Below are 57081 nucleotides of genomic sequence, written 5' to 3'. Positions count from 1 at the left end.
GCCGCCGGGCCCCGCCCGGCGGACGCGTCGTCGACCTCGGCGGCGCGGTCGGACATCTCATGGCGCTGTTGGCGGCGAGCCGCCCGGACCTGAGGATCGTCGTGTGCGACGTCTCGAGCACGGCGGCGACGCTCGCGCGCGAGCGGTTCGGCCTCGAGGCGGTCTGCGGCGGCTTCGAGACTCTGGCGCGCGGCGCGGCGCGCTTCGACGTCGTCGTCCTGAGCGACGTGCTGTACTACGAGCCGCGCTTGCCGTTCTTCTGGTCGGCGCTGCCGCGGATCCTCGAAGAGGACGGCGCCGTGGTTCTCCGCGTGCCGAACAAGCTGCCCGCGATCCGCGCCGCGCAGGCCGCGCGCCGCGCGTTCTCCTCCCGCCCCCGGCTGTGGCGCCAGGACCGGATCCCGTTCTTCAACCCGGAACACATCTTCATCTTCTCGAGACGGTATCTCACCGCGCGCCTGCGGGGACTCGGCTTCGAGGCGGTGCGGGTTCACCCTTCGCCTCCGCTCGGCGGAGGAAGGACGCGCGACGCGGCGGCGCGCGCCCTGTATCTCGTCGCGCGGTTCGCGGCCGGCGCGACGGGCGGCCTCCTCGCGCCGACGCCCGGCATCGTGATCGAGGCGGCGCGCGCGCCGCGGGCGAAGAAGGCGGAGCGGACACTCGGCGGCGGGCCGCCGTCCTGACGTTGTCTCAGGAATCCCGGCGGGCGCCCGCGGCTCGACTCCCGCGGAGGCGGCGACGCAGCGCCGCGCCGACGAGCCGACCCCATGGTCGGATGGGGCCCCAGCCGGACGTCCAGCCGAAGGCGGCGCGGGGACGTTCCAACAGCTCGTCGTACGCCGCCGCGAGTTCCTGCACGTTCCGCTGAATCGTGAAGCGCTCCCGCACCAACGCCCGCCCCGCCTCGCCGAGGCGGCGGCGCAGCCCGGGGTCGTCCACCAGCGCGCGAAGCGCGGCGGCGAGCGCGGGCGGGTCGTTCGGCGGGACGAGCAGGCCGGTCGCGCCGTCCCGCACCTGCTCGACGACGCCGCCGACGGCGGTCGAGACCACCGGCACGCCGAAGGCCGCGGCTTCCGCGCCGGTCAGCATGAACGATTCGGCCGCCGAGGCCGAGGCGAAGACGTCGGCCGCGTCGCGCAGAATCGCGCCGACGTCGTCGCGCCAGCCGAGGAAGCGGACCGTCCCCGTCAGCCCCAGCTCGCCGGCGAGTCTCTCGAGACGCTGCCGCTCCGGCCCGTCGCCGGCGATCAGCAGCGTCGCCGCGCGTCCCTCGCCGCGCAGGAGCGCCAGCGCGCGAAGCAGGTCGTCGAACTTCTTTCCCGCGTCGAGCGAACCGATTCCGACGACCACGGCCTCGCCGTCGCGGAGGCCGAGATCGGCGCGCAGGCGCGAGGCGTCGCCGACGGCGAGCCGGTCGAGGTCGATGCCGTTGTGGACGACGCGCGTCCGCGACGCCGGCACGCCGTCCTCGAGCAGCCCCTGCAGAACCGCGGCGCTCACGCCGACGGCGAGCGGCGCGTGGTGCAGGCCCAGCGTGCAGCGTTCGCGAAGCTGGTAGACGGCGTGCAGATGGGCGAGCAGCGGCACGCGGGCCGCGCGCGCGACCGGAACCATCCATTGATTGGGCGCGCCGCTGTTGGCGTGGACGAGGCGCACGCCGTTGTCCCGCACGAGCCGCAGCCCCTTCCGCACCAAGGCGGCGTATCGCGCGACGCCGAAGCGCGGCCGGTTCCAGTCGAGCAGGATCGTGAACCGGTCGGTCTCGACCGGAATCCCCAGCGCCGCGACCTCGCGCGCCATGGCGGCGGCGTTGCACCAGACGAACGGCCGAAACCGGCGCGGATCGAGATGCGCGAGGAGATCGAGCAGGCAGCGCTCGCTGCCGCGGATCCGCTCCTGGCCGAAATGAACGAAGAGAACCGGAACGGGATCCCGCGCGGCGGGAGCGGCGTCCCGGACGGGCCGCCCGGGCATCAGGCCTCGCCCTTCCTCGGCCGGCGGATCGGCAACTTGCCGAGGCGCTCGATCAACATCTCCGGCGGATAGCCCATCGGGAACGGGTAGCGCTCGTCGACGATCGTGTAGGGGCTGTGTTCCTTGAGCTTGCGGTAGGTGTCGATGTTGAAGACGACCCGCGCGGGATTCCCCATGATCACCGAGCCCGCCGGGAAGCTGTCGAACACCACCGCGCCGGCGGCGACGATGCAGTTGTCGCCGAGCTCGACGTTGGGGAGGATGATCGCGCCCATCCCGACGAAGCAGTTGTCGCCGATCTTGATCCGGCCGTAGTGGCCGTTGATGTTCGGGATCTCCTTCCGCAGCAGGAAGACGGCCCCGTCGTGGGTGACGAGAATCACTTCGCCCGAGATGATGACGTCGTCGCCGATCTCGATGAGGTAAGGCTCCGACTGGAAGTTGAGCGAGAAGAACCGGCACCCTTTGCCGACCTTCACGCCGAGGTCCCGGGCCTTCTCGACCCGCCACAGCGCCAGGTCCTCGCGGTAGAGCTTGGCCAGCTCCATCCGGCGGCGCAGCGCGCGCAGCCGCCGGCCGCCGAGCGGAAGACGCCCGAGCGCGGCGAGGCCGAGCCGCGCGACGAACCACTTCATTCCGGATCCTTCCCCTCTCGTCAATTCCCGCGCCCCATCCGTCCGCGAGCGGCCACTTCCTCCGCGCGACGATATCACCGCCGCCGCCGCCGCGGACCGGCGCGCGTCGCGGATCCAAAGCCCGCTCGACGATTCGCCGATCCGCCGCGCCTTCGCCGGCGGCTTGCCGTCGTCGGCGGCCCGGAAAGACAGCTTCCGGATCGCGACGACGCTGGACAGGAATATGGAAGGCCGACCGCCGCCGCGCAGACGAAATTTGCGCCGCGCGAGGAGCGGCCCGCCCCTCGCCGAACGGGCCGAACTCGTCCGTATTCGCGCCGCGGGGGGCCGATCCGCGTAGTTTCCTTGACTCCGGCGGGCTTGACCGTATTCACGTGTCAAGCGCGGTGTTTCCGGCGTCGAGATCAGACGGCGAGGCGGCCGCGGTTTCGGCGCGTCCTGCCAGGCAGAAGACGAAACGTCCGACGTGCGCCGCCCCGGCGCCCGCGGGAGGAAAAACAATGAACAGCGAACGAGGGCGCCGCATGCCACGGGGGCGCGGCCGCTGGACGCGCATTCTCGCGTCGATCTTGACGGGCGGCCTCGCCGCGATCGCTCCCGCGGCCGCGTCGATCCTCGTCGTCGCGCCGCATCCGGACGACGACGTCGCCTCCTGTTCCGGAATCGTCGCGCGGGCCGCGGCGCGCGGCGAATCGGTCCGCGTCGTCTTCCTCACCAACGGCGACTATCTGGGCGTGGATTCCGGGCTTCAGCGCGAGAACGAAGCCGTGGACGCGATGGTCGGCTATCTCGGCCAGACGGAAGACAACCTGCTCTTCCTCGGCTATCCCGACGCCGGCCTGCGCGAACTCTACGACTCCGCGACCTCTTCGAGCGACCTCTTCACCGGCGTCAACGGGCGCACGACGACCTACGCGGCGCGCGGGCTCGGGCGGACCGACTACCACACCTACGCGCACGGCTCGCCCGCGCCGTACAACCGGCCGGCGATCGTCGCCGATCTCGCCGAGATCATCGGCGGCTACTTGCCGGACCACATCTTCGTCACCTCGGTCTGGGACTCCCACGGCGACCACTCCACCGCCTATCTCCTGCTGCGGGACGCGCTGAACGTCGTCTCCGCCGCGCACCCCGCCTACAACCCGACGATCCACTCGACGCTGGTCCATCCGCCCGGCGGCGCGACGTGGCCCGCGGCGCCGGATCCGACGACGTTCTTCACGGTTCCTCCGGGGCTCGACCAGACGAACCTCGTCTGGTCGGAGCGAGAGAGCTTGGACGTTCCGCCGGCGATGCAGTCGACGCTGTTCGCCGACAACCCGAAGTACCTCGCCATCGACACCCACGCCTCCCAGGACGGGATGCGGGGCTTCCTCGGCCAGTTCCTGCACAAGGACGAGTTCTTCTGGGCCGAAGCGGCGCAGGGGACGGCCGTCCCGCCGCGGCCTGACGCCGGCGCCGACCAGTCGGCGGCGGAAGGCGCGCTCGTGCGGCTCGACGGCTCGGCGAGCTTCGTCGACGCCGGCCGCACGCCGGCCTACTCGTGGCGGCAGGTCTCCGGGCCGGCGGTCGCGCTCGACGATCCGACGTCCGCGACGCCGACGTTCGTGGCGCCCACCGGGCTCTCCGCCGACGCGACGCTCGGCTTCGAGCTGACCGTCGCGGACGGCCTCTTCACGTCGATCCCGGACGGGACGATCGTGCGGGTCGCGGCGACGGCGCCGCCGGCGACGCGGACGAACATCGCCGGGACGGCGACGGTCACCGCGTCCAGCGAAGCGACGGCCGAAGGGCAAGGCGCCGCGAAGGCGGTCGACGGCGTCGTGGACGGATATCCCGGCGATTCTTCGCGGGAGTGGTCCACCGTGGAGGAGAAGGCCGGCGCCTGGATCCAGCTCTCTTGGGCCTCGGCGCGGACGATCGACCGGATCGTCCTCTACGATCGCCCGAACTCGGACGACCAGATCCTCGCCGGGACGCTTCTCTTCAGCGACGGGACGACGCAGGCCGTCGGCCCGCTGGACAACGCGGGGGCGGCGACGGCGTACGACTTCCCGGCGCGCACCGTGACGTGGGTGCGGTTGACGGTCACGCAGGTCAGCGCGCGGACCGGCAACGTCGGGCTCGCGGAATTCGAAGTCTGGGAGCCGCTGGGGACGCCCGCCAACCACGCGCCGGTCGCGGCGGCCGGGGCGCCGCAGGCCGTGGCCGAAGGAGCGACGGTCGCGCTCGACGGCACGGCGAGCTACGACCCCGACGGCGGCGCCTTGGCCTACGCTTGGACGCAGACGTCCGGCCCCTCCGTCGCGCTGTCCGATCCGACGTCCGCGACGCCTTCGTTCACGGCGCCGACCGGTCTGTCCGCCGACGCGACGCTGGTCTTCTCGCTGGTCGTGAACGACGGCCAACTGAGCAGTCCGGCCTCCACGACGACGGTGACGGTCCGCTCCTCGGCGCCTCCGCCGACGCGGACCAACGTCGCCGCGCAGGCGACGGTCACGGCCTCCTCCGAATCCACATGGTCACAGCAGACGGCGGCCAAGGCGGTGGACGGCGTCGTGGGCGGCTACCCCGGCGACTACACGCGGGAGTGGGCGACGAACGGCCAAGGGGTCGGCGCCTGGATCCAGCTCACGTGGGCCGCCGCGCAGACGCTCGACCGCATCGTCCTCTACGACCGCCCGAACGCCAACGACCAGATTCTCGCCGGCACGCTGCTCTTCAGCGACGGCACGACGATCGCGGTCGGCCCGCTGGACAACGCGGGGGCGGCGACGGCGTACGACTTCGCCGCGCGCGCCGTGACGTGGGTGCGGCTGACGGTGACGCAGGTGAGTTCGCGCACCGGAAACGTCGGCCTCGCGGAAATGGAGGCGTGGGCCGAGCCGGGCTCGACGACGAACCACGCGCCGATCGCGTCGGCGGGGGCGTCGCAGACCGTCGCCGAAGGGGCGGCGGTCGCGCTCGACGGAAGCGCGAGCTACGACCCCGACGGAAACGCCGTCGCCTACGCCTGGACGCAGACTTCCGGGCCGTCGGTGACGCTGTCCGGCGCGACCACCGCGAGGCCGACCTTCACCGCGCCGAGCGGCCTGTCGGCCGACGCGACGCTGGTCTTCGCGCTGGTCGTCAACGACGGCCAACTGAGCAGCCCGGCTTCCACGACGACGGTGACGGTGCACTACGCGGCGCCGCCGGCGACGCGGGCGAACATCGCGTCGCAGGCGACGGTCACCGCCTCCTCCGAATCCACGTGGTCCCAGCAAACGGCGGCCAAGGCGGTGGACGGCGTCGTCGCCGGCTACCCCGGCGACTACACGCGGGAGTGGGCGACGAACGGCCAAGGGGTCGGCGCCTGGATCCAGCTGACCTGGACGACGGCGCGGACGATCGACCGGATCGTGCTCTACGACCGCCCGAACGCCAACGACCAGATTCTCGCCGGCACGCTGCTGTTCAGCGACGGCACGACGCTCGTCGTCGGTCCGCTGGACAACGCGGGCGCCGCGACGACGTACGACTTCCCCGCGCGGTCGGCGACGTCGGTGCGCCTGACCGTCACGCAGGTCTCCGCGAACACCGGCAACGTCGGCCTCGCGGAAATGGAGGTCTGGGAGAACACGGGCACGGCGGTGAACCGCGCGCCGGTGGCGAACGCCGGCGCGGCGCAGACGGTCGCCGAGGGCGCCAACGTCATCCTAGACGGGACGGAGAGCTACGACCCGGACGGCGACGTCGTCTCCTACGCGTGGACGCAGACCTCCGGCCCGACGGTGACGCTGTCGAGCGCGACGTCGGCGACGCCGGCGTTCACGGCGCCGAGCGGCCTGACCGCCGACGCGACGCTTGTCTTCTCGCTCGTCGTCAACGACGGCAAGGTGAACGGCGCCGCCGCCTCGACCACCGTCACGGTCCGCGCGTCGGCGCCGCCGGCGGCGCGGACCAACGTCGCGCCGCAGGCGACGGCGACCGCCTCCTCGGAGTCCACGTGGTCGCAGCAGACGGCGGCGAAGGCGATCGACGGTTCGGCGACGGGCTATCCGACCGACTACCGAAGGGAGTGGGCGACGAACGGCCAAGGCGTCGGCGCGTGGATCCGCCTCACTTGGAGCGCGGCGCAGACGATCAACCGCGTCGTGCTCTACGACCGCCCGAACTCGAGCGACCAGATGCTCGCCGGCACGCTGCGGTTCAGCGACGGCACGACGGTCGCGGTCGGTCCGCTCGCCAACAACGGAACGGCCACGACCTTCGACTTCGCGGCGCGGTCGGCGACGTGGGTCGAATTGACGGTCACGGCCGTCAGTTCCACGACGGAGAACGTCGGCCTTGCCGAATTCGAGGCCTACACCCCGGGCAACTGATTCCGTCCGCTTCGACCGCCCGCCCGGCGAGGTCGCTCCTCGCCGGGCGGGCGCATTTCTGCCCCCGGCGCCTTGCGGCGCGGGCCGCGAGGATCAGGCGCGGAGGGCGAGCAGCGCGGCGAGACGCCGCGGCGTCGAACTCATGTCCTCGTGGACGCCGACGCGGCTGACCCTCGTCCGGTCGCCGCCGGGCGTCCACCAACGATTGGCGATCGCCGCGCAGAGCTCGAACTGCTCGCCCGCGAGACGGGCCACGCGGTCGTCGCAGTCTCCGTACGGATAGGCGAAGAGGGAACAGGGCCGCCGCGTCCACTCCTCGACCGCCCGCTTCGAGCGGATCAGCTCGTCGCGGACCGCCTCGTCGCCCAACCCGGTCAGGCGCGGGTGGCCGCCGGTGTGCGCGCCGAAGTCGATTCCCGCGGCCGCCATGCGCCGCACGTCGTCCGGCGCGAGAAACGAGCCGTCGCCGCCGGCGATCCAGTCGGTCGCGAGGAAGATCGTCGCCGGCGCCCCCGCGGCGGCGAGGAGCGGCCAGGCGTGCGTCAGGTTGTCCCGCCATCCGTCGTCGAACGTCAAGGCGACGCGCGGCGCGTCGTCCGCGTCGTCCGGAGGCGCCTGCACGTCGCGCAGGGAGACGAACCGGAAGTGGTCGCCGAGCCACCGCAGATGCGCGGCGAACGTCGCGGCCCGCACGTACATCCCCGGCTCGATCCCGTCGGCGGAGGCGTCGTCGGCGAGCACGCGGTGGTACATCAGCACGCAGACCTTGCCGCGCCGGGCGGCGATGCGCCGCCGCGCCGTCCCGGCGAGGGCGAACGCCGCCGCCTGCCAGCCGCGGAGGATCTTCGAAGCGCGGTCGCGCGGCGTCGTCACGCGCGCACCGTCATTCGGTCCCGCCGCGTCGTCACGCGCGCACCGTCCTTCGGTCCCGCCCGGCCGTCACGCGCGCACCGTCAGTCGGCCCGGGACGGCGACGCGCAGCGCGGGCGGCCGGCGGCCGCCGACTCGGGGGCGGCCTCGCGCCCGTTCACTCGATCGATCCCGCGACGCCCTGCGCGCCGTCGGCGCCGCGGGCGGGCTCCGGCCGGAGCGTCGCCTCGGCCGGCTTCGCGGCCGCTCCCGACGTCTTGCGGCACTCGCGGACCAGAGCGGAGGCGCTGCAGAACTGCAGCGCGCCGAGGAGCGTCGTCAGCCGGCCGCTCATGCGGCCCAGGCTCCGGTAGTGGCGCTGACGGGTCAGCCATCCGGCGGCCAGCCGCGGCTGCCCCGGGTCGATCTCCCAGGGGTGGACGTAGAGCACGGCGGGGTGGCGCTCGCCGCGCGTCAGACGATCGAGGCCGGCCCGGACGAAGGAGAACGGGAACTGCCGCAGATAGCCGCCGCCGGCGACCGCGACCCTCCGGCCCCAGAGCGGCGCCGTGGCCGGGGGGAGTTCCCAGATGCTGCCCGACGCGGTCCGCAGCCGGTGCGGATAGTGCGGGGCGTCGGGAATGCCGTAGTTCGGATGGCGCACGGGGAAGATGCTGGAGTCGAAGGTGAAGCCGCACTCGACGAGGATGTCGAGCGCCCAGAGCGAGCGCTTCGTGATCGAGAACGACGGGGCGCGGTAGCCGACCACGGCGCGTCCCGCGGCGTCCTCGATCGCCGCCTTCGCCCGGCGCGTGTCCTCGCGGAACTCCTCCGGGGCGAGGTTGTAGATCTCGCGGTGCCAGTAGGAGTGGCAGCCGAGCTCGTGGCCGCGGGCGGCGATCCGCCGGACCATCTCCGGCCGCCGTTCCGCCTCCCAGCCGAGGATGAACCACATGCCGACGATGCCGTGCTCGTCGCACAGATCGAGCAGCCGGGCGACGTTCCCTTCGACCCGCGAGGGATACCAGTCCCAGTCGCGGCGTCGGACGAGGCCGCGGAAGGCGGCGACCTGGTAGTAGTCCTCGACGTCCACGGTGAAGACGGCGGGCGCCGGCGCCGCGGCCGACGCCCCGAGCGCCCGAGGGACGTCCGCCCCGCCGATCGCGGCCGCGCCGCCCGCCCGCTCCTCGGACCGCGCGCTCATCGCCGTCCCTCAGCGGCCTCTAAAGCCGAAGACCGTCGTGATCGTGCCCAAGGCGATCTTGACGTCGAACCAGAGCGAGTGCCGCTTGATGTAGAACAGGTCGTACGAGAGCTTCTCGAGCGAGCCTTTGTCGTCGTCCGTGTAGCCGTAGCAGATCTGCGCCCAACCGGTGACCCCCGGCCGGACGGAGTGGCGGTAGGCGAAGTAGGGGATCAGCTCCTCGTAGCGGACGACGAATTCCGGCCGCTCCGGGCGCGGGCCGATCAGCGCCATTTCGCCGCGCAGGACGTTGAAGAGCTGGGGCAGTTCGTCGAGCCGCGTCTTGCGCAGGACCCGACCAACCTTCGTGATCCGAGAGTCGCTGCGCCCGGCGAAGCGCGGCCCCTGCGCCTCGGCGTCCTGGCGCATCGTGCGGAGCTTGAAGAGCTCGAAGACCTTCCCCCCCTTGCCGACGCGCCGCTGCCGGAAGAAGACCGGGCGCCCGCTCTCGAGCAGGATCGCGAGCCCGGCGAGGGCGATCAGCGGCAGGCCGATCGGCAGCATCAGGACGGCGAGGATCCACTCCCCCGCGGCCTTGGCGATGAACCGGCCGCGGTCGAAGCGGAAGCCGTCGGTGAAGACGAGGTCGCTGGGGCGGGTCGCGGAGACCGGGACCTTGTGGCTCAGGTCCTCGAGGAACGAGGGGACGTCCTGGATCTGGACGCCCGAGAAGCGAAGGCTCACCAGCTCGGCCAGCGGGAGCTGCCCGCGCCGGTCGTCCATCGCCACGACCACGCGGTGCGGCGCCCCGCGCCGCCCGCGCCCTTCGTCCGAGAAGAACTCAGTCACCTCGGCGGGGGTCACCACCCCCGCCAAACGGAACTTCCCCCGCCCTTCGTTGATCAGGGCGTGGGAGCAAAGCGCCGCGGACTTTCCGTCTCCGACGATCAGCACGCTCGACATGTCGAGCGAAAGACTCACCTCTCCCCCTCTCCCGTTTCGCGTCCCTGAAGGGGGCCGCATCCATCCACTGGTTTCGTTGCCGCCGCCGGACTTCCGCCCGCGCAGCCATCCTCTGCGGCTTGTCATATCCACCGAAGGAGGGGGGGGGACAACCGCAAATTTCCGTTACGGCGAAGCAGTACCGCTCGCCGCCGCTTCGCTTACACCCCGCTCTCTTGACGAAAACCCGGCCGTCTTCTCTAATGCCCGGCCGAAAACGGAGCGAGAGGAGTCCGCGGATGTCCGAAACGCCGAAGGAACGTTGGATGCAGTGGGTGGCGGTGAGCACGACGATTCTTGCGGTCGCCGCCGGGATCGGGGCGCTCAAGGGAGGCGCCTACTCCACGCGCGTCCAGCTGGCGACGACGAAGCAGGTCAACAAGTGGTCGTACTACGAGGCCAAGAGCATCAAGCTCCACGTCTCCGAGGCGGAGCGGAGCCTCCTCGCCGCGACCTGCGCCGCCGGGCCCTGCGCGGAAAACAGCGCCGCAGCCAAGAGAATCGCGTCCCTCGAACCGGAAATCGCGCGCTACAACCGGGAGATGACGGAGATCAAGGCCGACGCCGAGGCGCTCGACAAGGACTCCGAGCTGAACAAGCGTCATGCCGGGGCGCTCGGGCAGGCGGTGATGTTCCTGCAGCTCGCGATCATGCTCTCGGCGATGGCCGCCCTGCTCAAGAAGCGCCCGCTCTGGTGGATCGGGCTGGCGGTCGGCGCCGTCGGGCTCGTCTACTTCTCCGACGGGTTCTTCCTCTGGTTCTGACGCGGCGGCCGGTCCGCATCGCCGGCAACTTCGGCCCCTCCGCGCGGCGCGTTTCGCGGTATGCGAATGAAACGCCGCGAGGGAGGGCCCCGTGACCCGCATCGAAGATCTCAGGGAGCGGCTGCGCGCCGCCCGGCAAGGAGGCGGCGCGGAGCGCGTCGCCAGGCAGCACGCGTCGGGCAAGCTGACCGCCCGCGAGCGGATCGAGCTCCTCGCCGACACCGGCAGCTTCGAGGAGACCGACGCCCTCGTCGTCCACCGCTGCCGCGACTTCGGCATGGAGCGGCAGCGGATCCCCGGGGACGGGGTCGTGACCGGCTTCGCGCGGATCGACGGCCGTCCCGCCGCCCTCTTCGCCCAGGACTTCACCGTCTTCGGCGGCGCCCTCTCCGAGACCTACGCCGCCAAGATCTGCAAGGTCATGGACCTCGCCCTCAAGGTCGGCTGCCCCGTGATCGGCCTCAACGACTCGGGCGGGGCGCGCATCCAGGAGGGAGCGGCGAGCCTCGCCGGCTACGCCGAGATCTTCTGGCGGAACACGATGGCCTCCGGCGTCGTGCCGCAGATCTCCGCGATCATGGGCCCCTGCGCCGGCGGCGCGGTCTACTCCCCCGCGATCACCGACTTCACGCTGATGGTCCGGGACACCTCCTACATGTTCATCACCGGGCCGGACGTGATCCGCGGCGTGACCCACGAGGAGGTGACGAAGGAGGAGCTCGGCGGGCCGGTCCCGCACGCCTCGCGCACCGGCGTGGCCCACTTCGTCGCCGACGACGACGCGCACGCCGTCGCGCTCGTGCGGCGGCTCCTCTCGTACCTGCCGCCGAACAACCACGAGGACCCGCCGCGCCGCCCGACCGCCGACCCGTTCGACCGGGCCGACGAGGCGCTCGACCGGCTCGTCCCCGACGACCCGCAGAAGCCCTACGACATCAGGCAGGCGATCGTGCGGGTCGTGGACGACGGCGAGTTCTTCGAGGTCCAGGAGGCGTTCGCCGCGAACCTCGTCGTCGGCTTCGCCCGGCTCGACGGGCGGCCGGTGGGGGTCGTCGCCAACCAGCCGCTGCACCTCGCGGGCGCGCTCGACATCGACTCCTCGCGCAAAGGGGCGCGCTTCGTCCGCTTCTGTGACTGCTTCAACATCCCGCTCGTCGTCTTCGAGGACGTCCCCGGCTTCCTGCCCGGCGTCCGGCAGGAGCACGGCGGGATCATCGTCCACGGCGCCAAGCTCCTCTACGCCTTCGCCGAGGCGACGGTCCCCAAGCTGACCGTGATCACGCGCAAGGCGTACGGCGGGGCCTACTGCGTGATGGCCAGCAAGCAGATCCGCGCCGACCTCAACCTCGCCTGGCCGTCGGCGGAGATCGCGGTGATGGGCGCCGAGGGGGCGGTCGAGATCCTGCTGCGGCGCGAGCTGGCCGAGGCGGCCGACCGCGCGGCGCTCAAGCGGGCCAAGGTCGAGGAGTACCGCGGCGCCTTCGCCGGTCCCTACGTCGCCGCGGAGCGCGGCTACGTGGACGCGGTGATCGAGCCGCGCGAGACGCGCCGCCGGCTGATCCAGGGGCTGCGGCTGCTCGACGCCAAGGTGGACGGACTGCCGCCGAAGAAGCACGGCAACATCCCGTTGTGACGAAGAACGCGGCGCCGCGCCGCGGCCGGAGGACGGCGCGTTGTTCAAGAAGATCCTGATCGCGAACCGCGGGGAGATCGCCGTCCGCGTGATGCGCGCCTGCTGGGACCTCGACGTCCGCACGGTCGCCGTCTACTCCGACGCCGACCGCGCCGCGCTGCACGTGCGGCTCGCCGACGAGGCCGTGCGGATCGGTCCGCCGCCGGCGCGCGAGTCGTACCTCGACGCTGAGCGGATCTTCGAGGCCGCGCGCGCGACCGGCGCGGAGGCGATCCACCCCGGCTACGGCTTCCTCTCCGAGAACGCCGAGTTCGCGGCGGAATGCGGGCGGCGCGGGTTCGTCTTCGTCGGCCCGCCCGCCTCGGCGATGCGCCTGCTCGGCGACAAGGTGTCCGCGCGCGCCGCGCTGCGCGCCGCCGGCGTGCCGATGCTCCCCGGCACCGACGCCTTCCGCGGCGACGCGGACGAGGCGGCGCCGATCGCGGCGACGATCGGCTACCCGGTGATCGTCAAGGCCGCGGCCGGCGGCGGCGGCAAGGGGATGCGCCTCGTCCGCGGACCGGAGGAGCTGCCGCGGGCCCTCGACGCGGCCCGCTCCGAAGCGCGGGCCGGCTTCGGCGACGACACGATCTTCATCGAGAAGTTCCTCGAGCGGCCGCGGCACATCGAGGTGCAGATCCTCTTCGACCAGCACGGCAACGGCGTGGCCCTCGGCGAGCGGGAGTGCTCGCTGCAGCGCCGCCACCAGAAGGTCCTCGAGGAGACGCCGTCGCCGGTCGTCGATTGGGCGACGCGCCGCCGCCTCGCCGACTGGGGAGTGCGCGCCGGCCGGGCCGCGGGCTACGTCGGCGCCGGGACCGTCGAGTTCCTGCGCGGCGAGGACGGCCGGTTCTACTTCATGGAGGTCAACGCGCGGCTGCAGGTCGAGCACCCGGTCACGGAGGAGGTCTACGACCACGACCTCGTCAAGGCGCAGATCCGCGTCGCCTTCGGCGAGAAGCTGCGCTGGACGCAGGAGGAGCTGGTCCCGACGGGGCACGCGATCGAGGTCCGGATCTGCGCCGAGGATCCGGAGCGGAACTTCGTGCCCTGCCCCGGCGTGATCGGCGCCGTGCGGATGCCGGCCGGCCCGGGGATCCGCAACGACCACGCCGTCGCCCGCAACTACGAGGTGCCGGTCCACTACGACCCGCTCGTCGCCAAGCTCGTCGCCCACGGGGCGACGCGCGACGAGGCGATCCGCCGCCTTAGGCGCGCGCTCGACGAGTACCGGCTCGACGGCCTGACGACGAACATCCCGTTCCTCAGGCGGCTCGTCGAACACCCCGCGTTCGTCGCCGGGGAACTGCACACCGGGTTCATCGACGAGCACGGCGACGAGCTGTTCCGCGGCGGCGACCCGCTGCTCGACCGGATCGCGCTCCTCGCGGCGGCGATCCACGCCTACCGCGGGCAGGGAGAGGCGGCGCGGCGTCTCGATCCGTCCGCCGACCGCCCCGAGCGCTCGGCCTGGGTGCGCGTCGGCCGCGCCCGCGCGATGGGAGGCCGGCGATGAAGCTCAGGGCGTACTTGGGGGACGAGGAGCGCGCGGTCGAGGTCCGCCCCGCGCCGCGCGGATACGTCGTCGCGATCGACGGCGTGGAAACCGAAGTGGACGCGGCGGTCGTCGAGCCGGACACCTACTCGCTGCTCGTCGACGGCCGCTCGTACGACGTCTCGGTGCACGACGAGGGACGCGACGGCTACGTCGTGCGGCGGGGCGGCTTCGCGCGCCGCCTGCGGATCTTGAACCCGCTGGCCGCGACCGCCGGCGCGCGCGCCGTCCCCGAAGGGCCGGTCCCCGCCCTCGCCGTGATGGCCGGGCGGGTCGTGAAGCTGCTCGTCGCTCCCGGCGACGAGGTGCGCGAGGGACAGCCGCTCTTGGTGCTCGAGGCGATGAAGATGGAGAACGACATCCTCGCCCCGAAGGCCGGGCCGGTGCGCGAGATCCTCGTCGCCGCCGGCCAGGCCGTCGAGAGCGGGGAGAAACTGGCGATCGTCGGCTGACGATCAGCCGTTGAGCAGGTCGTCGAGTTCCTTGCCGCTCTTGAAGCGGACGACCTTCTTGGCCGGGATCTCGATCGTCTGGCCGGTCTGCGGGTTGCGGCCGGAACGGCCGGCCCGCTCGCTGACCGCGAACGTGCCGAACCCGACGAGGGCGGTCCGCTCGCCGCGCTTGAGCGACTGGGCGACCCCTTCGACGAACGCTTCCACCGCCTTCGCAGCCGCCGCCTTGGTGATGTCGGCGTCCTGCGCGATCTTGTCGATCAACTCGGACTTGTTCATGCCCTGACCCCTCCGCGCTCCGTCGCCGTCGCGCGCGGCGGAACTGTCCGTCCCGCGCCGGCTTCGACGCGCCGCCGCGGCGGCGCGGCTCACTAAGTACACCACCCCAAAGGAGCGGTCAACGCTACACTTTGCAGGTTCCCGGAGGAATCGACCGTTGGACGCCGTGCAGCTGCGCCGCCTGCTCGCCGCCGTGAAGCGGGGCGGGGTGGACGTGGACGAGGCGGCCCGCCGCCTCGCCGGACTCTCGACCGAAGATCTCGGCTTCGCCAAGCTGGACCACCAGCGGGCCGTGCGCCGCGGCCAGCCGGAGGTCGTTTTCGGCCAAGGAAAGGCCAAGACCCACCTTTTGACGATCGTCGAGCGGTTCGCGCGCCGGGGCGCGCCGACCCTCGTCACGCGCCTCGAGCCGGCGCTCGGCGAGGAACTGCTCGCCCGCTGGCCGGCGGGGCGCTGGAACGAGGTCGGGCGGGCCTTCTTCCTTCCCGGACTCGGGCGAAAGCCCCGGCCCCGCCCGGGGCTGCTGATCGTCAGCGCGGGGACGGCCGACCTCGCGGTCGCCGAGGAGGCGGCGGCGACGGCCGAGGCGCTCGGCCTCGCCCCGGACCGCCTCTACGACGCCGGCGTCGCCGGCCTGCACCGGCTGCTCGAGCAGGGGGAGCGGCTGCGGCGGGCGCGGGTGGTGATCGTCGTCGCCGGGATGGAGGGGGCGCTCCCGTCGGTCGTCGCCGGGCTGATCGCCGCGCCGGTGATCGCCGTGCCGACGAGCGTCGGCTACGGGGCGGCGCTCCACGGCTTCACCGCGCTTCTCGGCATGCTCACCTCCTGCGCGGCGGGGGTGACGGTGGTGAACATCGACAATGGTTACGGCGCGGCGGCGGCGGCTCATTTGATCCTGTCTGCATCCAGCCGTCGTTGACCGCGCCCCGCTTTGCGCCGACGAGGCGCGGCGAGTAACCTTCCCGCGCCTTTGGCTTCGCGCCGACCTTGGGGGGGCCTTCGACCATGGCTTCGGGCGCGTTTCGGGACTACGTCGAGACGATCCGCGCGACCGCGGACATCGCCCAAGTTGTGGGCGAGGTCGTCCAGCTGCGGAAGGCGGGCCGTTCGCTCGTCGGGCTCTGCCCGTTTCATCACGAGAAGACGCCGAGCTTCCACGTCGACGGCGCGAAGGGCGTCTTCTACTGCTTCGGCTGCGGCGTGGGGGGCGACCTCTTCAAGTTCGTGATGGAGTACCACCACGTCGACTTCGCCGAGGCCGCCCGCTCGATCGGCGACAAGCTGGGCGTTCCCCGCCCGGCGCCGAGCCGCGGCGCGGGGCGCGAGCCGGCGGAGGACAACCGCCGCCGCCGGGCGATCGCCGCGCTCGAGGAGGCGGGGATGTTCTTCGCCCAGCGGCTCGAGGCGCCCGAGGCGGCGGAGGCGCGCGGCTACCTCGCGCGGCGCGGCCTGCCGGTCGAGCGGGCGCGGACCTTCGGCCTCGGCCTCGCCCCTCCCGGCTGGGACAACCTGCTGCGCCACCTCGGGGCGCGCGGCTTCGCGGTCGAGGAACTGCTCGCGGCGGGGCTGGTCGTGCCGCGGGAAGGGTCGAGCGGGGTCTACGACCGCTTCCGCGGGCGGATCATCTTCCCGATCCACGACACCGCCGGCCGCGTCGTCTCGTTCGGCGGCCGGGCGCTCGGGGACGAGACGCCGAAGTACCTCAACGGGCCGGAGACGGAGGTCTACGACAAGTCGCGGATCCTCTTCCGGCTGCGCGAGGCGGGGCCGGAGATCCGGCGCGAGGGGCGGGCGGTCGTGGTCGAGGGGTACTTCGACGCGGTCGTCCTCGCCGCCGTCGGCGTTCCGGGGGTGGTCGCGGTCTGCGGCACCGCCTTCGGCCAGGCCCACGCGCGGCTGCTCCGCCGCTACGCCCCGAAGGTCGTCTTCTTCTTCGACGGCGATGCCGCGGGGCGCAAGGCGGCGCGCCGCAGCCTCGGCCCGGCCCTCGCCGAAGGGCTCGAGATCCGGGTCGCCGCGCCCCCCGACGGGCAGGATCCGGACGACCTGGCCCGCGAGGGGGGCGCCGACGCCGTCCGCGCCCGGCTCGACGCGGCCCTGGACCTCCCGGCCTTCCTCGTCGGCGAGGCGAAGCGGGACTTCGACGTCGCGTCGCTCGACGGCCGGGTCAAGGCGCTGGAGATGGTCCTGGAGCAGATCCTCCTCTTGGAGAGCCCGCTGGCCCGCGCCGAGGCGGCGACCCGGATCGCCGAGGGGCTGGGGATCGACGACGACCTCGTCCGCGACGAGCTCCGCCGCGCGGCCCGCGAGCGGCGGCGGGAGCTGGGGGCGAAGGTCTACTCGGCGACCCCGCGGCGGGAGCGGCGCTTCTCCCCGGTCGAGGCGACGCTGATCCGCTTCCTCGCCCTGCGCCCCCCCGAGCGGCTGACCGAGGCCGACCGGGTGGCGGGCGAGATCCCGCTCGACCAGCTCGGCGAGTCGGCGCGGAACGTCGTCGAACGGTGGATCGAGGGGCGTTCGGACGGGGAAACGCTCGACCTGAGGCGACTGGCCGAGCTGGCCGCGGGCGAGGCGGCGACGGATATTCTATCTTTAGCATTTTCCAACGAGAAGGAGCCGGACGTCGAGGCGGCCGAGGGCGCTCTCGCCGCGCTGCGGGGCGCTCAGTTGGCCTCGGAAATGCGGACGGTGCAGGAAGAGATCGACCGGGGCGCGCCCCCGGAGGAATTGGCGCGTCTTCTGCAGCGAAAGATCGCGCTGGCGCGCGAGCTGCAGAAAGGCGCGGCCGGCGCGGCTTCGGCGCGGCGTTCGCCGCCGCGCTCCTGACAAGCCCGGATACCCGGAGGTTCGACATTGCGCATCGAGGAAAAGTACCCCGAAGAGGTCAAGTCGCTCATCGCGCTGGGGCGCGAGAAGGGCGTGCTCACGCGGGGCGAGATCCGCATGCAAGTGCCGGAGGAAATCCTCGCCGACCCCGCCGAGCTCGAGGAGCTGACCGACCTCTTGCGCAACCAAGAGATCGACATTCTCGAAGGCGACGCGGAGTTCGAAGGGGACGACATGATGGGGGAGTCGATTCCCTCCCCCGAGCCGCGGCGGAAGAGCGAGCCGACGCCGGTCTCGGAGCAGGAGCGGACGAACGACCCCGTCCGGATGTACCTGCGCGAGATGGGGACCGTCCCGCTGCTCAACCGCGAGGGCGAGGTCTCGATCGCCAAGCGGATCGAGGAAGGGGAGCTGAAGGTCCTGCGCGCCCTCTCCCGCAGCCGCTTCGGCCTCGACGAGATCCTCTCGATCGCCGACCGGCTGAAGTCCCACCCGAAGTCGGTCGAGGAGATGTTCGAGATCTCCGAGGACGCCGTCGGCGCCAAGGGGACGAACATCCCGCGCGAGGAGCTGATCAAGCGCAAGGTCACGCAGGCCAACAAGCGCGTGGCCAAGATCAAGAAGCACTCCGGCGAGCTCGACCTGCTGCACGCGCGGCTGGCGAAGCTCAAGGAAGGCTCGAAGACCTACCGCGAGGTGACGGAGAGCATCGGCGAGCTGCAGAACAAGGTCGCCGTGGGGATCCAGGAGATCGGCCTCTCCCAGCACTACATCGACCGCCTCGCCCGCGAGGTGAAGCAGGCCCACCAGAAGGTCACGCGCCACCAGCGGATCGAGACCGACCTCAAGGCCCGCACCCGCGCGACGAACGACCTCCAGGTCCGCAAGGAACTGAAGAAGAAGATCGACGAGGCGCGGGAGGAGATCCGCATCATCGAAGCGGAGATGAAGGCGGACGCGAAGATCCTCTCCGAGCTGGCGCGCGAGATCCAGCAGGGAGAGATCGAGGCCCAGCAGGCGAAGAAGGACCTGATCGAGGCCAACCTGCGGCTCGTCGTCTCGATCGCCAAGAAGTACACGAACCGCGGCCTGCAGTTCCTCGACCTGATCCAGGAGGGGAACATCGGCCTGATGAAGGCCGTGGACAAGTTCGAGTACAAGCGCGGCTACAAGTTCTCCACCTACGCCACCTGGTGGATCCGTCAGGCGATCACCCGCGCCATCGCCGACCAGGCCCGCACGATCCGCATCCCGGTGCACATGATCGAGACGATCAACAAGCTCGTCCGCACCGCGCGCGCCCTCGTGCAGGAGCTGGGACGCGAGCCGACCCCGGAGGAGATCGCCGAACGGATGGAGGTCCCGGCGGGGAAGGTGCGCAAGGTGCTGAAGATCGCCCAGGAGCCGATCTCGCTCGAGACGCCGATCGGGGAGGACGAAGACTCGCACCTCGGGGACTTCATCGAGGACAAGAAGAGCCCTTCGCCGGTGGACGCCGTGGTCAAGATGAACCTCAAGGAGCAGACCGGCAGCGTGCTCAAGACCCTCACCCCGCGCGAGGAGAAGGTGCTCAAGCTCCGCTTCGGCGTCGAGGAAGGGACGGAGCACACGCTGGAGGAGGTCGGGCAGTCGTTCGCCGTGACCCGCGAGCGGATCCGGCAGATCGAGTCGAAGGCGCTGCGCAAGCTGCGCCAGCCGGCGCGCTCGCGCCTGCTCAAGCCGTTCCTCGGCGGGGGCGGCCCGCCGCAGAACTGACCTCCGCCGTTCGGAGCAAAAGAAAACGGCCCGGGGAACCGGGCCGTATTTCATTGCGGCCCGCCGGCGCGAGGCCGGCCGCCGCGGGCGCGGACGGCGTCACTCGCCGTCGTTGCCGATCGCCTCTTCGGGGCAGCCGGACATGGCGTCTTCGCAGGCGCTCACTTCGGCGGCGTTGGCGGGCTGCTTGAAGACGAGGGCGTGCTCTTCGCCGTCGTTCATCTTGAAGTTGTCCGGCGCGGTGCTCACGCACACCTGGCAGGCGCTGCAGTTCTGATCCACGTAGTACTTGCCCGGAGCGTTTTCGGGCTGCTTGTTGGTGCGGTCGGCCATGGCTCGCCTCGCTTTTGGAAATGGGTTGTTGGTGAATCGGACCGCCCAAACTATAGCCCAAAAGGGGCCGCGGGGGGAGTCGCCCCTCGGGGGCGCGGCCCGTCGCCGCCGCGGCCGTCCGGCGGGCGTCCGCGGCCCGCGCCGCGCGCCCTGACCGTTGGCGGGGGGGCCTCCCGCGCCTATGCTACACTCGCCAATTCGGGGCCCATAGCTCAGACGGTTAGAGCGGCTGACTCATAATCAGCTGGTCCCAGGTTCGAGTCCTGGTGGGCCCACCAACCTCACCGGGACCCGCACGACGGAGGGGACCGTTTTGAACGACGACATCAAGCGCCTGATCCGGCTGCAGGAGATCGCCGTGCAAGTGAAGGCGATCGAGGACGCGAAGGCGGCGCTGCCGGGCCGGCTGGAAGAGCTGGACCGCGGGTTCGAGGCCCGGCTCGCCGACATCGGCGGCGAACGCCTCAAGCACGAGGAGCTGCGCCGGCGCCGCGACGAAATGAACAAGGAACGGGACGCGCAGGCCGAGAAGCTCAAGCAGGCCCAAGGGAAGCTGATGCAGGTGAGCAACCCGCGCGAGTACAGCGCGGCGCTCAACGAGATCGACACCCTGAAGTCGCAGGTCTCGACCCTCGAAGACCAGCTGCTGGAGATGGAAGGGGAGATCGAGGCGCTCGACGGTCCGGCGGCCGAAGCCGACCAGCGGATCGAGGCCGAGCGGACCAAGCTCGAGGGAGACAAGGCCCGCCTCTCCGCCGAAGAGGCCGAGACGGAAGCGGCGCTCAGCGGACTCCTCGCCCAGCGGAACGAGATCGCCGAGGCGTTGCCCGAGGCGACGCTGCGCCGCTTCGAGAGCGTCTTCCGCGCCCGCGGCGGCGTCGCCGTCGCCCGCGTCGAAAAGGAATCGTGCTCCGCGTGCCACGTGCGGCTCCGCCCGCAGGTGATCAACCTCGCCCGGCGCGGCGACGACATGATCACGTGCGACAGCTGCCGGCGAATCCTCTACGTGGACGACGGCGAGACGGCCGAAGGGGACGCCGGCCGCAGCGCCGAGGCCGGCCGCTGAGATGAAGCTCCTCGCTTGGGTGGACGGCGGCTCGCGCGGCAACCCCGGTCCCGCGGGGTACGGCGTGCTGATCTGCGGCGCCGACGCGCAGCCGCGGCTCCGCCTTTGGGGCTTCATCGACAAGACGACGAACAACGTTGCCGAGTACCGCGGCATGATCGCCGCGCTCGACGCGGCGCTCGAACTGGGCGCCGCGGAGCTCGAGGTCCGCACCGACAGCGAGCTGATGCAGCGGCAGATCGCCGGCATCTACAAGGTCCGCCAGCCGCACCTGCAGGACCTGATGGCCGAGGTCCGCGGGCGCGCGGCGAAGCTCTCCTCGTTCGTCGTGCATCACGTCCGGCGCGAGCAGAACCGCGTCGCCGACATGCTCGCCAACCGCGCGATGGACCGGCGCGCCTCGGGACGCGAGGCGCCGGAGGAGCGGTGAGTCCCGCGCCCCCGTCGCTCGCGGAGCGGCTCGCCGCCGTCCGCGCGCGGATCGACGCCGCGGCGCGGCGGGTCGGGCGCGATCCTTCCGGCGTGACGCTCGTCGCCGTCAGCAAGACCCACCCCGCGGAGGCGGTGCGCGAGGCGCTGGCCGCGGGACAGACGCTCTTCGGCGAGAACCGGGTCCAGGAAGCGGAAGGGAAGATCCCGCTCGTTGCCGGCGCGCGCTGGCACCTCGTCGGGCGGCTGCAGCGGAACAAGGCGCGCCGCGCGGTCGAGCTCTTCGAGTTGATCCACTCCGTCGATTCGCCGCGCCTCGCCGAGACGCTCGATCGTCTGGGAAAGGAACGCGGGCGTCCGGTCGAGGCGCTCGTCGAGATCAACGTCGGCGGCGAGGCGAGCAAGGGCGGCTTCGCGCCGGACGAGTTCCTCGCCGCGCTCGACGAGTTGGCGGGCCGGCCGGGACTGCTCGTCCGCGGGCTGATGACCGTTCCGCCGCCGGTCGCCGATCCGGAGGAGGCGCGTCCCTACTTCCGGCGCCTCGTCGCCTTGGGCCGCGAGGCCGCGGCGCGCGCGCTGCCCAACGTCGTCGTCGAACAGTACTCGATGGGGATGTCGGACGACTTCGAGATCGCGGTGGAGGAAGGGGCGACGCTGGTCCGCGTCGGCACGGCGATCTTCGGCGCCCGCGACTACTCGGCGCAGGCCGGGCAGAAGTAGGTGCTTCTTCCCCCCTGCTCGAAGCGGACGATCGGCGCTCCGCAGCGCCGGCACGGTTCGCCCTCCCGCCCGTAGACCTGCAGCTTCGCCTGATAACGGCCGGTCAGGCCGTGCGCGTCCTGAAAGTCGGAGAAGGTCGTGCCGCAGGCGCGGATCGCCGCGGCGAGCACCGCGCGGGTCGCGCCGTGGAGGCGGCGCAGTTCGGCTTCGTGGAGCGACCCGGCGGCGCGCCGCGGGTCGAGCCGCGCGCGGTTCAGGATCTCCGACGCGTAGATGTTGCCGACGCCGACCAGCCGATCCTGCCGCAGCAGGAACGTCTTCAGCTCCTGACGAGAGCCCGCGGCGAGGCGCCCCAACGCGGCGAGCGTGAACTCCGGCGCCGTCGGGTCGATCCCCTTCGGCCGCGCGTCGTCGAGCCGCGCGAGCCAAGTCATCGTGCCGAAGCGGCGCGGATCGACGAAGTCGATCGCCCCGCCGTCGAAGGCGAGTTCCGCGCGCGGCGCCGGGCTCTTCGGAACAGGCTCTCCCGCGGCGCGCCAGAGCAGTCGTCCCGTCATTCGGAGATGGACGGTCAACCATCGTTCCCCGGCGCCGTCCTCGAACTGAAACACCACCTGCTTGCCGAGGCGGAAGACGGACTCGAGCCTGCGGCCCCCGAGGGAGCGGCGCGCGGCGCCGGCGAGCTTCGCGTCGCGGACGACGAGACGCCGCGCCCCGCGTCCCACGGCGAGGGGCGCGAGTTGGCGGGCGACGGTTTCGACTTCCGGAAGCTCGGGCATGGGGTTCCCTGTACCTTGCGCCGAGGATACGATGGCATCCCGCCGCGCGCCGACGGCGGCGTGAAACGAGCGGCGCCGCTCCGTGGGCGCGCCGCCTTCAGCGAGGTCGCGATGAGCAAGCTCTCGTTTGCGCGAGTCAGCCGGTTCCTTTTGTTGCCGTTCCTCGCCCTGCCGCTCGCCGCGGTCGCCGCGCCGCCGCGCGTGGCCGGCGGGCCTCGCGCCGCGCCGCCTCGGGCGACGCGCGCCGAAGCGGCGCCGCGCCTGCAGCTTCCGCAGCGCTCGTTCCCGTTGCGCCGCGCCGCGGCGTGCGCGCAGCCGGCCGCCGCCGACTCGCTCTTCGCGCCCGACGCGGCGCTCGCCGCGCAGCAGACGACCAACTTCTCCGCCGCGGTCCCGGCCGCCGAGAAGCTCGCGAACGCGGCCCTGACGACGACGGCGTTCGTCTCCCGCGCGACGCTCGTGTCGAACGCCGCGGGGCAGGTCTGCGCGCTCTGGATCCAGGATTTCGAACTGTGGGCGCGCTGCTCGGCCAACGGCGGCTCGACCTTCGAGGCCTCGCAGAAGATCGCCGGCGGCGCGAGCGGCAAGCCGGTCCTGTTCCTCTCCGCGGCGATGACGACCAGCGGCGCCGTGCGCGCCGCCTTCACCGTCGCCGACGCCGACGGCGGCGTCGGGCTGCAGTTCGTCCGCCGCGTCTACTCGTCCGGCTATCAGGCGTGGTCCGCCGCGGCCGACGTGATCCCCGCGGGGAACGCCGCGCGCGGCGTCGCGGCGCCGGTCGTCGCGGTGCGCCCCGCGTCGGACACGAAGGTCGCGATCGCCTATCTCGGCGCCGACCAGAGCCTGCCGTACGTCAGCGTCAGCACGGACGGCGGCGCCACCTTCGCCGCGCCGCAGCGGGTCGGCCCGACGACGTTCTACTCCGCGCCGAGCGCGCCCGACGCCGTCCTCGACAACGACGGCACGATCTACGTCGCCTACTCCCGCGCGGCGGGTTCCACCTCCGGCACGACGGTGAAGCTGGCCAAGGAAGGGAGCTTCTCGACGGAGAGCGACCTCGGTTCGTACCTCTCCGCGACCGGCGGCGCGGGGCGTCCCGATCTCGCCGTGGCGGTGGACGGGAGCTCGGTCTCCCACATTCTCGTCGGCGAGGAGGACCTTCCCGGCGACGGCACGCACCACCTCTACGTCCTCTCGTCCACCAACAAGGGGACGAGCTTCGGCGTCGCGCTCGACTACGTGCTCGACTCGCCGGTGAGCGGCGAGGTCTACGGGCCGGTGCGCATGACGGTCGGTTCCTCCGGCGAGGTCCTGCTGCTCTACGCGCAGTGGATCGCCGGCGACGCCTACGCCGTGCTCGACATCCATCACTCCGCGAACTACGGCGCGTCGTGGAACGTCTCGGGCCAGCCGTTCAGCTACTACGGCCCGGCGACGCGGGCGGGCGGGGAGTACTACGCGACCCGCTCCGCCTACAGCGGCGGAAGGTGGGTCGTCGCCTGGACCGACAGCTACGACGACGCGACTCGTCTCGGACAACTCACGTCGGTCTACGGCGCCAGTTCGACCGACGGCGCGACCTGGTCGGACACGCCTTCGGCGCTTCCCGTGCCGACGCCGGCGACCGTCGCCGAGAACCTGCAGGGTCTCGCCGCGGTGGACGGCACGAACGTCGTCGCGCTCTACAGCGACGGCCGGCTGACGAACAGCGCGGGCCGCGATCTCTACTACCTGCGGGCCGCGGCCGACCTCTCGTCGCTGCCCCTCGACGCGCAGCTCGACGGCGACGCGTCGTCGGCCAACGCGACCGCCGCGAATCTCCTCGCGCCGGCCGTCGCCGCCGACGGCGCCGGCCGCGTCTACGTCGCCTCGACCGCCGACGCCGCCGGCGTCTACGCGCGGCCGTACGTCGCGCGGACCGACGACAACGGCGCGACGTTCACCGGTCCCGCCGCGGTCGGCGGCGCCGACCCGTCGAGCGAGGAGTCGTTCGAGCCGCGTCTCGCCGCGACCTACGCCGGCGGGAAGCGTCTCGTCTATCTCTCGTTCCAGAGCGACCTCGCCGCCGCCTCCGGCTCGACGATCAATCCGCGCATCGTCCGCTTCAACTACTCGAACGACGGCGCCGCGACCTGGCAGGCGACCGACGTCGCGCTGGAGACGATCAGCCTCTGGTCGGCCGGCGTCTACTCCGAGGGGGCGCCCGACGTGCAGATCGCGCCGCTCGGCGCGACGAAGGTCTTCGCCGCCTGGTCGAACCTCAATCACGTTCGGCTCGCCGTCGGCAGCTGGGACGCCGGGATCTCCACGCTGACGATGGCCGCCGCGACGAGCGTGGACGGCGACGCGGCCGACACCGACTACAACTACTCGCCGCGGATCTGCGTCGGCGGCGGGCGGCTCGTCCTCGCCTACCTCGGCGACGTCAGCCCCGACGGCACGACCACCGTGACGACCGTCTGGGCGCGCACGAGCGCCGACAACGGCGCGACGTGGACCGCGCGCCAGAACATCGGCCAGTCGGCCGCCGGATCGACAATGGAGACGAAGCTCGGCCTCGCCTGCGACGCCTCCGGGAACGCCGTCGCCGTCTGGTCGTACCGCCCCGCCTCGGGCCAGCGGCGGGTCGTGCGCCGCGCCGCCTTCACGGCCGGCTCGTGGGGCGCCGCGGCGAACCTGACGCTTCCGTCCGGCACGGCCGACCTCACCTCGCCGGAGGTTTCCTTCGGCGCGGGGACGAAGGTCGTCGCCGCCTTCGCCGACGCCGCGGGGGCGATCTACGCCGCGTCGTCGAGCGACCGCGGCGCGACGTTCGCCGCGCCGACGCGGCTCGACCCGACCTCCCCCGACTCCTCCTCGTACGACCCGCGCCTCGTCGCGGACGGGCAGGGGAACGCGTGGGTCGCCTGGCTCGACTACCAGCCGGGGAACTACGGCGCCCTCGTCGCCCGCCACACGCCGGACGACGGCGCGACGTGGCGCCCGGTCTACCGCCTCGACAAGACGACGCCGCAGGGCTCGTACCCGATGGCCTACGACGTCTTCCCGATCAGCGCCGCGACGCCGCGCAAGGCGTTCTTCGTCTTCAACGCCTGGCGCACGGCGCAGCGGAACGAGACGGTCTTCCAGAGCTACCTCCTCGACGATCCGTGGCGCAGCGGCCTCGCCGCCGCCGCCGGCCCGACCTTGACCAAGGACGGGACGGGGCGCGCGACGATCTCGTGGACCGCCGTGTCGGGGGCGACCTCGTACGACGTGCTGCGGGGGCAGGTCGCCGAGCTGCGGAGCGACGCGGGCTTCGGCCGCGCCGCGTCGTTCAGCTGCGGCACGGCCGGGACGTCGGTCGCCGACGCGGCGAGCCCCGGCGCCGGGCAGTCGTTCTACTACCTCGTGCGCGGCCGCTCCGCGGCCGGCAAGGGGACGTTCGGCGACTTCGGGACGGACGTGGACACCAGCGCCGCGGTCTGCCCCTGACCGAACCATCGCGGAAGGCGAAGGCGGCGGCGCGTCCCCCGGCGGGGCGCGCCGCCGTTCTCTTTCGTAAGGACGACGCGGGGGCCGTAGAATCTGCCCGGAGACCGCGATGAGGCTGACCAAGATCTACACCCGGCAGGGGGACGACGGCTCGACCGGCCTCGCCTCCGGCGCGCGGGTCGGCAAGGACGACCCGCAGGTGGACGCCTACGGCGACGTGGACGAGTTGAACTCGTTCCTCGGCGCGGCGCTCGCCGCCGGCGTCGCCGCCGACGCCCGCGCGGTCCTCGAGCGGATCCAGAGCGAGCTCTTCAATCTCGGCGGCGAGCTCTCGCTGATCGGCGCCGATCCGGACAAGCGGCCGCCGCCGCTCGTCCAGCCGCGGCACGTGGAGCGGCTCGAGCGGGAGTGCGACCGCTTCAACGAGCCGCTCGGCCCGCTGACGAACTTCATCCTTCCCGGCGGCTCGCCGGGCGCCGCGGCGCTCAACGTCGCCCGCGCCGTCTGCCGCCGCGCCGAGCGGAAGTGCGTCGCCCTCGCCAGGACGCGCCCCGTTCCCCCCGAGACGATCCAGTACCTCAATCGCCTCTCCGACCTGCTCTTCATCCTCGCGCGGCACGAGAACCGCGCGCGCGGCGTGGCCGATGTTCTCTGGAAGACGGACGTCTGAAGCGATGCGGATTCCGCTCGCCGCGGCGCTGCTCGCGGCGGCCGCGGGGGCGGCGCTCGCCGCGCCGCCGCAGCGGATCTGCTCCCTGTCGCTGGCGAGCGACGAGATGCTGGCGCTGCTCGCGCCGCCGGGGAAGATCGTCTGCGTCTCGAACCTCGCCGACGATCCGGAGCTGAGCAACGTCGCCCGCCGCTTCGCCCCGTCGATTCCCCGCCTCGCCTCGCGCATCGAGCCGGTCCTCGCCGCGCGCCCCGACCTCGTCGTCCTCACGCCGTGGAACGACCCGGCCGTCGTCGATCTGCTGCACCGCACCGGCGTGGCCACGACGACCGTGCCCGACGCTTGGAACTTCGAGACGATCCGCGCCGCGACGCTCGATCTCGGCAAGCGAGTCGGCGCCGAGCGGCGCGCCGCGGAGATCGTCGCCGACATGGACAAGCGGCTCGGCGATCTCGACCGCCGCCTGGCCGGCGCGAAGGAGCGGCCGCGCGTCCTCTCGTTCTCGCACCTGATCGTCGCCGGAACCGGCACGACGGTGGACACGCTGATCCGCCGCGCCGGCGCGCGGAACGCGGCGGCCGAGATCGGCCTCAAGGGGCACAAGCAGGCCCCGCTCGAGCGGATCATCGCCCTCGATCCCGACTGGCTGCTGCTCGGCTTCGATCCCGGCGACGACGCGGCGAAGATCCTCGAGGCCTATCCGCTGCTAAAGAAGACCCGCGCCGCGCGCGAAGGGCGCGTGATCGTGATGCGCCCGCGGCTGATGACCACCGTCTCGCCGTTCCTCGTGGACGGCGCGTTCGAGTTGGCGCGCGCGCTCCATCCCGCGGCGTTCCCCCGCGAGGCCGGGCGTTGACGCCGCGCCCCGCCGCCTCCCGCGCCGCGTTCTGGACGGCGCTGGGCCTCTTCCCGCTGCTCGCCGTCGTGTGCGGCGTGCTGTTCGGCGGCGCGTCCGCCGTCGGTCCGTGGGAGACGCTGCGCGCCCTCTGCGGTCTGCCCGCGGAAGGGGCGCCGCAGGCGGTGGTGGACACGCTCGTCTTCGACGTCCGCCTGCCGCGCGTCGTGCTCCTCGCCCTCTGCGGCGCCGCGCTCGCCGTCGCCGGCGCGGTGCTGCAGGCCTGCCTGCAGAACCCGCTCGCCGATCCGGGGCTCCTCGGCCTCTCCGGCGGCGCGTCGCTCGGCGCCGTCGCCGCCTACGTCAGCGGCGCCGCGCTCGCCTTCCCGCCGAGCGTTCCGCTCGCCGCGTTCGCCGGCGCGCTCGTCGCCTCGGCGATCGTCTACGTCGCGGCCCACGCCGCGGGGAGGCCGACGACCGGCGCGTTGCTCCTCACCGGCGTCGCCGTGGGGAGCCTCTGCTCCTCGCTCGTCTCGGTGATGCTGATCGTCGAGAACACGCACCGCGTGCACGAGGTCTTCGCCTGGCTGCTCGGCTCGGCCGAAGGGCGCGAATGGGCGCACGTCAAGCTCGCCGCGGCGCCGGTGCTCGTCGGCGTGGCCGGCCTCTTCGCCTTCCGGCGCGTCGCCGACGCGCTCGCGCTCGGCGAGGAGCAGGCCCTCTCGGTCGGCGTGGACGTGCTGCGCGGACGGATCGTCCTGCTCTCGTTCGTGGCCCTCGCCGCCGGCGCCGCCGTCAGCGTCGTCGGACCGGTCTCGTTCGTCGGCCTGATGGCCCCGCACCTCGTGCGGCCGTTCTCCGGCGCCCCGGCGCGCAAGCTTCTCCCCGCGGCCGCGCTCGCCGGCGCCGGGTTCCTCGTGATCTGCGACCTGCTGGCCCGCGCGATCTCGCCGAACGTGGACGTGCCGGTCGGCGTCGTCACCGCGCTGATGGGCGTGCCGTTCTTCCTCGTCCAGCTTCACCGTCTCCGCATCCGCCACTGACCCCGCCCCCGCCCGCCGAAGAGGACTGTCCGTGACGAACCCCGACCCTCTCGCCCAGAAAGACCAAGGGCTCAACTGCTGCCAGGCCGTCGTGGCGCCGTTCGCCGAGGAACTCGGCGTAGACCTGTCCGTCGCGCTGCGGATCGCCAACCCGTTCGGCGCCGGGATCGCGCGCAGCGGATCGGTCTGCGGCGCGGTCGTCGGCGCTCTGCTCGTGATCGGCCTGCGCCACGGGATGCGCGCGCCGGGAGACGCCGCGGCGCGCGAGCGGACGATGGCCTTGTCGCGCCGCTTCCTCGAGCGGTTCCGCGAAGAGAACGGCGCGACGGAGTGCAACGCCCTGCTCGGCGTGGACGTGAACACGCCGGAGGGGTTCGAGACGGCGCGTTCCTCCGGGCTGTTCGCGACCGTCTGTCCCCGGGCGATCGAGTCGGCGCGCCGGATTCTCGCGGAACTCTGACGCGCCGCCCGCTCCGCCGCGCCGCCGTTCTGGGATAATTCCGGGCGACGCGGAAAGGAGACAGGACGATGGACGACGCCGGGAAGCGGGCCGCGGAACGGATCAACCAGGTCGCGTCGGGATTCATGGAGGCGAAGATCCTCCTCGCCGCCGCCGAGCTGTCGCTCTTCGAGGCGCTGCGCGGGAACGGCGCGACGGCGGAGGCGGTCGCGCGGACGATCGGCGGCACGGCGCGCGGCGCCGAGATCCTGCTCGACGCGCTGACGTCGATCGGCTTCGTCGTCAAGAAGGGCGGCGTCTACCGCAACCACCCCGACTACGAGCCGCTGCTCGTCGAGGACGCGCCGTCGCACCTCGTCGCGTCGCTGCGCCACCGCAACCGTCTCTTCCAGCGCTGGGCGTTCCTCGAGGAGATCGTGCGCCGCCGGCCGTTGCCGGAGCGGCTGGCCGACCGAGCCAACCTCGACGATCCGCGCCAGAACGAGAACTTCATCCGCGCGATGTACGCCGTCTCCCACCGCAGCGCGCCGGCGATCGTGGACCACGTGCCGCTGCTCGGCGTCGAGCGGATCGCCGACCTCGGCGGCGGGCCGGGCCACTACCTCGCCGAGTTCGGCCGCCGCGCCCCCGGCGCGGAGCTCTATCTGATCGACCTGCCGCTGACGATCGAGGTCGCGCGGCGCATCCAGGCCGAGACGCCCGAAGGGTCGCGCATCCGCTACGTCGTCTGGGACTTCTACAACGAGCCGACGCCGCGGACGCTGCCGACGTTCGACCTGATCTTCCTCTCGCAGGTCGTCCACAGCTCCTCGGCCGAGGAGAACAAGGCGCTGCTCGCGCGCCTCTTCCCGCTGACGACGCCGGGCGGCGCGGTCGTCGTCCACGAGCGGACCATCGAAGAGGGCCGCACGTCGCCGCGCGAGGCGGCGATCTTCGCCGTCAACATGCTCGCGATGACCCCCGCGGGGCGCACCTACACGGCCGCGGAGATCTCGTCGTGGGGCGAGGCGGCCGGCTTCGTCGCCGAACCGGGAAAGCGGATCAACGACGTCTCGGAACTGATCCGGCTCGTGCGGCCGGCCTGACGCCGCGGCCCGCGCGTCAGTCGGCGGCGAAGCGGAGGCGGTCGAGCAACCGCCGCGCGTCGTCGCGCAGGTCCAGCGGCAGCGCGGGGAGCGCGCGCCGCGCCAGCCGCTCCGCGGCCGGAATCGAGGCGAGGAACCGCTCCCGCCCGAGCAGCCGCGCCTGGCTGGCGTAGGTGCCGATCGCCTTCAGGTCCCGCTGCAGCGCGGCGAGCGCGAAGTCCGGATCGGCCTCGAGGTCGGCGGGACCGCCGCGCTCCGCGGCGTAGGCGGCGGCCGCGGCCTTGGAGAGCGCGGCGTCCGGCTCGACGTACGGATCGCGCAGCAGCGAGGCGACGTCGTAGTGGACCGGCGCCAAGAGCGCGTCCTGATAATCCACGACGACGAGGCCGCCGTTCGCCGCGAGCATCAGGTTGCGGGCGTGGAAGTCGCGGTGCGCCAACTCGGCCGTGCCGAGCGTCAGCCCGTCGCAGAGGTGGTCGAAGAAGCGCCCCAGCTCGGAGAAGAGCGCCCAGTCCACTTCGCCGCGGCGCGCCGCGACGTCGTGCGTCGCGAAGAGCGAGAGTTCCCAGCGCAGGCGGGGGCGGCCGAGCTGCGGGCGGGAAAGCGGATGCGCGCCGTCGACGAGCGGCGTGCCGGCGAGGCCGATCCGCGCCGCGATCCGCGCCGCCCGCTCGTAGACGCGGCGTCGCGCGTCGGCGGAGAGGCGGGGCAGCGCGTCGGCGAGGAGCGTGTCGCCCGCGTCCTCGAAGAGCAGCGCGGAGAGCGCGTCGTCGCGGTCGAGGATCCGCGGGACCGGCACGCCGACGCCCGTCAGCAGCTCGTTCGCCGCGGCCATCCGGTCGAGCGCGGCGGCGCCCCCCGCGGCGTCGATCATCGCCACGGCCGTTCCGCCCGCGGCGAAGCGGAGGCGCGCGAAGAAGCGGGTGGACGCGTCGGGGGCGAGCGGGAGGGCCTCCGCGGCGCGGAAACGCGCGGCGAGCGCGGCGACGGAATCAGCGGTCGAAGGGGTGGAAGACATGCTCGTCCTCGGAAAGGGCGCAGACGACGCCGTCGTGGAATTCCGCGCCGGGGGGAACGCGCGCGCCGCGGTCGACGATCACCCGCGTCAACCGCGCCCCTTCTTCGACGACCGCCCCCTCGAGCAGCGCCGCGCGGTCGAGCGTCGCGCCGCGCGCGGCGCGCGCGTTTCGCTCGAGCGCGGCCGGGCCGACGAAGACCGCGCCGTCCGCCTCGGCCTCGTCGTGGACGAAGCGCGGCGGCGGGCCGGGCGCGATCGCCGCGGCGCCGCCGGGGAGCGCGCCGGCGCCCCGCTCGACGAGCGCGAGCAGGTTGTCGAGATAGCCGCGCGGCGAGGTGAACTCAAGGCAGGGTCCGGCGAACGGCACGAGGGCGAACGAGAGGCCGGCCGCGCGCGCCGCGGGCACGACCTCGTCGAAGAAGTCGGACGGCCGGCCGCGGGGCACGAAGTCGAGCAGCGCGCGGCTCAGCGCCGCGGCGCCGAGGTAGTCGGCGAGTTCGGCGCCCGCGGGGGGCGTCGAACCGCGCGGATGGCGCGCGGCGAACAGGCCGCCTTGCAGCTCGAGGCAGCCGCGCCCGGGGAGGGCGCCCGGACGGACCAAGAACGCTCCGCCCCGACCCGGCGCGCGCGCCGCCGCGGCGAGCGCGGCGAGCGGCGGGTGGAGCAGCGTGTCGCCGTTCAGGGCGAAGAAGACGTCGTCGGCGCCGAGCAGGGCGCGCGGCGCGTCGTAGGCGCCGCCCGAGCCCATCAGCGGCCGCTCGACGTAGAGCCGCGCCGGAAGGCCGAGACGCCCGATTTCCGCCTCGACCGACTCGGGGGCGTGATGGGCGTTGACGGCCAGCGCGTCGGCCCCCGCGGCGCGCGCGGCCCGCGCGAGGCGCGCCAGCGAGGAGGCGCCGAGGACCGGCAGCGTCGGCTTGGCCCGCCGGGCGGTGAGGGGGCGCATCCGCTCCCCCAGCCCCGCGGCGAGGATCATCGCCGCCGGCATCGCCGAGTCTCCGCGGGGAACGTGGCGCCGCGGCGGGGGGGCGGAGCGAAGCCGGCCACTACGCCCGCTCTTGGTGCGGCGGGAAGACCATGTCGCCCGCGAGGCCGCGGTGCTCGAAGAGGGCGCGGTAGGAGGAGGCGACGTAGTCGGCCGGCGCGAAGCCGAGCGCCGCGGCCGCGGCGTCGATCTCGGCCGGCAGCCCCTCGAGCTCGAGGTAGACGCCGATCGGCGTCTCGTCGAGGTCGGCGTGCACCGCGCCGAGGCGGTACGACTGGCGGAACTTCTGGTAGCGCCAGATCGGCCGGTAGCCGAGCGCCTGCAGCAGCCGGTCGAACTCCTCGGCGTCCTCGACGGTCGTCTGGTGCTCGATGCGGACCTTGTAGCGGACGTCGCCGGAGTTCCCTTCGTCGGGGGCCTTGAACGTGACGAGATGCCGGCCCGCGGTCGAGCGGAGGCGCAGGATGCGCCGCGCCGCGGCGAGCGATCCGGCCGCGTCGTCGTAGAGGCGATTGTCCTCGAACTGGCGCGGCGTCTCCGCGACGGCGCCGGCGAGGCCGAGGCGTCGCCGCGCGTCGTCGGCGTCCTCGAGCGGCAGCTTGACTTCGATCTCGCGCATGGCGCCGATGATACTCCGCGCCGCGCCCCGCTTCCGCGCGGCCCCGGCGCGACGGTCGGCGTCAGGCGTCGGGCTTCTTGCGCGGGTCGAGCAGGCGGGCCGGGCGCGCGGCGTCCTTGCCGAAGCGGGTCCGCAGCTCGTCGGCGGCGCGGGCCACGCGGCGCTCGCGCTCCTTCCGCTCGTCGGGGAAGAGGACCGGCGGAATCTCCGCCGCCGGGACCAGGTCCTTCGCGCCGAGCCCGAGCAGCCGCACCCCGCGCCCGCCGAAGTCGACCCGCTCGCGGTAGAGCGCCGTCGCCGCGCGGTGAAGCTCCGACGCGAGGTCGGCCGGTTCGTCGAGCGTCCGCGCGCGGGTCACCGTGCGGAAGGTGTTGTCCCGCGCCTTGAGCGTGATCGTCCGCGCCATCACGCCGCGCCGCCGCAGGTCGGCGGCGACCCCCTCGGCGCGCGCCAGGAGCTCGCGCTCGACCTGCTCGAACGTCGTGAGGTCCTCGAGATAGGTCCGCTCCTCGCTGACCTGCTTCCGCTCGCCCCCCGGCTCGACCGGCGTGTCGTCGTTCCCGTGCGCCCGCTCGTGGAGATGGCGCGCCCAGAGCTCGCCGAACTCCGCGACGAGGCGCGCCTCGGGCACCCTGGCCAGCTCGCCGACGGTGACGACGCCGATCCGCTGGAGCCGCTCCGCGGTCTTCGGCCCGACGCCGGGAATGACGCGCGCCGGCAGCGTCCAGAGGCGCCCGCGCACGTCCTCGCGCCGCAGCAGCACGAGCCCGTTCGGCTTCTCGAGGTCGGAGGCGATCTTGGCGAGGAAGCGGCAGTACGAGACGCCGGCGCTCGCCGCCAGCGACTCCCTGGCGCGGATCTCCTCCTTGAGCCGCCGGGCGATCGCGATCCCCTCCTCGAGGGTGCGCGCGAGGCCGGAGAGGTCGCCGTAAGCCTCGTCCACCGAGACCTGCTCGACGATCGGCGACGCGGCGGCGAAGAGCTCGAAAATCCGCCGCGACGTTTCGGAGTAGAGATGGAAGCGCGGGGCGACCCAGACGCCGTCCGGGCAGAGGCGCGCCGCGGTCACGGCCGGCATCGCCGAACGGACGCCGAACTTCCGCGCCTCGTAGGAGCAGGTGGCGACGACGCCGCGCGGCCCGGGCCGGCCGATGATCACCGGCTTGCCGCGCAGCTCCGGCCGCTCGCGCTGTTCGACGGCGGCGAAGAAGGCGTCCATGTCGAGGTGGAGGATGATCCGGTCCATCGGCGCCTCCATTGTCGCCCCAAGCGCGGCGGCCGCGCCGCGCGAATCGCGCCGCGCCGGGGAGCGCCGCGTCGCCGAAAGCGGCGCGTCGCGACGGGCGTCCGCGGCGGATCGCGCCTTACCATAGTTCCGTCGAGACCGACGATGCCGTTCACGCTCGCCCACCCCGCCGCCGTCCTGCCGCTGCGCCCGCTGCGCCGCTGGGGGCTGGTCTTTCCGGCGCTCGTCGTCGGCGCGATGGCCCCCGACTTCGAATATTTCCTGCGGCTGCGGAGCGAATCGCACATCGGTCACACCGTCGCCGGCCTGTTCCTGTTCTGCGTCCCCGCGGGGCTGCTCCTGCTTTGGCTCCACGAGCGGCTTGTCCGCCGCCCGCTCGCGCTGATCGCCCCGTCTCCGCACCGCGAGGCGCTCTGGCGCGCGGCGCTCGACGCCCCGCGGCGCGGCGCCGGCTGGTGGCTGCGCGCGGCGCTCTCGCTTCCGGTCGGCGCGGCGACGCATCTGCTGTGGGATTCGGTCACCCACGCCGACGGTTTCCTGATCCCCTACATGCCGTTCCTAATGCGTTCCTTCGACGTGCCGCTGGTCGGGCCGCGGCCGCTCTGCGGCCTGCTGCAGTGGATCTGCTCCGCGCTGGGGCTCGCCGCGCTCGGACTGGCCTACGCGCGCTGGCTGAAGACCGCGCCGCGCTGCCGGCCGGCCGACGTGCCGCGGCTGCCGGCGCGGCTGCGCGACGCGGCGCGCGCGCTGCTGCTCGCGGCGCCCCCCGGCGCGGCGTTCCTCTTCGCCGCCGCGACCTGGCCGATCTACCACGGCCGCTCGCCGGAGCGGGCGTTCGTCGCGCAGTTCCTGATCGGTTGGGTCGCGTTCACCGCGGCGCTGCTGCTGCTGGTGTCGTGCGCCGTGCGTCTGCTGCGGCCGGCGACCGCGGCCGCGCGCCGTCGGGACGAGGGACGGCGGGACTGAGACGGAAGACGAACCGGAAACGACGCGGGGCCGGCTCGCCGCCGGCCCCGCCATCGTCGATCACTGCGCTTCGAACAATCCCTTGAGCTCTTCCGGCGTCGGCTTCGGCGTCAGCAGGCTGACGACGAACAACGCGCCGATCGAGACGATCGCCGAGGGGTAAATCGAGGGGATGCCCCACGGATCGCCCCCCTGCATCACGCCGGGGAAGGCGTACGGCACGACCAGCTCGAGCAGCAGCGCCATCACCGCGCCGGAGACGATCGAGGCCAGGCCGCCGGCGCGCGTCGCCCGCTTCCAGGAGAGGGCCGCGAGCAGCGCGGGGGTGATCGAGACGCCGTACATCGTGTAGGCGAAGTAGGCGTACTTGAGCACCGAGATCCGCCAGCCGAAGTGGGTCGGCACCCAGATCATCAGGAACGCGGCGAGGCCGAGGACGACGACGAAGACCTTCTGCAGCGCGACGACCGTCTTCTGGTCGGCGTCCTGCCGGATGAACCGCTGGTAGACGTCGCGGATGATGTTCGTGCTGGGCGAGAGGAGGTAGTTCATCCCGGTCGAGATCACCACCGCGCACGCCGCGCCGAGCAGCAGCAGCCCGACGACGAGTCCGGCGCCGCCGCGCCCGGCGATGTCCTGCGCCGCGACGAGGACGATCGAGCTCGGGTCCTTCCCCGCGCGGACGTCGCGGATCTGGTCGGCGGTCGTCTTGTCCTTGAACGCGCCGTCCAGCTCCGTCTGCAGCGCGGCGACCTGCTCCGGCTTGACGGCGCCCTTCGTCGCCTCGTCCTGGGCCAGCGCCGTCGCCCGCTCCAGCGCCTTCTCCGGCGCCAGCTTGCCGTCGGCGACCTCCGCCTTGACCGTCGCGGCGACGTCGAACGCCTTCAGTTCCGGCCAGTGGTGGGCGGCGCTGAAGATCGCGATCGCGATCACGACCGTCTCGACGACGATCGTGCCGACGATCCAGAGGCCGACCGCCTTGCGCGCGTCGCGCGGCGTCTTGGCCGAGTAGAACTTCTGGTACATCGACTGCACGCCCATCAGCAGCAGCAGCGTGGCGAGGAAGTAGCTGCCGGCCTTGAGCGCCGGGTGGGCGCCGAAGTCCTGGGAAAAGACGGCGAAGTGCTGCGCGGGGAGCGCGGCGTGGGTCGCCGCCGTCCCGCCGGCGATCGCCACCGCGAACGGCACGGCGAGGCAGCAGGCGAGGCAGATGATGATGCCGTTCGGCAGGTCGGTGTGGGCCACCGCCATCATCCCGCCGAGCGCGGTGAAGGCGATGACGAAGATCGCGGTGATCGTCTGGCCGAGCTCGACGTTGATCGCGCCGTTCGTCGCCGTGGCGAGGATGTAGCCGCCGGCGCGGAACTGGTAGGAGACGATCGTCGTGAAGGCGATGATCAGCGCGACGGCGCCGAAGAGGCGCGCGAACTTGCCGTAGCGGACCTCGAGGATGTCGCCGACGGTGTACTGGCCGAAGGTGCGGATCTTGGCGGCGAGGAAGTAGATCACGCCGATCCCGACCCAGGCGCCGGCCGGCTGCCAGAGGGCCGACCATCCGGCGCGCGAGGCGTACTCCGCGCCGGCGATGAAGGTGCCGGAGCCGATCCAGGTGCAGACGAGGGTGAAGACCATCGTCGTCACCGACAGGCTGCGGCCGGCGACCATGAAGTCCTCTTGGTTCTTGATCTGCCGCGACCTGACGAAGTTGAATCCGGCGAGGACGAGCAGGTAGCCGAGCACGACGAACAAGTACCAGCCCACGGAGCGCTCCTTTCGGGGGAAGTGACGGGGACAGGATACCGAACCGGCGGCCTCTTGGCGGGCGGGGAGTCGCGCAAAGCGGCGTCCGGGGCCGGAGGCTACAATCGCCGAACCATGGACAAGCAGCCGCCGTCGTACCATCCGAACGCCGACTCGCCCGCCGGGCGCGCCCGCCAAGGCGGCGTCTCCGGCCCGAAGCCGAGCTGGCTGAAGATCAAGATCCAGACCGGCCCGGTCTACAACCACGTCCGCGACCTCGTGCACGGGCACGGCCTGAACACGGTCTGCCAGGAAGCGCGCTGTCCGAACGTCTACGAATGCTGGTCGGCCGGCACGGCGACCTTCATGATCCTCGGCGACGTCTGCACCCGCCGCTGCGCCTTCTGCGCGGTGGCGACCGGCCTGCCCCCCGCGCCGCCCGATCCGACGGAGCCGGCGAAGCTGGCCGACGCCGTGGCCGACCTCAAGCTGAAGCACGTGGTCATCACGAGCGTCGATCGCGACGACCTTCCGGACGGCGGCGCCGACCACTTCCGCGCCGTGGTCGAGGCGATCCACGGCCGCAACCCGCGCTGCGCGGTCGAGGTGCTGACGCCCGACTTCAAGCGCGCCCCGGAGCTGGCCCTCGACCTCGTGCTCAGCGCGCGGCCGGAGGTCTTTTCGCACAACGTGGAGACGGTGCCGGAGATGTACCGCGTCGCGCGCCCCGGCTCCCGCTTCGAGCACTCGTTGGAGCTGCTGCGCCGCGCCTCGGAGCGGAAGGCGGAGTTCGGCGGGCGGACGAAGACGTCGCTGGTCCTCGGCCTCGGCGAGACGACCGAGCAGCTCGAGGCGACGATGCGCCGGATCGTCGAGGCAGGGGTGGACGTGCTGGCGATGGGGCAGTACCTGCGTCCCTCGCCGGACCACATGGCGGTGGACCGCTACGTGACGCCGGAGGAGTTCGCGCGGCTCGCGGAGTTCGGCCGCTCGATCGGCTTCAAGCACGTCGAGGCCGGGCCGCTCGTCCGCTCGTCGTACCACGCGCAGGACCACGTGCCGCACGACTGACGCCGACGGCGCGGCGGCCGCGACCGGCCTCGCCGGTTCGGACGCGTCGCGCGCCGACGCCGCGTCCCGTTCCGCCGCGTCGCGCGCCGGTCAGCGTCGCGTCGCGAGAAACCGTCCGCAGAGCAGCTCGAACGGGGCGAAGAGCGCGGCGAGCGCCGGCGGCGCGAGCACCTTTCCGGGGATCTCGAGATAGAGCTCGTCCACGCCGGGCGGGATCTCGTCGCCGAACCACCCTTCGTCGTCCTTGACCTCCACCAGCGCCGGCCGCGCGGCGACCAGCGCCGCGCGCAGCTCGGCGTCGGCGAAGAGGCTCTTCGTCCGCGCCGGGTCGGCCGACTGCACGACGAAGGCGCGGTCGAACGCCGGGTCGCCGACCTCGATGTCCTCGGCGCCGAGCAGCGTCGCCAGCGGCGCGAGCAGCCCGGCCGCCTTGAGCCGGAAGCGGAAGGCGTCCGGATTGGGCACGGGCGCGCGCAGACGGGTCACGACGTCGCTCGAGAACCCCGCGACCTCCGCGTGCGCGTCGAGCACGATCGTTCCGACCGCCGGGCTCGCCACGGCCAGCGGGCGGCCGTCCCAGCGTCCCTCCGCCTCGTGGTCCCGAAACAGCGCAAGGAACCGGCCCCGCCTTCCTTCCAGCGACCCGCCCGTCGTTTCGTCCATCGCGTCCCCCTGCCGCCGCGTCGCCCGCGCGTCGTACCTCTCGCCCGCCCGCCGGATCCCGCCGACTGGTCGCGCGATCCATCGAGGCCGCGGCGCCCGCGCGTCGTACCTCTCGCCCGCCGACCGGAACGGACGCATCGCCGCTCCGCGGTCGTATGTTTCGGCGGGGCGATCTTCTCACGCCCCGCGGCGGAGGGGCACCGTGGCGCACCGCGCCCTCGCGGCGACGCTCTTCCTCGCGGCGCTCGCCGCGCCGCCCGCCCCGGCCGCGCCTCCGCGCGCGCCGGCCGCCGTCTCCGGCGTCCTTCCGTCCGACCAGCCGCCGGCGCTGCGCGAGGAGATGCTCGTGCATCGCGTGCGCTGGCCGGCGCTCGCCGCGGCGCCGTCGTTCGATCCGGACGCCTGCGCGCGCCTCGCCCCGGGCGACCTCGTCGTCGTCGAAGGGGGGCGGCCGGGGCGCGTCGAGTCGATCGACAGCGAGCGGAACCAGACGCTGTTCGTCTTCCTCGTGGACGTGAGCCGCAGCATGGAGACGCGGCTCGCCGCGGTGCGCGCGGCGACGCGGGCCTTCGCGGCGAGCCTCGCCCCGCGGGACGAGGTCGCGGTCTACGTCTTCGACGACGCGCTGGCGCTCAAGACGCCGCCGACGCGCGATCCGGCGCTCGTGGACGCGGCGCTGGCGTCGGCCGAGCCGGGGAACATCTTCACCGCGCTCTACGACGCGCTCGACGAGCTGATGGCGCGCGTCGCCGCGCGTCCCGGGCGGACGGTGGTGATCCTCGTCAGCGACGGCGAGGAGAACGCGAGCCGGCGCGTCCGCCCCCGCGCGTTGCTCGAGCGCGCGGCGCGCAGCCGCGGCGTGCGGTTCTTCGCCGTCGTCGCCGCCTCGACGGAAAACGTCCGCTGCACCGGTCCGCTGCGGATGCTCGCCGCGGCGACGGCGGGGAACGTCGCGCTCGCCTCCGACGAGACTGCGCTCGGCGCGCGCCTGGCGGAGCTGCACGCGCAGCTCGACCGCGAGGTGATGGTCACCTACGCGCCGCCGACGGAGTCCGCGTCGGCGGACCGTCCGCGCCGCCTCCGCGTCAAGCTGCGCGAGCGTCTCGGCGTCTCCTGCCGCGTGCGCGAGGCGATCGCCGACCGCCTCCCTCTTCCTCCGACGCCGGACCTCCCCTGAGGTCCGCGATCCTCCGAGGTCTGTCCTTCTCCGACGCCCGCGCTCCCCTGACGTTGGCGCGCGCCGGAAAGACCGACGCGTCCGGGCGATCGTTCTTCCCGCGGGGCTTTTCGCGGAAAGGCAAGGTTGTGCTTGAATCACGTCGGGAGGCAGGCGCGGAGGAAACGTGAGCGGGCGAACGATCGTCGGGACGCGCCAGCCTCCCCTACGGATTGTTTTGACGAGGGACGAAATGATCATTCGACCGGAAACGACAGCCGACCTGGACGGCATCAGGCGCGTCGAGATCGACGCCTTCGCGAACCATCCGGTCAGCCGCCAGACGGAGCACCTGATCGTCGACGCGCTCCGCGACGCCGGCGTCCTGACGATCTCGCTCGTCGCGGAGGACGATGGGGACATCGTCGGCCACGTCGCGTTCTCGCCGATCCTGATCGACGGCGCCGAAGGCCGGTGGTTCACGCTCGGGCCGGTGGGAGTGCTTCCCGCGCGCCAGCGGCAGGGAATCGGTTCCAAGTTGATCGAGGCGGGGCTGGACGCGCTGCGGCGCCTCGGCGCCGAAGGCTGCGTCCTCGTCGGGCCTCCGGACTACTACCGGCGCTTCGGCTTCCGCGCGACCGACTCCCTGATCTTCCCGAACATCCCGCCCGAGTATTTCCTGATCCTTCCCCTTTCCGGCGCCGTTCCCCGGGGCGAGATCGCGATCCATCCCGCCTTCTTCGTCGAGCCGAAATAGCCGCCCGTCCCGCCGCCCGACGCGCGTCCCGCGAGACCGGTAGGGGCGGCTGGCGCGCTCCGATGATCGTCGGAACAACGGCGCCTCCACCGCGCCTGCCGCCCGAGGTGATTCACGCGCAATCCTGCCTTTAACGACGAAAGGCAACGTTGCGCGTGAATCGAGTCGGGAGGCAGGCGCGGAGGAGGCCTGAGCGGGCGAACGATCGTCGGGGCGCGCCAGCCTCCCCTACGGGATCGAATAAAGCAGAGAACCGCCGCGCGGCGCGAGAGCGACGCGCGCGTCGGCGCCGTGCCGCTCGAGCACGATGCGCGCCGCCTCCTCCAGCGAAGCCGCGCGCTCCATCCCGGCAAGCGCCAGCAGCTCGTCCGACAACTCCGTCACCGCGAGCGTCCGCACCCGCGCCGTCTTCAACGCCAGCGCCAGCGCCGTGTGCGCGCCGACGCGGAAGTCGCGCCGCAGCTCGGCCTCGATCGCCGCCGGCGAACCGAGCCGCAGCGCCTGCTCGACCTCGCGGTTCCCGACGCCGTCGGCGCAGCGCGCGACGAAGACGACCGTGCCGCCGTCCTTCACCACGCCGTGGACCGCCTCGAGCGCCTTGTGCGCCTGCACGAGATCGCGGTCGGTCGGCCGCCCGCCGGCCGAGACGAAGACCGCGTCGAGCGGCCCGTCCACGAGCGCGCGGTGCGCCGCGGCGTAGCGCGCGCAGGCCCGCTCGTGGTCGGCGAAGAGGTCCCCCGCGAACGCGTCCGCGAGACGGCCGTCGCCCGCGAGCAGCGTGTGGATCGCGGTCGAGGGAGGGAAGAGCCGCGCCGCGGCGACCGACGCCGCGTGCACCGGGTTCCCGGCGAGCAGGCCCGAGACCGCGGCCGCGTGGCGCCCCGCGCCGGGGCGCGGATCGAGGCAGCGGGCGTGCATCGCGAGGACCGTGCGCCGCGCGGCGCAGCCCGGGACGAGCATCTTCCGTCCGCCGCCGAAACCGGCGAGGTAGTGGAAGACGATCCGGCCGAGGACGAGCGCGGCGCCGGCGCCGGCGACCGACGGACGCGCGGCGACCTCGATCCCGCCGGGCGTGCGCCCCAAGCGGCGCGCCGGCGCGTCGGCGTCGTGCGGATCGAGCAGCGCGCCGCAGCGCGCCGCGTCGTCGCCGATCCAGGCGGCGAGTTCGGCGCGGCTCATCGGGGCGTGGATGCCGGAGGCCGGCACGATCGTGATCCGCCGCGCCTCGATCTTCTCCGCGGCGAGCGCGTCGAGGAGCGGCGGAAGCAGCCGCGGCAGCGGCAGCGGGCGCGTGCGGTCGGGCACGACGAGCGCGAGCCGCGCGCCGGGCGGCAGCGTCGCGGCGACCCGCAGCGCGGCGGCCGCGCAGGCGGCGCGCCACGTCCCTGCGGGATCGGCGGCGGGGGGCAGGTCGGGGGCGTCGAGGACCGGCGCCTCGTCGAACGGCGCCGGGACCTTCAGCGATTCGTCGCCGTAGGCCAGCGTCGGAGCGCGCATCGCGTCGCCTCCCCTCACGCGGCGCCGATCGCCTCCGCGAGGCGCAGCGCGCGCCGCGCGTTCTCCACGTGCAGATTCTCCACCAAGCGGCCGTCCACCACGACGACCCCCTTGCCCTGCGCCTCCGCCTCGGCGAAGGCGGCGATGATCTTGCGCGCCGCCTCGACTTCCTCGGGCGAAGGGGCGAAGACGCGGTTCGCGGTGTCGATCTGCTTCGGGTGGATCAGCGTCTTGCCGTCGAACCCCATGTCGCGCCCCTGGCGGCAGGCGGCCTCGAACCCCGCCTCGTCGGCGAGGTCGAGCGCCACGCCGTCGAGGATCGCGCGGCCGTTGGCCCGCGCGGCGAGGACGCAGAGCCCCAGCGCGGCGAGCGTCTCGGTCCGCTGCGGCGTGTGGCGCGCGCGGAGGTCCTTGACGAGGTCGGAGGTGCCCATGACCAAGCCGGCGAGCCGCGGCGTCGCGCCGGCGATCTCGTCCGCGCGGAGGACGCCGCGCGGCGTCTCGATCATGCACCAGAGGGCGAGCCGCTCCGGCGCGCCGGCGGCGACGAGCGCCCGCTCCGCCTCGCGCACCTCCTCGGCCGACTCGACCTTGGGGAGCGCGACGCCGTCGGCGCCGGAGGTCGCGGCGGCGGCGAGGTCGGCTTCGCGCCACGGGGTGCCGAGGCCGTTGACCCGCACGATCAGCTCGCGCCGGCCGTAGCCGCCGCGCCGCAGCTCGGCGACGACCTGCTCCCGCGCGGCCTCCTTGGCCGCCGGCGCGACGGCGTCCTCGAGGTCGAGGATCAGCCCGTCGGCGGGGAGGGTGCGCGCCTTTTCGAGCGCGCGGGCGTTGCTGCCCGGCATGTAGAGGACGCTGCGGCGGGGACGGACTTCGTCGAGGCTCATGGACGCGGCTCCTTCGGCTCGGCATCACTTTGGTCCGGCGCGGCGGCGACGGCAAGGTGCTCCCGGTGCAGCCGCGCGTACTCGCCGTCCAGCGCGAGCAGCTCCTCGTGCCGGCCGCGCTCGACGATCCGCCCGCGGCGCAGGACGAGGATCAGGTCGGCGTCGCGGATCGTGCTCAGCCGATGGGCGACGACGACGCTCGTCCGTCCGCGGGTGATGTTGGCGAGGGCCCGCTGGATCAACGCCTCCGTCGCGCTGTCGATGTTCGCCGTCGCCTCGTCGAGGACGAGGATCGGCGCGTCGGCGGCGAGGGCCCGGGCGAAGCTGAGCAGCTGCCGCTCCCCCGCGCTCAGCGTGCGCCCCGCCTCCTCCAGCCGCGCGTCGAGCCCGCCGGGGAGCCGGCCGATCAGCTCGTCGGCCGAGGCCGCGCGGGCGCAGGCCCAGATCTCGTCGTCGTCCATCTCCCGCCCGAGCGTGATGTTCTCCCGCACCGTGCCGGCGAAGACGACGACCTCCTGCGGCACGACGGCGATCCCCTCGCGCAGCCGCTTCAGGCGGTAGCGCCGCACGTCGATCCCGTCCACGAGCACGCTCCCCTCCTGCGGGTCGTAGAAGCGGGAGATCAGCCGCGCGACGCTCGTCTTGCCCGCGCCGGTGTCGCCGACCAGGGCGAGCTTCGTCCCCGCGGGGCAGACGAAGCTCACGCCGTTGAGCGCGCTCTCGTCCTTCTCCGGATAGCGGAAGACGACGTCGCGGAACTCGATGCGGCCGCGGGCGACGCGCGCCGCGCAGTCGGCGTGCGGCGGGTCGGCGATCGCCGGCGTCGCGTCGAGCACGGCCATGATCCGTTCCCCCGACGTCAGCGCGTTCTGGATCGTGTTGAACCGTTCGGCGAGGTTGCGCACCGGCACCCAGAGCCGCATCGCGTACTGCAGGAAGGTCAGCAGCACGCCGACGGTGATCGTCCCCGCGGCGACGCGCCGCGCGCCGAGCAGCAGCGCGGCGACCGTCGCCGCGGCGGTCACCGTCAGCATCGCCGGGCGCAGCGCGGCCCACGCCCGCACGGTGCGCGCCGCGGAGGCCTGGTGCGCGCGGGTCAGCCCCTCGAACTCCGCCGCGCGGCGCTCCTCGAGCCGCAGCAGCTGGTTCTCGCGCATCCCGGCGATGTTCTCGGCGAGGAAGGCGTTCATCCGCGACTGCACGGCGGCGTTGACGCGGAGCGCGCCGCGGGCGAGGCGCCGGTAGCCGGCGCCGATCGCCGCCAGCAACGGGAACGAGGCGACGAGCGCGAGCGCCAGCGGCCAGTCGAGCGCGGCCATCACGACGGTCAGCGCGGCGACGAAGAAGAGGTCCCGCGCGCTCTGGGCGAAGGCGTCGGAGAAGAGCTCGGCCAGCGCCTGCACGTCGAACGTCGTCCGGTTGACCAGCCGGCCGATCGGGTTGGTCTGGAAGTAGTGGGCGTCCATGCCGCAGACGTGGGAGAAGACGTCCACCCGCAGGTCGTGGACGATGATCTGCCCCAGCTTCTGGACCATGTAGGTCGTCGCCACCGCCGCGGCCCAGCGGAGGAGCCAGACGGCGGCGATCGCCGCGCCGTACCCCGCGGCGAGCGCGGTGCGCTCGGCCATCGCGCCGCCGCCGAGCGCGCGGGCGAGCGCCGCGAACAGGTCCGCGGCGCCGTCGAGCGGGTGGGGCGGGCGGGGCGCGCCGGAGAGGCGGTCGATCGCCAATCCGACCATCAGCCCCGGCGCCGTCATCGCCAGCGCCTCGAGCAGCCCCAACGCGATCGCCAGCGCGGAAAGGACGCGGTGCGGCTTGAGGTAGCCGAGCAGCCGGGCGAGCAGCGGCCAGTCGAGCAGCTTCGACTGCACCTGCTCCTCGGCGATCATCCGCGCCAGCACCGGATCGCCCGCCGCGTCGAGCGCCGCGCGCCCGACCCGCCCGCCGCTCCGCGCGCCGATGGGGCCGCCGCTCTGGCCGCCGTTCGGGCCGCCGCTTCCCACGCCGCTCCGCCCGCCGCTCACCGCGCGTCTCCGTCGGCGCCGGCCTGCGCCTGGCGGCGCGCGACGTCGGCGTACCAGCCGCCGCGCGCGAGCAGCTCGTCGTGCGTGCCGCGGTCCGCGATCCGGCCTCGCTCGAGGACGATGATCTCGTCGCACCGTTCGACGGCCCGCACGCGGTGCGAGACGACGATCCCGCCGCGGCCGGCGAAGACCCGCTCCAAGTTGGCGAGGATCTTCGCCTCCGTCGCCGCGTCCACCGCGGCGAGCGCGTCGTCGAGGATCAGGATCCGCGGCTCGGCGCCGATCGCCCGCGCCAGGGCGATCCGCTGCCGCTGCCCGCCGGAGAGGTTCACGCCGCGCTCGCCGAGCAGCGTCGCGTAGCGTTCGGGAAGCCGCTCGACCTCGTCGTCGATCGCGGCGAGCGCGGCGAGCGCCGGCGCGTCGTCCCCGCCGCCCGCGCGGACGTTCCGCTCCACGGTGTCGCCGAAGAGGAACGCCTCCTGCGGCGCGAGCGAAACGACGCGCCGCAGCCCGCCGAGGGTCAGCCGCCGCACGTCCACGCCGTCGAGGAAGACCGTTCCCGGCGGCGGGTCGTAGAGCCGGACGAGAAGGGCGACGAGCGTGGACTTGCCGGCGCCGACCGGCCCGACGACGCCGAGCCGCCGCCCCGCGGGGAGCGCGAACGAGAGGTCGGCGAGGGCGGGCGCGGCCGCGCCGGCGTAGGAGAACGTGAGGCCGCGCACCTCGAGCGCGCCGGCCCCCTGCGGCTCGACGGCGTCCGGCGCGTCGGCGATCTCGACCGGCTCGGCGAGGAGCGCGTCGATCCGGGCCAGCGAGGCCCGTCCGCGCTGGAGCAGCGAGACCGCCCAGCCGAACCCGACCATCGGTCCGGAGAGGTTGGCCACGAGATAGAGGAACGCGACGAGCGTGCCGACGCTGATCGCGCCGCGCCCGAACTGCACGCCGCCGACCGCCACGGCGAGCGCGGCGGAGAGGCCGATCATCAGGTCGAGCGACGGATCGAAGAGGCTGCGCAGGCGCGCCAGCCGCAGGTTCAGCCCGAAGTGCCGCCGCGAGGCGCGGGCGAAGCGGGCGATCATCGTCTCCTCGCGCGCGTACCCCTGCACGACGCGGATCCCGGCGAAGCTCTCCCGCGCCCGGTCGGTCAGCCGCGCGAGGTCTTCCTGCACCGCGCCGAAGCGGTCGAACTCGGCGCGCGAGAAGCGGTTGGTGAAGAGCGCGATCAGCGGCAGCGGCGCGATCGAGGCGAGCGCCAGCGCCGGCGAGAGGGCGAACATCGCGGCGAGGACGAGCGTCAGCAGCAGCGCCGTGTCCACGAGCAGCAGCAGCCCGATGCCGAGGAACATCCGCACCGCCTGCACGTCGGCGGTGGCGATCGACATCAGGCCTCCCGACGGCGCGCGGTCGTAGAACGGGCGCGAGAGGCGCAGCAGGCGCCGGGCGATGTCGTTCCGCAGCCGCTGCCCGATGCGGTGCGAGGGGATCGACACCTGGGTCAGCATCGGGTAGCGGAGCAGGTTCGCGACGAGGGCGAGGACGAGATAGAGGGCGAGCGCGCCGCCGAACGTCCAGGTCTCGGGCCGCAGGCCGAGCCAGGAGAGGACCTGCGGCGCGCCGGCGCCGCGGCGCGCGCCGCCGGCGAGAAGGTCGATCGCCACGGCGACGACGAGCGGCGAGGCGACCTCCATCAGGTCCACCGCGGCGAGCGCGGCGAGGCCGCGCGCGTACCGGCCCTTCTCCGGAGCGAGCAGCGAGGCGAAGCGCGCGATGTCCGAGGCGAGGCGCACGACGGAACGATACAACGCGCGCCGCGCGGGTTCCCGTGCGGCGCGCGAAGACGGACGACGACCGGCGGCGCGGCCGGCGCGCCGCCGGCGAAGCGGCTACTTCTTGGGCGGCTCGGCCTTCTCGGCCTTGCGCGGCTTTTCGGCCGCGGCGGGCTTGGCCGGCGGCGCGGGCTTCTCGACCTTCTTGGCGATGATGTTGTCCTTCACCTTCGCGTAGACGTCCTTGGGCAGGATGTTCCTGGAGACCAGCTGGTCCTTCTTTTGGAAGGGCCGCCCGGCCACGATCTTCGCGGCGTAGGCGTCGCCGATCCCCGGGATCGCCTTGAGTTCGTCCAGCGTGGCGGTGTTGATGTCGATCGGCTGGGCCTTCGGCGCGGCGGGCTTCGCTTCCGCCGGTTTGGCCGGAGCGGGCTTCGCCGCCGGGGCCGGCTTGGCGGCCGCCGGGGTCTTGGCGGGGGCTTGGCCGGCGGCCCGCGCGGGAACGGCGAGGGCGAGCGCGCCGGCGAAGAGGAGCATGGCGGCGAGCGGGACGTGACGAACGCGCATAGAGCGCCTCCTTTCCGGGGCAAACGGTACGGTGAAAAAGTGGGCGCGGCGTCGCCGCGTCGCCGCGGACCGCGGGCGATGCGGCGACGCGGCCGACGAGCCGGCGGACGAACGCGTCAGCGCGCGCCGTCGCCGTCGGCGAAGCCGGCCAGTTCGGCCAACAGCGCGAGCGGCCCGGCGGCGCGGTCGGGGCGCCACTCCAGCGCGCGGATCAGCCGCCGCAGCGCGCGGTCGAAGAGGAAGTGGTCGAAGAACGCGCGGAACGCCTCGCGCGTGAGGCAGGCGAACGGCGCGCCGTCGGTCCGCGCGAGATAGGCGCCGACGACGAGCGCGGCGGCCCACCCGCGCCAGCGCGCGGCCCACGGGACGAGCCCGGCGCGGTCGGCGGAGCGCGCTCCCGCGCCGCTCGCCAGCGCGACCTGCGCCGCGAGGTGGATCGACTGGACGAGCGACGCGACGTCGCGCACCGGCGAGCGCTTGATCCGCCGCTCCGACAGCGGCCGGTCGGGCGCGCCCTCGAAGTCGGCGAAGACGAAGTCCCGCCCGGTGTGCGCGATCCGGTCGAGCCCGAGGTCGCCGTGCGCGCGCAGCCGCATCCCCTCCAGCGACGCGGAGCGGATCAGCCCGCACCGCTCCTCGAGCGCGGCGCGGCGCGCCGTCATCGCCGCGGCCAGGCGCTCCGCGTCGTCGTCGAGGGCGCCGCGCCGTCCGGCCAGCGCCTCCAGCGCCTCGTCGAGCAGCGCGCGCGCCGACTGCTCCAGCGCGCGCTGGTGGTGCGGCGGAAACGGCTCCGGCGCGAAGTCGGGGTCTTCCGGGTCGGACGCCAAGGCGGCGTGCAGTTCGCCGAGCCGGTCGCCCAGCGCGGCCGCGGTTTCGGCGTAGGTGCCGAGCAGCTCGCGCGCGCCGGCGGGGATCGCGTCGGCGTCGATGCGGTCGAACGGACCGGCGGCGGGAACGGCGTCGAGCGCGCCGGGCGGCGCGGCGAGCGCCCGCTCGAAGAAGCGCGCCAGCGCGTCGATCGTCAGGCTCCACGCGTCCCCTTGGCTCGGCTCGGCGGCGGAGAGGACCGCGAGGACCGCGGGCTCGCCTTCGCGCGGTTCGTAGAGCAGCGCGCCGAGCGGCGCCGCGGCGTGGTGGAAGCCGTGCGCGGCGAGGAAGCGCGGCGTCTCGATCGCCGGATGCGGCCCCGATTCGAGGCGGCGGCAGGCGCGGAGCGTGAGCCCTTCGCCGACGGCCCAGGCCGCTTCGTTGAGGCGGCGCGGCCGCTCGGCCCCGGCCGCGGGCGGGGTGGGGGCGAAGACGACGCCGCGGAACGCGCCGGCCAGGGCGCCGCGGCGGCGGCGGCGCAGGATCGTCCGCGCCAGCGCGTCCCACGTCGCCGGATCGCCCGAGACGTCCACCAACGCCGCCCCCGGCTCGTCGGCGAAGGTCGCGGCGCGGAGGTCGCGCGGCGCGAGCGCCGCGGCCGCCGCGCGCTCGCCGCGGACGATGTCGAGCGCGAGCCAGGTCGTCTCCGGCTCCCCCTCGGTGAAGCCGAGCAGGACCAGCGCGGCGCGCGGCGCGTCGTCGCCGTCGGCCAGCGGGGCGACGTCCACCAGCCGCGCGGAGACGACGCCGCGCGGCGATTCGGCGATGTCGGCGCGGCGCGCGAGACGCGCCGACAGCGCCGCCTCGAAGTCGGCGCGGCGTCCCGGCTCGACCAACGCCTTCCACGCCGCGGGCCCCGCGACGGCGGGGATCCGCGCGTCGGTCTCCAGCGTCGTCGAGGCGCGCGGCCGGCGCAGCGCGAGCCAGAGGAAGCTGTGCGGCCCGAGCGTCAGCGGATACGGCGCCGCGCCGATCGGCGGGAAGGCCGTGCGCCCGAACAGCTCGACCGGCGTCGCCCCCTCCCAGCCCGGCAGCTCGAGCCGCGCCGGCTGCGCGAAGCGGGAGAGGTTGGCCGCGACGAGGATCGTCTCGTCCCCCGCCCGGCGCAGGAAGGCGAGCACCTTGCGCGTGCCGGCGGAGACGAAGTCGAGCGTTCCCGCGGCGAACGCCTCGTGGCGGCGCCGCAGCGCGACCGCCCGCTTGACCCACCAGAGGAGCGAATGTGGGTTGGCCTGCTGCGTCTCGACGTTGATCGCCGTGTAGTGGTACTCGGGATCGGCGACGAGCGGCAGGTGCAGCCGCTGCGGGTTGGCGCGCGAGAAGCCGGCGTTGCGGTCGGCGCTCCACTGCATCGGCGTGCGCACGCCGTTGCGGTCGCCGAGGTAGATGTTGTCCCCCATGCCGATCTCGTCGCCGTAGTAGATGACCGGCGCGCCGGGGAGCGAGAAGAGCAGGCCGTACATCAGCTCGATGCGCCGGCGGTCGCCGCCGAGCAGCGGGGCGAGTCGCCGCCTGATGCCGAGGTTGAGCCGCGCCCGCGCGTCGCGCGCGTAGACGCGGTGCATGTAGTCGCGGTCCTCGTCGGTGACCATCTCCAGCGTCAGCTCGTCGTGGTTGCGCAGGAAGGTGGCCCACTGGCAGCCGGCGGGGATCGGCGGCGTCTGGCGCAGGATGTCCACGATCGGGAAGCGGTCCTCCATCCGCAGCGCCATGAAGAGGCGCGGCATCAGCGGGAAGTGGAAGGCCATGTGGCACTCGTCGCCGTCGCCGAAGTAGCGCACCGCCTCCTCCGGCCACTGGTTCGCCTCGGCGAGGAGCATCCGGTCGCCGTAGCGGACGTCGAGCAGCGTCCGCAGCCGGCGCAGGTACTCGTGCGTCTCCGGCAGCCCCTCGCAGGCGGTCCCCTCGCGCTCGTAGAGGTACGGCACGGCGTCGAGCCGCACGCCGTCCACCCCCATGTCCATCCAAAACGTCAGCGCGCGCTCCACCTCGCGGCGCACGAGCGGGTTGTCGAAGTTGAGGTCCGGCTGGTGGGAGTAGAAGCGGTGCCAGTAGTAGGCCTGCGCCTCCGCGTCCCACGTCCAGTTCGACGGCTCGACGTCGGCGAAGATGATCCGCGCCTCGCGGTAGCCGTCGGGCGCGTCGCGCCAGATGTAGAAGTCGCGCTCCGCGCTGCCGGGGAGGGCGCGGCGCGCTCGTTGGAACCACGGGTGGCGGTCCGACGTGTGGTTGAGGACGAGCTCCGTCACCACGCGCAGGCCCCGCTCGTGCGCGGCGTGCAGCAGGGCGCGCACGTCGTCGAGCGTCCCGAGGTCCGGGTGGACGGAGGTGTAGTCGGCGATGTCGTAGCCGTCGTCGCGCAGCGGCGAGGGATAGAACGGCAGCAGCCAGATCGCCGTCGCGCCGAGGTCGAGGACGTGGTCGAGCTTCTCCCGCAGGCCCCGCAGGTCGCCGACGCCGTCGTCGTTGGAGTCGAAGAAGGACCGGGCGTGGACCTCGTAGATCACCGCGCGCTGGAACCACGTGGGATCGCCGACGGGGGAGACCATGTCGCGCCTCCGCGGGCGGCCGCGCGGCGGCGCGCCGTCGCGCATTCATATACGGCCGCGCCGCCGCGGAACGCGGTTGCCTGAGCTGTCGTTCCCTCGTACGTGATCGCGGGGCCCGCCGCGCCCCGTTCCCTGGCGCCCGCGGCAAAGGGGGCGAATCGTGTCGGCCGTTCCCGCGAAAGACCCCGCCGAGCGTTTGGTTGTCGTCTCCAACCGTCTTCCCTACGACTTGCCGACGGACGGCGAGCCGTTCGACGCGACCCGCCACGTCGGCGGTCTGGTCAACGCGCTCGAACCGGTCCTCGAGCGGATCGGCGGGACGTGGGTCGGCTGGAACGGCGCCGTCGTCGCTTCCCGCGCCGCGGCCGACGCGGCGGTGCGCGAGACGCGTCCGTTCGTGTCGCCGGGCGGCGCCCGCTTCGTCGGCGTGCCGCTCAGCGAACGGGAACTGCTCCGCTACTACAACGGCTACTGCAACCGCACGCTGTGGCCGCTTCTTCACGGCTTCGTCGGCAAGGCGGTCTTCGACCCGGACGAGTACGCGTTCTACGAGCGGGTCAACCACCGCTTCGCCGAGCGGGCCTTCGCCGCGGCGGGCGCGGGAGGGCGGATCTGGGTCCACGACTTCCATCTCGCCCTCGTGCCGGCCGAGCTGCGCGCGCTCGGCTTCCGCGGGCGGATCGACTTCTTCCTCCACACGCCGTTCCCGCCGCTCGAGACGTTCCGCGCGCTGCCGGAACGCGAGCGGATCCTGGACGGCCTGCTCGCCGCCGACGCCGTCGCCTTCCACGTGCCGCACTACCGGGACAACTTCGTCGCCGCGGCGCGCGAACTGCGCGGCGCCTTCGCGCTGCCGCACGGCGACGAAGCGCTCCTCGCGCGCTCCTCGGGGATCGCCGTCGCCCTCGCCGCGCCGATCGGGATCGACGTCGCCGGCTTCGCCCGTCTCGCCGCGGCGCCGACGGTCCGCGCGCGGGCGCGGCGGATCCGCGCGGCGCACGGCGGCCGCCCGATCCTCTTCGCCGCCGACCGGCTCGACTACACCAAGGGGATCCGCGAAAGGATGGCCGCGATCGACCATCTCCTGCGCGCCCGGCCGGGGCTGCACGGCGCCTTCGACGTCGTGCAGGTCGTCGTGCCGAGCCGGCACCAGGTGGAGGAGTATCGCCAGCTCAAGCGGGACGTGGACCGCGACGTGGGGCGGATCAACGGCGAGCACGGGCGGGACGGCTGGACGCCGATCCACTACCGCTACTGCCCCTTCGACCGCGAGGAGCTGGTCGCGCACTACCTCGCCGCCGCGGCCGCCCTCGTCACGCCGCTCAAGGACGGCATGAACCTCGTCGCCCCCGAGTTCGTCGCCTCGCGCGTGGACGGCGACGGCGTCCTGGTCTGCAGCGAGTTCGCCGGCGCGGCCGACATGCTGCCCGGGGCGCTGCTCGTCAACCCCTACGACGTGCGCGCGCTCGCCGACGCCTGCGAGGGGGCGCTGCTGATGGCCGCGGACGAACGCCGCGCGCGGATGGCGCGGCTGCGGCGCGCGGTCGCCCCGGCGACCGCGGAGCTGTGGGCGCGCCGTTGCCTCGCCGTCGAATCGGCCGCGCCGATCTGACGATGGAACGCCCGGGGCGAGCGGCCGGCGCCGGCGCGGGGCGCGCCGAAAAAAGAACGAGGCGGGCCGAAGCCCGCCTCGCTCGAAGCTCTCTGAAAGGCGAGGTTACTTCTTCTCGGCCTTCGGGGCGGCCTTTTCGGCCTTCGGCGCCGGCTTCTCGGCCTTCGGAGCGGCCTTGGCCTCGTCCTTCTTGGCGGCGTCCTTCTTGGCCGGGGCCTTCTTGGCCTCGTCCTTCTTCACTTCCTTCGTGGCGGCCGGCTTGTCGGTCTTCGGAGCGGCCGGAGCGGCGGCCGGAGCAGCGGCGAAAGCGGCAACACCAGAGAACATCAGGGCGGCGGCGAACAGCGGAGCGAAGCGCTTCATTTTGGTCGAACCTCCAATATCGTGACGTAGTTGGTCTCAGTGGCGGCGGTGCTGCGCTGACGATCGGCGCAAAATTCACCCCACCGCGGGGCAAAATGTTAGTCCCCTTGGCAAGGGAAGGTTCCCGTTACCGGAACTTTTATTGCGTTACTTGCCGGGGTAAATTTTGGGCATGCTCCGGAGCGGTTCGCCGCGCCCGCGCGCCGAGTCGCCTCGGGCCCGTCGAGCCAGGCTCCCCGCGCCCGCCTCCCGTCGCCTCTTCGGGCGGGCGCCATGATTGGTGCTACCCTCTCTCGGCCACCACCCGCGCGTCGGCGGAGCGCGCTTTCCGCGCGCGTCCGCGCGCGCTCGTCGTCCGGAACGCCAAACCGGCGAGGAGCTGACTCTCATGAGCGACCGGGATCAGATCGCCCGCGACTTGAAGCAATGGGAAGAAAAGGTCGTCCAGCCGTCCTTGACCAAGGCCGCTGAACGCCGCGAAAAGTTCGAGACGACCTCGAAGGTCGAGATCAAGCGCGTCTACACGCCGCTCGACACCGAGAAGCTCGACTACACCAATGAAATCGGCCTGCCGGGCCAGTTCCCGTTCACGCGCGGCGTGCAGCCCACCATGTACCGCAGCCGCTTCTGGACGATGCGGCAGTACGCCGGCTTCGGCACCGCCGAGGAGTCGAACGCCCGCTACAAGCTGCTCCTGGGCCGCGGCCAGACCGGCCTCTCGGTCGCCTTCGACCTGCCGACCCAGATGGGGTACGACTCGGACCACGCGCTCGCCGAGGGCGAGGTGGGCAAGGTCGGCGTGGCGATCGACTCGCTCGCCGACATGGAAGTCCTGTTCAACGAAATCCCGCTGGGGACCGTCAGCACCTCGATGACGATCAACGCCCCGGCCGCGATCCTCCTCGCGATGTACGTCGCCGTCGCCAAGAAGCAGGGCGTCGAGCCGGCGGGGCTGGCGGGGACGATCCAGAACGACGTGCTCAAGGAGTACATCGCCCGCGGCACCTACATCTTCCCGCCGCGGCCGTCGATCCGCGTGATCACCGACATCTTCGCCTGGTGCCACGCCAACGTGCCGAAGTGGAACACGATCTCCATCTCCGGCTACCACATCCGCGAAGCGGGCTCGACCGCCGCGCAGGAAGTCGCCTTCACGCTGGCCGACGGGATCGCCTACGTCCAGGCCGCCCTCGACGCCGGCATGCCGCTCGACGGCTTCGCCTCGCGGCTGTCGTTCTTCCTCAACGGTCAGATCAACATCCTCGAGGAGGTCGCCAAGTTCCGCGCCGCGCGCCGGATGTGGGCGAAGATCCTCCGCGACCGCTTCGGCGCCGAGGGGAAGAACCTCAAGCTGGGCAAGCTCCGCTTCCACTGCCAGACGGCCGGCGTCTCGCTGACCGCCCAGCAGCCGGAGAACAACATCGTCCGCACCGCCTACGAGGCGCTGGCGGCGGTGCTCGGCGGCTGCCAGTCGCTGCACACCAACTCGATGGACGAGGCGCTCGGCCTCCCGACCGAGAAGGCCGTGACGATCGCCCTCCGCACCCAGCAGCTCCTCGCCTACGAGACCGGCGTCGGCGACACGGTCGACCCGCTGGCCGGCTCCTACTACGTCGAGGCCCTCACCGACGAGATCGAGGCCGCGGCGACGGCGCTGATCAAGCGGATCGACGAGGAGGGCGGCGCGGTGGCGGCCATCGAGAAGGGCTTCCAGCAGCGCGAGATCGCCGACGCGGCCTACCGCTACCAGAAGGCGGTCGAGTCGGGCGAGCAGGTGGTCGTCGGCGTCAACAAGTTCACGGAGAAGGAAACCAGCAAGTTCCCGATCATGAAGATCTCCGAGGAACTGCGCCGCAAGCAGTGCGAGCGGACCGCCAAGGTCCGGGCCGAGCGCGACCAGGCCCGCTGGCAGAAGGCGATGGCCCGCGTCGAGGCTTGCGCCCGCGGGACCGAGAACCTGATGCCCGCGATCCTCGAGGCCGTCGAGGCCTACGCGACGGTCGGCGAGATCGCCGGCAAGATGGCCGAGGTCTTCGGCCGCTACGGCGACGAGCTGGCCGCCCGCGGCTGAGCCGCTCCGGCCCCGTCGAAGTCCACGCGAAAGGGCGGCCCCCGCGGCCGCCCTTTCGTCGTCCAAGGGGCGCCGCGGCGGGCCCGGGCGCCCGCCGGCGCGATCGCCGAACGCGGCCCGTCCGCGCGCCGCAATCGGCCGATGCAATAAAAACGGGCGCCCCCGTTTCGGGGACGCCCGGCCATCCTTCGAAGGTACTTTTCAGTATCTGATTTTTCAGGCCATCGGCTCCGGCAGCGGGGCCGGAACGGCGGTCTTGGGCTTGCGCACCGTCTTCTTTTTGGTGGTCTTCTTGGCGGCCTTCTTCACGGCCTTCTTGGCAGCCTTCTTCACGACCTTCTTGGCGGCCTTCTTCACGACCTTCTTCGCGACCTTCTTCGCCACCTTCTTCTTGGCGACCTTCTTCGCGGCCTTCTTCGCGGCCTTCTTCGCCACCTTCTTCTTGGCGACCTTCTTCACGGCCTTCTTGGCGACCTTCTTCTTGGCGACCTTCTTCGCCGCCTTCTTCACCGCCATTGTGTATTCCTCCTTTCCGGGCTCAAAAGCCCGACGTGCGTCTCGCGGGCGTCCCCGCGCAGGATGCGTCGCACCTTGTCCGCATATTTGTCGAACATCGCGCGAGGTTGTCAAGAGCGCGCGCCAACAATTTTCGCGAAGTTCGCTATTCAGTTCGACGCCGCGGGCGCCCCGGACGAGGCGGCGAGTCCTTGTCGAGACCGAGTTCGTTGATGCGGCGGCGCAGCGTGCGCAGGCCGATGCCGAGCACCGCGGCGGCGCGCGTGCGCGAGCCGCCCTCCGCGGCGAGGGCGGCGACGATCGCCTCCGCCTCGATCTCGCGCAGCGCGCGCGCGCTCCCCGCGGGGCGCCGCCCGGCGGCGCGCGGCGCCTCCCGCTGCAGCGCCGCCGGGAGGTCCGCCGCCTCGACGACCTCCCCCGCGGAGGAGACGACGACCGCCTCGATGGTGTTGAGCAGCTCGCGCACGTTCCCGGGCCACGAATAGGCCAAAAGGGCCCTTTCCGCCCCTTCGGCGAGCCTTCGCGGGGCGAGGCCGTTCGACCGGCAGACCCGCTCCAGCACCTGGCTCGTCAGCTCCGGAATGTCCTCGCGCCGCTCCCGCAGCGGCGGGACGCGCAGCGCGACGACCTTCAGGCGGTAGTACAGGTCCTCGCGGAACTGCCCCTCGGCGACGAGCCGCTCGAGGTCGGCGTTCGTCGCCGCGACGACCCGCACGTCCACCCGCACCGACTGCGTTCCGCCGACCCGCATGAACTCCTGCTGCTCGAGGACCCGCAGCAGCTTGGCCTGCGTGCCGAGGTCGGTCTCGCCGACCTCGTCGAGGAAGAGCGTGCCGCGGTGCGCGAGCTCGAACTTCCCCGCGCGCCGGCTGACGGCGCCGGTGAAGGCGCCCTTCTCGTGCCCGAACAGCTCGGACTCGATCAGGTGCGGCGGAAGGGCGGCGCAGTTGATGGCGATGAACGGGCCGTCGGCGCGCGGGGAGCGGAAGTGGATCGCGCGCGCCACCAGCTCCTTGCCGACGCCGCTCTCGCCGAGCACGAGGACGGTCGTGCGCATCCGGGCGACGCGGCCGATCGTCGAGGCCAGGTCGCGCATCGCCGGCGAGTGCGCGACGAGCGTCCGGTCGGCGAACGCCTGGCGCGTGCGGTCGGCGATCTCGCGCTCGAGGCCGGCGATGTGCGCCCCCATGTCGCGCGCCTCGAGGACCCGGCGGATCCGCAGCCGCAGCTCCGTCGGGTGCGGCGGGCGCCCGACGACGTCGGCCGCGCCGCGCTCGATCCAGTCGTAGGCGCGCGACGGCGCGCTGACCGGGGCGACGAGGAGCACCGCCGGCGGATCCTCGAGGCGCGTGATCTCCTCGAGCAGCCGGCCGCCGGCGCTCAGCAGGTGCGCGTCGAGCAGGACCAACTCCACCGACCCGCCCAGCCGCTTCAGCGACGGGATCAACTGGCGCGGGTCGATGGTCGGCTCGACGCGGTGGCCGAGCCTCCGGCACCCGGCCTCCAGACGCCGGACCAGATCCTCGTCGTGGGACGCGATGGCCACGCGTCTTTCGGCGAGGGACGGTGCAGGTTCGCGAAACGACACGGGAAGCTCGCTCGAATCGGGGGACGTCCCGATTATACGGCCTCTTTGGCCTTGTTTGCGGCCGCCCTGACACAATGGCCCAGTTTTCCGCCGTCCCTCCGGCTTCGCGGGGCGGGACGGCGCGGCGCGCAACTCGTTCGCCCGGCGCGACTTGGCTCGAAACGACCGCGCGGCGCCGCTCTTGGCAAGGCACTTGCATAACGAAAATGTGAACTTTCGCGGCCCCCCAACGGGCGCTCGCGTCGAGGGCAACAAGCCATGACGAGCAGCTCGCTTCGCAAGACCACCCGCAGCCGTCGGGTGCAGCCGACCCAGGAACCGAAGCTCATCGACTTCAACTTCGAAGGCG

At 73.0% G+C, this 57081-nt stretch carries 47 protein-coding genes and 1 tRNA gene (1 of these 48 only partly in view); 25 read left to right on the top strand and 23 right to left on the bottom strand.

Features of this window, described 5'->3' with window-relative positions:
• On the top strand, window positions 1-683 hold the 3' portion of the coding sequence (locus LLG88_01325) for a methyltransferase domain-containing protein (GenBank protein ID MCE5245550.1). Its footprint begins 346 nt before the window's first position; the window shows 683 of its 1029 coding nt (coding positions 347-1029); the start codon falls outside the window, past its left edge; its stop codon occupies window positions 681-683.
• A gap of 7 nt (window positions 684-690) precedes the next feature.
• On the opposite strand, the gene LLG88_01320 is transcribed toward LLG88_01325, so the two are convergent.
• Together LLG88_01320 and LLG88_01315 are read right to left on the bottom strand one after the other, a co-directional pair.
• A complete protein-coding gene (locus tag LLG88_01320) occupies window positions 691-1974 on the bottom strand; it encodes a glycosyltransferase (protein MCE5245549.1) in 1284 nt (427 codons plus the stop codon).
• Window positions 1974-2609, bottom strand: a complete 636-nt coding sequence (locus LLG88_01315) for an acyltransferase (GenBank protein ID MCE5245548.1) — start codon at window positions 2607-2609, stop codon at window positions 1974-1976. Before LLG88_01315 ends, LLG88_01320 begins: the two co-directional genes overlap by 1 nt.
• 500 nt (window positions 2610-3109) lie before the next feature.
• Here LLG88_01315 and LLG88_01310 point away from each other — a divergent pair, with 500 nt between their 5' ends.
• Window positions 3110-6973, top strand: a complete 3864-nt coding sequence (locus tag LLG88_01310; GenBank protein MCE5245547.1) for a discoidin domain-containing protein — start codon at window positions 3110-3112, stop codon at window positions 6971-6973.
• Window positions 6974-7066: 93 nt separating this feature from the next.
• Here the strand turns inward: LLG88_01310 and LLG88_01305 are convergent, their stop codons facing one another.
• The 3 genes from LLG88_01305 to LLG88_01295 all read right to left on the bottom strand — a co-directional run bounded on the left by LLG88_01305 (window position 7067) and on the right by LLG88_01295 (window position 9986).
• Complete coding sequence (locus LLG88_01305; GenBank protein MCE5245546.1) at window positions 7067-7846, bottom strand: polysaccharide deacetylase family protein; 780 nt, start codon at window positions 7844-7846, stop codon at window positions 7067-7069.
• Between the two features lie 154 nt (window positions 7847-8000).
• A complete protein-coding gene (locus tag LLG88_01300) occupies window positions 8001-9026 on the bottom strand; it encodes a DUF3473 domain-containing protein (protein MCE5245545.1) in 1026 nt (341 codons plus the stop codon).
• A 9-nt stretch (window positions 9027-9035) separates the two neighbouring features.
• Window positions 9036-9986 carry a sugar transferase gene (locus tag LLG88_01295; GenBank protein MCE5245544.1) on the bottom strand — a complete coding sequence of 317 codons (951 nt, stop codon included), beginning with the start codon at window positions 9984-9986 and terminating at the stop codon, window positions 9036-9038.
• 260 nt (window positions 9987-10246) lie between these two features.
• Here LLG88_01295 and LLG88_01290 point away from each other — a divergent pair, with 260 nt between their 5' ends.
• The 4 genes from LLG88_01290 (at window position 10247) to LLG88_01275 (ending at window position 14450) form a co-directional block, all read left to right on the top strand.
• On the top strand, window positions 10247-10771 hold the full coding sequence (locus tag LLG88_01290) for a DUF4337 domain-containing protein (protein MCE5245543.1): 525 nt from the start codon (window positions 10247-10249) through the stop codon (window positions 10769-10771).
• A 91-nt stretch (window positions 10772-10862) separates the two neighbouring features.
• Window positions 10863-12404: an acyl-CoA carboxylase subunit beta gene (locus tag LLG88_01285; GenBank protein ID MCE5245542.1), complete on the top strand. Its 1542-nt coding sequence runs from the start codon at window positions 10863-10865 to the stop codon at window positions 12402-12404.
• Between the two features lie 40 nt (window positions 12405-12444).
• A complete protein-coding gene (locus LLG88_01280) occupies window positions 12445-13959 on the top strand; it encodes an acetyl-CoA carboxylase biotin carboxylase subunit (protein ID MCE5245541.1) in 1515 nt (504 codons plus the stop codon).
• A complete protein-coding gene (locus LLG88_01275; protein MCE5245540.1) occupies window positions 13956-14450 on the top strand; it encodes an acetyl-CoA carboxylase biotin carboxyl carrier protein subunit in 495 nt (164 codons plus the stop codon). The genes LLG88_01280 and LLG88_01275 overlap by 4 nt, the downstream gene beginning before the upstream one ends.
• Window positions 14451-14453: 3 nt before the next feature.
• On the opposite strand, the gene LLG88_01270 is transcribed toward LLG88_01275, so the two are convergent.
• Window positions 14454-14729 carry an HU family DNA-binding protein gene (locus tag LLG88_01270; GenBank protein MCE5245539.1) on the bottom strand — a complete coding sequence of 92 codons (276 nt, stop codon included), beginning with the start codon at window positions 14727-14729 and terminating at the stop codon, window positions 14454-14456.
• Window positions 14730-14886: 157 nt separating this feature from the next.
• On the opposite strand from LLG88_01270, the gene larB reads away from it, so the two are divergent.
• From larB to rpoD, 3 genes are all read left to right on the top strand, one after another.
• Window positions 14887-15648: a nickel pincer cofactor biosynthesis protein LarB gene (gene larB, locus LLG88_01265; GenBank protein MCE5245538.1), complete on the top strand. Its 762-nt coding sequence runs from the start codon at window positions 14887-14889 to the stop codon at window positions 15646-15648.
• 86 nt (window positions 15649-15734) lie between these two features.
• Window positions 15735-17555 (top strand): DNA primase, encoded by a 1821-nt coding sequence (gene dnaG / locus LLG88_01260; protein ID MCE5245537.1) that lies wholly within the window; start codon window positions 15735-15737, stop codon window positions 17553-17555.
• Between the two features lie 27 nt (window positions 17556-17582).
• Window positions 17583-19310: an RNA polymerase sigma factor RpoD gene (gene rpoD / locus LLG88_01255; GenBank protein MCE5245536.1), complete on the top strand. Its 1728-nt coding sequence runs from the start codon at window positions 17583-17585 to the stop codon at window positions 19308-19310.
• Between the two features lie 99 nt (window positions 19311-19409).
• Here the strand turns inward: rpoD and LLG88_01250 are convergent, their stop codons facing one another.
• Entirely contained in the window at window positions 19410-19643 is a 234-nt protein-coding gene (locus LLG88_01250) for a ferredoxin (protein ID MCE5245535.1), read from the bottom strand.
• A gap of 201 nt (window positions 19644-19844) precedes the next feature.
• On the opposite strand from LLG88_01250, the gene LLG88_01245 reads away from it, so the two are divergent.
• From LLG88_01245 to LLG88_01230, 4 genes are all read left to right on the top strand, one after another.
• Window positions 19845-19921 (top strand) — tRNA-Ile (locus LLG88_01245).
• 35 nt (window positions 19922-19956) lie between these two features.
• On the top strand, window positions 19957-20709 hold the full coding sequence (locus LLG88_01240; GenBank protein MCE5245534.1) for a C4-type zinc ribbon domain-containing protein: 753 nt from the start codon (window positions 19957-19959) through the stop codon (window positions 20707-20709).
• A 1-nt stretch (window position 20710) separates the two neighbouring features.
• Window positions 20711-21139, top strand: coding sequence for a ribonuclease HI family protein (locus tag LLG88_01235; GenBank protein ID MCE5245533.1), 429 nt, complete (start codon window positions 20711-20713; stop codon window positions 21137-21139).
• The gene (locus tag LLG88_01230) at window positions 21136-21858 is read left to right on the top strand and encodes a YggS family pyridoxal phosphate-dependent enzyme (GenBank protein ID MCE5245532.1); all 723 of its coding nucleotides are present in this window, start codon (window positions 21136-21138) and stop codon (window positions 21856-21858) included. Before LLG88_01235 ends, LLG88_01230 begins: the two co-directional genes overlap by 4 nt.
• Here LLG88_01230 and mutM read toward each other — a convergent pair.
• A complete protein-coding gene (gene mutM, locus LLG88_01225; GenBank protein MCE5245531.1) occupies window positions 21831-22637 on the bottom strand; it encodes a bifunctional DNA-formamidopyrimidine glycosylase/DNA-(apurinic or apyrimidinic site) lyase in 807 nt (268 codons plus the stop codon). The genes LLG88_01230 and mutM overlap by 28 nt on opposite strands.
• 111 nt (window positions 22638-22748) lie before the next feature.
• On the opposite strand from mutM, the gene LLG88_01220 reads away from it, so the two are divergent.
• The 6 genes from LLG88_01220 to LLG88_01195 all read left to right on the top strand — a co-directional run bounded on the left by LLG88_01220 (window position 22749) and on the right by LLG88_01195 (window position 30204).
• Window positions 22749-26111, top strand: coding sequence for an exo-alpha-sialidase (locus LLG88_01220; protein ID MCE5245530.1), 3363 nt, complete (start codon window positions 22749-22751; stop codon window positions 26109-26111).
• 109 nt (window positions 26112-26220) lie between these two features.
• Window positions 26221-26781, top strand: a complete 561-nt coding sequence (locus LLG88_01215; protein MCE5245529.1) for a cob(I)yrinic acid a,c-diamide adenosyltransferase — start codon at window positions 26221-26223, stop codon at window positions 26779-26781.
• A 4-nt stretch (window positions 26782-26785) separates the two neighbouring features.
• Window positions 26786-27637 carry an ABC transporter substrate-binding protein gene (locus LLG88_01210; protein ID MCE5245528.1) on the top strand — a complete coding sequence of 284 codons (852 nt, stop codon included), beginning with the start codon at window positions 26786-26788 and terminating at the stop codon, window positions 27635-27637.
• A complete protein-coding gene (locus LLG88_01205; protein ID MCE5245527.1) occupies window positions 27634-28659 on the top strand; it encodes an iron ABC transporter permease in 1026 nt (341 codons plus the stop codon). Before LLG88_01210 ends, LLG88_01205 begins: the two co-directional genes overlap by 4 nt.
• Before the next feature lie 31 nt (window positions 28660-28690).
• Entirely contained in the window at window positions 28691-29119 is a 429-nt protein-coding gene (locus LLG88_01200) for a C-GCAxxG-C-C family protein (protein MCE5245526.1), read from the top strand.
• A gap of 68 nt (window positions 29120-29187) precedes the next feature.
• Window positions 29188-30204 (top strand): acetylserotonin O-methyltransferase, encoded by a 1017-nt coding sequence (locus tag LLG88_01195; protein MCE5245525.1) that lies wholly within the window; start codon window positions 29188-29190, stop codon window positions 30202-30204.
• Between the two features lie 16 nt (window positions 30205-30220).
• On the opposite strand, the gene LLG88_01190 is transcribed toward LLG88_01195, so the two are convergent.
• The 4 genes from LLG88_01190 to dinB all read right to left on the bottom strand — a co-directional run bounded on the left by LLG88_01190 (window position 30221) and on the right by dinB (window position 34072).
• Window positions 30221-31222, bottom strand: a complete 1002-nt coding sequence (locus LLG88_01190) for a phosphotransferase (GenBank protein MCE5245524.1) — start codon at window positions 31220-31222, stop codon at window positions 30221-30223.
• Complete coding sequence (locus LLG88_01185) at window positions 31197-32210, bottom strand: NDP-sugar synthase (protein ID MCE5245523.1); 1014 nt, start codon at window positions 32208-32210, stop codon at window positions 31197-31199. The genes LLG88_01190 and LLG88_01185 overlap by 26 nt, the downstream gene beginning before the upstream one ends.
• A gap of 58 nt (window positions 32211-32268) precedes the next feature.
• Window positions 32269-32826 carry a class IV adenylate cyclase gene (locus LLG88_01180; GenBank protein MCE5245522.1) on the bottom strand — a complete coding sequence of 186 codons (558 nt, stop codon included), beginning with the start codon at window positions 32824-32826 and terminating at the stop codon, window positions 32269-32271.
• 61 nt (window positions 32827-32887) lie between these two features.
• Window positions 32888-34072, bottom strand: a complete 1185-nt coding sequence (gene dinB / locus LLG88_01175; GenBank protein ID MCE5245521.1) for a DNA polymerase IV — start codon at window positions 34070-34072, stop codon at window positions 32888-32890.
• 144 nt (window positions 34073-34216) lie between these two features.
• Between dinB and LLG88_01170 the strand changes: the two genes are divergently transcribed.
• The gene (locus LLG88_01170; protein ID MCE5245520.1) at window positions 34217-35038 is read left to right on the top strand and encodes a DUF4184 family protein; all 822 of its coding nucleotides are present in this window, start codon (window positions 34217-34219) and stop codon (window positions 35036-35038) included.
• A 60-nt stretch (window positions 35039-35098) separates the two neighbouring features.
• Here the strand turns inward: LLG88_01170 and LLG88_01165 are convergent, their stop codons facing one another.
• Window positions 35099-36799, bottom strand: coding sequence for a sodium:solute symporter family protein (locus LLG88_01165; GenBank protein MCE5245519.1), 1701 nt, complete (start codon window positions 36797-36799; stop codon window positions 35099-35101).
• Window positions 36800-36913: 114 nt separating this feature from the next.
• Here LLG88_01165 and lipA point away from each other — a divergent pair, with 114 nt between their 5' ends.
• Window positions 36914-37849 carry a lipoyl synthase gene (gene lipA, locus LLG88_01160; GenBank protein MCE5245518.1) on the top strand — a complete coding sequence of 312 codons (936 nt, stop codon included), beginning with the start codon at window positions 36914-36916 and terminating at the stop codon, window positions 37847-37849.
• Between the two features lie 90 nt (window positions 37850-37939).
• Here the strand turns inward: lipA and LLG88_01155 are convergent, their stop codons facing one another.
• Complete coding sequence (locus tag LLG88_01155; protein MCE5245517.1) at window positions 37940-38512, bottom strand: DUF3137 domain-containing protein; 573 nt, start codon at window positions 38510-38512, stop codon at window positions 37940-37942.
• Window positions 38513-38714: 202 nt separating this feature from the next.
• Between LLG88_01155 and LLG88_01150 the strand changes: the two genes are divergently transcribed.
• Both LLG88_01150 and LLG88_01145 read left to right on the top strand, forming a co-directional pair.
• Entirely contained in the window at window positions 38715-39689 is a 975-nt protein-coding gene (locus LLG88_01150; GenBank protein MCE5245516.1) for a VWA domain-containing protein, read from the top strand.
• Between the two features lie 232 nt (window positions 39690-39921).
• Window positions 39922-40425, top strand: a complete 504-nt coding sequence (locus LLG88_01145; protein ID MCE5245515.1) for an N-acetyltransferase — start codon at window positions 39922-39924, stop codon at window positions 40423-40425.
• 228 nt (window positions 40426-40653) lie between these two features.
• On the opposite strand, the gene LLG88_01140 is transcribed toward LLG88_01145, so the two are convergent.
• The 6 genes from LLG88_01140 to treS form a co-directional block, all read right to left on the bottom strand.
• Window positions 40654-41922 carry a lactate racemase domain-containing protein gene (locus LLG88_01140; protein ID MCE5245514.1) on the bottom strand — a complete coding sequence of 423 codons (1269 nt, stop codon included), beginning with the start codon at window positions 41920-41922 and terminating at the stop codon, window positions 40654-40656.
• A gap of 14 nt (window positions 41923-41936) precedes the next feature.
• Window positions 41937-42809 (bottom strand): CoA ester lyase, encoded by an 873-nt coding sequence (locus LLG88_01135; protein ID MCE5245513.1) that lies wholly within the window; start codon window positions 42807-42809, stop codon window positions 41937-41939.
• Window positions 42806-44833 carry an ABC transporter ATP-binding protein/permease gene (locus LLG88_01130; protein MCE5245512.1) on the bottom strand — a complete coding sequence of 676 codons (2028 nt, stop codon included), beginning with the start codon at window positions 44831-44833 and terminating at the stop codon, window positions 42806-42808. Before LLG88_01130 ends, LLG88_01135 begins: the two co-directional genes overlap by 4 nt.
• Window positions 44830-46620: an ABC transporter ATP-binding protein/permease gene (locus LLG88_01125; protein MCE5245511.1), complete on the bottom strand. Its 1791-nt coding sequence runs from the start codon at window positions 46618-46620 to the stop codon at window positions 44830-44832. Before LLG88_01125 ends, LLG88_01130 begins: the two co-directional genes overlap by 4 nt.
• A gap of 96 nt (window positions 46621-46716) precedes the next feature.
• Entirely contained in the window at window positions 46717-47166 is a 450-nt protein-coding gene (locus LLG88_01120) for a helix-hairpin-helix domain-containing protein (GenBank protein ID MCE5245510.1), read from the bottom strand.
• Between the two features lie 116 nt (window positions 47167-47282).
• Window positions 47283-50582, bottom strand: coding sequence for a maltose alpha-D-glucosyltransferase (gene treS, locus LLG88_01115; protein MCE5245509.1), 3300 nt, complete (start codon window positions 50580-50582; stop codon window positions 47283-47285).
• A gap of 160 nt (window positions 50583-50742) precedes the next feature.
• On the opposite strand from treS, the gene LLG88_01110 reads away from it, so the two are divergent.
• Window positions 50743-52194, top strand: a complete 1452-nt coding sequence (locus LLG88_01110; GenBank protein MCE5245508.1) for a trehalose-6-phosphate synthase — start codon at window positions 50743-50745, stop codon at window positions 52192-52194.
• A 105-nt stretch (window positions 52195-52299) separates the two neighbouring features.
• Here LLG88_01110 and LLG88_01105 read toward each other — a convergent pair whose 3' ends face one another.
• A complete protein-coding gene (locus tag LLG88_01105; protein MCE5245507.1) occupies window positions 52300-52557 on the bottom strand; it encodes a hypothetical protein in 258 nt (85 codons plus the stop codon).
• 388 nt (window positions 52558-52945) lie between these two features.
• On the opposite strand from LLG88_01105, the gene LLG88_01100 reads away from it, so the two are divergent.
• On the top strand, window positions 52946-54628 hold the full coding sequence (locus LLG88_01100) for a methylmalonyl-CoA mutase family protein (protein MCE5245506.1): 1683 nt from the start codon (window positions 52946-52948) through the stop codon (window positions 54626-54628).
• Window positions 54629-54844: 216 nt separating this feature from the next.
• Here the strand turns inward: LLG88_01100 and LLG88_01095 are convergent, their stop codons facing one another.
• Entirely contained in the window at window positions 54845-55144 is a 300-nt protein-coding gene (locus LLG88_01095; GenBank protein ID MCE5245505.1) for a hypothetical protein, read from the bottom strand.
• 145 nt (window positions 55145-55289) lie between these two features.
• A complete protein-coding gene (locus tag LLG88_01090) occupies window positions 55290-56690 on the bottom strand; it encodes a sigma-54 dependent transcriptional regulator (GenBank protein ID MCE5245504.1) in 1401 nt (466 codons plus the stop codon).
• Window positions 56691-57081: the final 391 nt, after the last annotated feature.

This window comes from bacterium (assembly GCA_021372775.1).
In the GTDB taxonomy this organism is placed as follows: Bacteria; Acidobacteriota; Polarisedimenticolia; order J045; family J045; genus JAJFTU01.
This window is presented reverse-complemented; position numbering and strand designations above follow the sequence as displayed.

Bases quoted from the DNA above. Each gene is read 5' to 3' on its own strand.
- LLG88_01320 (MCE5245549.1), bottom strand. From the start codon at position 1,974: ATGCCCGGGCGGCCCGTCCGGGACGCCGCTCCCGCCGCGCGGGATCCC.
- LLG88_01315 (MCE5245548.1), bottom strand. From the start codon at position 2,609: ATGAAGTGGTTCGTCGCGCGGCTCGGCCTCGCCGCGCTCGGGCGTCTT.
- LLG88_01310 (MCE5245547.1), top strand. From the start codon at position 3,110: ATGAACAGCGAACGAGGGCGCCGCATGCCACGGGGGCGCGGCCGCTGG.
- LLG88_01300 (MCE5245545.1), bottom strand. From the start codon at position 9,026: ATGAGCGCGCGGTCCGAGGAGCGGGCGGGCGGCGCGGCCGCGATCGGC.
- LLG88_01290 (MCE5245543.1), top strand. From the start codon at position 10,247: ATGTCCGAAACGCCGAAGGAACGTTGGATGCAGTGGGTGGCGGTGAGC.
- LLG88_01275 (MCE5245540.1), top strand. From the start codon at position 13,956: ATGAAGCTCAGGGCGTACTTGGGGGACGAGGAGCGCGCGGTCGAGGTC.
- LLG88_01270 (MCE5245539.1), bottom strand. From the start codon at position 14,729: ATGAACAAGTCCGAGTTGATCGACAAGATCGCGCAGGACGCCGACATC.
- dnaG (MCE5245537.1), top strand. From the start codon at position 15,735: ATGGCTTCGGGCGCGTTTCGGGACTACGTCGAGACGATCCGCGCGACC.
- LLG88_01250 (MCE5245535.1), bottom strand. From the start codon at position 19,643: ATGGCCGACCGCACCAACAAGCAGCCCGAAAACGCTCCGGGCAAGTAC.
- LLG88_01235 (MCE5245533.1), top strand. From the start codon at position 20,711: ATGAAGCTCCTCGCTTGGGTGGACGGCGGCTCGCGCGGCAACCCCGGT.
- mutM (MCE5245531.1), bottom strand. From the start codon at position 22,637: ATGCCCGAGCTTCCGGAAGTCGAAACCGTCGCCCGCCAACTCGCGCCC.
- LLG88_01220 (MCE5245530.1), top strand. From the start codon at position 22,749: ATGAGCAAGCTCTCGTTTGCGCGAGTCAGCCGGTTCCTTTTGTTGCCG.
- LLG88_01215 (MCE5245529.1), top strand. From the start codon at position 26,221: ATGAGGCTGACCAAGATCTACACCCGGCAGGGGGACGACGGCTCGACC.
- LLG88_01210 (MCE5245528.1), top strand. From the start codon at position 26,786: ATGCGGATTCCGCTCGCCGCGGCGCTGCTCGCGGCGGCCGCGGGGGCG.
- LLG88_01195 (MCE5245525.1), top strand. From the start codon at position 29,188: ATGGACGACGCCGGGAAGCGGGCCGCGGAACGGATCAACCAGGTCGCG.
- LLG88_01190 (MCE5245524.1), bottom strand. From the start codon at position 31,222: ATGTCTTCCACCCCTTCGACCGCTGATTCCGTCGCCGCGCTCGCCGCG.
- LLG88_01185 (MCE5245523.1), bottom strand. From the start codon at position 32,210: ATGCCGGCGGCGATGATCCTCGCCGCGGGGCTGGGGGAGCGGATGCGC.
- LLG88_01180 (MCE5245522.1), bottom strand. From the start codon at position 32,826: ATGCGCGAGATCGAAGTCAAGCTGCCGCTCGAGGACGCCGACGACGCG.
- dinB (MCE5245521.1), bottom strand. From the start codon at position 34,072: ATGGACCGGATCATCCTCCACCTCGACATGGACGCCTTCTTCGCCGCC.
- LLG88_01170 (MCE5245520.1), top strand. From the start codon at position 34,217: ATGCCGTTCACGCTCGCCCACCCCGCCGCCGTCCTGCCGCTGCGCCCG.
- lipA (MCE5245518.1), top strand. From the start codon at position 36,914: ATGGACAAGCAGCCGCCGTCGTACCATCCGAACGCCGACTCGCCCGCC.
- LLG88_01155 (MCE5245517.1), bottom strand. From the start codon at position 38,512: ATGGACGAAACGACGGGCGGGTCGCTGGAAGGAAGGCGGGGCCGGTTC.
- LLG88_01145 (MCE5245515.1), top strand. From the start codon at position 39,922: ATGATCATTCGACCGGAAACGACAGCCGACCTGGACGGCATCAGGCGC.
- LLG88_01140 (MCE5245514.1), bottom strand. From the start codon at position 41,922: ATGCGCGCTCCGACGCTGGCCTACGGCGACGAATCGCTGAAGGTCCCG.
- LLG88_01135 (MCE5245513.1), bottom strand. From the start codon at position 42,809: ATGAGCCTCGACGAAGTCCGTCCCCGCCGCAGCGTCCTCTACATGCCG.
- LLG88_01120 (MCE5245510.1), bottom strand. From the start codon at position 47,166: ATGCGCGTTCGTCACGTCCCGCTCGCCGCCATGCTCCTCTTCGCCGGC.
- treS (MCE5245509.1), bottom strand. From the start codon at position 50,582: ATGGTCTCCCCCGTCGGCGATCCCACGTGGTTCCAGCGCGCGGTGATC.
- LLG88_01105 (MCE5245507.1), bottom strand. From the start codon at position 52,557: ATGAAGCGCTTCGCTCCGCTGTTCGCCGCCGCCCTGATGTTCTCTGGT.
- LLG88_01100 (MCE5245506.1), top strand. From the start codon at position 52,946: ATGAGCGACCGGGATCAGATCGCCCGCGACTTGAAGCAATGGGAAGAA.
- LLG88_01095 (MCE5245505.1), bottom strand. From the start codon at position 55,144: ATGGCGGTGAAGAAGGCGGCGAAGAAGGTCGCCAAGAAGAAGGTCGCC.